This window comes from Nonomuraea sp. NPDC049709 (assembly GCF_040674815.1).
GTDB lineage: Bacteria > Actinomycetota > Actinomycetes > Streptosporangiales > Streptosporangiaceae > Nonomuraea.
Window position 1 is genome coordinate 1 of record NZ_JBFANM010000068.1, and the last position, 57,671, is coordinate 57,671.

The following is a 57,671-nucleotide window of genomic DNA, read 5'->3' on the forward strand; positions in this document are numbered from 1 at the left end:
CCCCGCTGCGCGAAGACCTTGAACCGGGTACCACTGTTACCGAACGCCCAGGACGGCGTCTCGATGTGCTGTGCCCTCAGGGCGGCCTTGATGTCCATGTCACTCCCGGGGCAGACGTGACGGCTCCCGCTCCGGCCCCACGGAGCGGGAGCCGGGGTGTCAGAAGTCGAAGTCGTCGATGTTGTCCTTGGTGAACACGAACGGGTCGCCGAGCAGGACGGTGCCGTCCTTGCCCACGGTGTACTCGCCGAGCTTGCCGGCGGTGAACTTCTCGCCCTCCTTGCCGGTGATCATGCCGGAGGCCAGCGCCCCGCCGGTGTAGGCGGCCAGGTAGCCCAGGTCGGAGGGGTTCCACAGGGCGAAGGACTTGACGGTGTCGTCCTTGATGTAGGCGCGCATCTGGTTGGGCGTGCCGAGGCCGGTGAGCTGGACCTTGCCCTTGTACTCCGAGCCGGACAGGTAGCGGGCCGCCGCGGCGACGCCGACCGTGGTGGGCGAGATGATGCCCTTGAGGTCCGGGTACTTGGCCAGCAGGCCCTGGGCCTCCTGGAAGGACTTCTGGTCGTCGTCGTCGCCGTACACGGTGGCGACCAGCTTCAGCTTGCTGTACTCGGGCTTGGCCAGCTCGGTCTTCATCATCTCGATCCAGGCGTTCTGGTTCGTCGCGTTCGCCGTGGCGGACAGGATCGCGATCTCGCCGCCGTCCGGGCCGACCGCCTCGCTGATCAGCTTGATCTGGGAGGCGGCGATGCCCTCGGCGCTGGCCTGGTTGATGAAGGCGTCGCGGCAGGTGGGGTTGGTGTCGGAGTCGTAGGTGACGACCTTGGCGCCGGCGGCGCGGGCCTCGCTGAGCGCGCCGCAGATGGCGTCCTTGTCGTTGGCCGAGACCACGATCACGTCGGTGCCCTGCTGGGAGAGCGTGTTGATGTAGGAGACCTGCGCCGACGGGCTGGCCTCGGACGGGCCGGTCTGGCTGTAGACGCCCTTGAACTCCGCGACCGCGACCTTGCCGCCCTTGTTGTCGGAGGCGTCGAAGTACGGGTTGTTCACCTGCTTGGGCAGGAAGGCGATCTTCAGCCCCTCCTTGATCGTCTTCGCGGCGGCACTGGCGCCTCCGGACGGCTGGGTCGCGGCCGGTTCCTCGGTGGCGCAACCCGTTACGGCGAGGCTGAGGGCGGTGAGCACGGCCAGGGCGATGGTCCGGCCTGCTCGACTTTTCGCTGCCATGATGATGTTTCCTTTCGTGGCCCGCGGCCGGGGGGTCAGGGGGTGACGGATCGCCGGCGGCGCATGCGCTCGCGCAGCATGCCGGCGACGTTGGGTCCCACAACGGAGACGATCAGCAGGGATCCGGTGATGATGGTCAGGGTGTTGGCCGGGACGTAGGCCAGTTGCAGGGCGTTGCGCAGGGTGCCGAGAAGGATGACCGCGGCGATGACGCCGATCAGCCGCCCCCGGCCGCCGAAGATGGACACACCGCCCAGCAGGACGGCCGCCACCACGGCGAGTTCGAGGCCCAGGCCGTTGTCGGCGCGGGCGCTGGCGTAGCGCAGCGTCCAGAACACCCCGGCCAGCGCCGACATCGCGCCGGTGGCCACGAACAGCCAGAACTTCGTGCGGGCGACGTTGATGCCGGTGAAGCGGGCGGCCTCGGCGTTGTTGCCCATGGCGTACAGGCCGCGGCCGATCGGGGTGGCGTGCAGGACGATCCCGAAGACGAGCGCCAGCGCGGCGACCACGAGGATCATCCACGGGATGGTCAGGCCGGGGATCGCGGCGATGGCACCCATGTTCCACTCCGGCGGGTAGTCGGCGACCGCGCGGTCGCCGAGGACGACGTAGGCCAGTCCCCGGTAGAGGGCGAGCGTGCCGATCGTCACGGCCAGGGACGGCAGCCCGAAGCCGGTGACGAACAGGCCGTTCACCGCGCCGAGCAACGCTCCCAGCAGGAGGCAGAGCACGATCATCAGCGGTAGCGACGTGACGCCCCACAACCACAGCTGGCCCATGACCGTGCAGGTCAGGCCGAGGATGCTGGCCACGGACAGGTCGATCTCGCCGGTGATGACGACGAGGGTCATGGGGAGCGCGATCAGCGCGATCGGGATGACCTCCAGCGTGACGAACCGCCAGAACCGCGGGCTGGCCACCCCCTCGACGCTGACCGTGCCCACCAGGACGACCAGGACCAGGGCGATGAGCAGGGCGGTGTCCCAGGAACCGGCGATCGACCGCATCCGCTCAGCCATGGCTGCTCCTTCCTCTCAGGGTCTGGGCGAGCCGGACGGCCAGCGCCCGGTCGAGGCCGATGGCGGCCAGGATGAGCGCGCCGACGGCGGCCCGCTGCCAGAACGGGCTCACGCCGAGGACCGGCAGCGCGCTGCCGATCGTGGTGAGCAGGACCGCGCCGAGCGCGGCGCCGTAGACCGAGCCGCTGCCGCCGAAGATGGCGACGCCCCCGACCACGACGGCCGCCACGACGTTCAGCTCGAAGCCGTTGCCGGCGTTGGCGTCCAGCGTGCCGAAGCGCGCCGCGTACATGACCCCGGCCAGCCCGGCGAGGGCGCCGCTGACGACGAACGCGGCGAACACCCGCCGCCCCACCGGGATGCCGGCCAGGCGGGCGGCGACCGGGCTGGAGCCGATCGCGTACATCTCCCGGCCGCTGCGGTAGGTGCGCAGGTAGTAGCCCGCCGCCACCAGCACCACGACGGCGAACAGCGTCAGCACGGGCACGCCCAGCACGGTCGCGCTGCCCATCCGCAGGAAGCCGGGCGGCATGTCGGCGGCGTTGATCTGCCGGCCGGTGGCCCAGGTGTAGTCGACGCCGCGGAAGACGTACAGGGTGCCGAGCGTCACCACGAGCGCCGGTACGCGGGCGGCGGCGATGAGCGCGCCGTTCACGGCCCCGCAGGCTGCACCGAGCAGCACTCCGACGGCGAGTGCCACCGGGATGGGCAGGCCGGGGTTCGCGACGAACAGGCTGCCCGTCGCGAACGCCGACAGGCCGAGGACCGACCCCACCGACAGATCCACGTTGCGGGTGATGACGACGATGCTCTGGCCGACCGCGAGGACCGCCAGGATGGTCGAGCCCAGGAGCAGGTCCTTGATGCCCTGCGCGGTCAGGAACCGCGGGTTGACCAGCACCGTCACCCCGACGAGCAGCGCCAGCGCGACGGCGATGCCCAGCTCCCTGATCACGAAGACGCGATGGACGAGCCTGGTGCCCTGTCCCGCGTCCGTGGCCGGCTCGGTCCGGACGGCCGTCATGCGGCACCGCCCTGTCCGGTGGCGGCGAGCATCACCGACTCCTCGTCGGCCCGGGCGCGGGGGATGTCGGCGACGAGGCGGCCCTCGTGCATCACCAGGACGCGGTCGGCCATGCCGAGCACCTCCGGCAGCTCGCTGGAGATCATCAGCACCGCGACGCCCTGCGCGGCCAGCTCGGACAGCAGCCGGTGCACCTCCGCCTTGGTGCCCACGTCGATGCCGCGGGTGGGCTCGTCGACGACGAGCACGCGCGGCTCGGTGGACAGCCACTTGGCCAGCACGACCTTCTGCTGGTTCCCGCCGGACAGGGCGGAGACCGGGTCGGTGAGCCGGGCGGTCTTGACCTGGAGGCGGCGGCTCCAGGTGTGCGCCGCGTCCCGCTCGGCGCCCCCGAACAGCAGGCCCAGGCTGCTGAGCGGCCACCGCCGCGCGAGGGTCGCGTTGCGCTCCACGGACAGCTCCATCACCAGGCCCTGCTGGCGGCGGTCCTCCGGCACCAGAGCCAGCCCGGCCGCGATGGCCGCCGGGGTGTCGCCGGGCGGCAGCGTCCTGCCCTCGACGAGGACCTGCCCGGCGTCGTAGCGGTCCACGCCGAAGACGGCGCGCGCCACCTCGCTGCGGCCGGCGCCGACCAGCCCCGCGAGGGCCACGATCTCGCCGCCGTGCACGGTGAAGGAGACGTCGTCGAAGACGCCGCGCCGGGTCAGGCCGCGCACCTCCAGCCGGGGTTCCCCCACGGTGGCATCCGTCTTGGGGTACAGCGAGGACACTTCGCGGCCGACCATCCGGCGCACCAGCTCCTCGACGGTGAGCTCGGAGGCCGGGTCGGTGGAGACCCAGCGGCCGTCGCGCATCACGGTGACGCGCCGGCAGAGCGCGAAGATCTCGTCGAAACGGTGGGAGATGAACAGCACCGCCGCGCCGTCGTCGCGCAGTGACCTGACGACCGTGAACAGCCGCTCGGCCTCCACACCCGACAACGCGGCGGTCGGCTCGTCCATGATCAGTATGCGCGCGTCGAACGCCAGCGCCTTGGCGATCTCGACGAGCTGCTGGTCCGCGATGGACAGGCCGCGCGCGGGCCGGTCGGGATCAAGGGAGACGCCCAATCTGCCGAACAGCGCCGCCGCCCTGGCGCGCATGGCCCCCGCGTCGATGCGGCGCAGGCTGCGCAACGGTTGCCGGCTCATGAAGATGTTCTCGGCCACGGACAGGTCGGGGAACAGCGTCGGCTCCTGGTAGATCACCGCGATGCCGGCGGCCTGGGCGTCGGCCGGGCCCGCGGGTGTCAGCTCCTTCCCGTCCACCGTCAGCGTGCCCGCATCGGCCGCATGGGCGCCGGACAAGATCTTCACCAGCGTGGACTTGCCGGCTCCGTTCTCCCCGACCAGGCCGTGCACCTCGCCGGCCCACAGGTCGAGCCGCACCCCGGCCAGCGCCTGGACGGCACCGAAGTATTTACTCACGTTCTGTAACGAAAGGATGGGAGCGGAGTCGCTCACGTGCCCTCCAACAATGGCTGGGCAAAACGTTTTAAGGCCACTGACCGTAAAAGGCGCCGCGCGACGTGTCAATAGGGGGCCAATCGGGAGTTACGCCCCCTCTGACCGCTCTCACGTGCGCAGTGACTCCCCCGTGCGACCGCATCACGTTTCCGTCTCATGTCGAACAGGGCGCGAGAGCGGGAGCGGCTCCTGGGAGGCCCACCGCCGCTCCCGGGCCGGGCCCGTCACCCGCTTCCCCGGCTCGACCTGGCCTTCCCCGAGCGCTTCCACGCCGGCGACCGAGCCCGCCCCCCAGCCGGCCTCTGGCCTGCGGACGGGGATGACATGCCTGGCCAGAGGCCTGATCACGATGGGTATCGTTACCCAAATCAACTGCGTGTCGATCAGCTGAGATGCTGCTCCTGCGAGAACCGTTGCCCAAATGCCCTCTTGACGACGTTTGCCGGAACGCTTACGTTAGCGACATCTTCGGGATGCTTAAATCGTTTTACGGTGAGAGGAGCATGCCGTCGCCTCGCTCCCCTCCCATCCGAGACAGGAGTGACCCGTGTCCTCATTACGTCGCCGGATTCGTGTATTAGCGGGGCTGGGAGTGGCGTTCACTCTCGTCCTCTCGCAGCCGCTCAACGCCCCGCCGGCGGTGGCCGCCGGTGGACGGTCCGCCGCCGAGGTCGTCGACCTGCGGGTGGACGGCCGGCGCGACCAGCCCCTCGGCATCGACAACCCCACCCCCTTGCTGAGCTGGCGCATGACGCGGACCCGGCAGACCGCGTACCAGATCCAGGTGGCCGCGAGCGAGAGCGATCTCAGGCGCGGACGGCTGATCTGGGACTCCGGCAAGGTGAGCTCCGCCGTCCAGTCCGGCGTCCGCTACGGCGGGCGGTCTCTGGCGTCGCGGGAGAAGGTCAGCTGGCACGTACGTGTCTGGGACGCGGGCAGGCAGCCGTCGGGCTGGAGCAGGCCGTCGTCCTGGGAGATGGGCCTGCTGCGGCAGAGCGACTGGGGGCCGGCGCGCTGGATCGAGTACCCCGGCCGCACCGAGGGCCAGCCCATGCCGATCTTCGCCCGCGCCTTCGACCTCGACCGCGGGAAGCGCGTGGCCGGCGCCCGCCTCTACCTCTCCGGCGTCGGGCTGCACCTGCCGACCCTCAACGGGCGCAAGCTCAGCGACGAGGTGCTCGCCCCCGGCAACTCCAACTACCAGCTCTCCAGCGAGTACCGCACCTACGACGTCACCGACGACCTGCGGGCCGGGGCCAACACCCTCGGCGTCCGGCTCGGCAACGGCCCCGCCTACGTACGGCGCAGCGTCACCAACCCGGCCGTCGGCCGGACCGCGCCCTACTCCTGGTGGCAGAGCCAGCTCAAGGGCAGCGGCACCCTGACCGCCGACGCCCCGCCCGGCGCCACCGCCGTGGCACTGGACAACGTCACCGGCTACCACGTCGGCGGCACGATCAACATCGACACCGGCGACGGCGGCGACAACCTCGAGTCCCGTACGATCACCGCGATCGGCAGCACCGAGATCACCTTCACGCCCGGCCTGTCCAAGCCGCACTCCACCGGCGCGACGGTCACCGGCTCCGGCAACAACATCGCCGCGAGCGACGCGAGCGCCGGCGCCGCCGTGACGCCCCGCCTGATCGCCCGCCTGGAGATCACCTACACCAACGCCTCGACGGACGTCATCGTCTCCGACCGCGGCTGGCGCACCGCCCTGGGCGCCCTGGTGACCGACGCCTGGTACTCGGGCTCCGACTACGACGCCCGCCGCGAGCAGCCGGGCTGGGACTCCCCCGGCGCCGACCTGTCCCCCACCGCCAAGCGGCGCGACGGCTCGGCCATGGCCTGGGTGGACGCCGGCATCGCGCCACCGCCGAACCTCGCCACCCAGCTTGTCGCCCGCACGGCCGAGCCGGTGAAGGCCGTCGAGACCTTCACCCCCGTCTCCGTGACCAGCCCGGCCTCGGGCGTCTGGGTGTTCGACCTGGGCCAGAACATCACCGGCTGGCCGCAGCTGAACCTCAAGGGCAGGGTGCCCGGCGGCGTCACCGTCCGCATGTCCCCCGCCGAGTCCCTCGCCCCCGACGGCACCGTGGACCAGGCGTCGCTGATGGGCGGCGGCGGCAACCGGGGCCGCGACCTGTTCAACACCTACACCACCGCCGGCCTCCCCGGCGGCGAGAGCTGGCACCCGGACTTCAACTACTTCGGGATGCAGTGGATCCAGCTCACCGGCCTGCCCGAGGGGTACACGCCCCCCAAGGACCTGGTCAAGGGCATCCGGCTGCAGGCCGACACGCCCGTCGCGGGCCGGGTGACCACCTCCGACGCCCGCGTCAACCGCATCCACACCATGGCCCGGTACTCCTTCGCCGCCAACATCATGTCGGTGTTCACCGACTGCCCGGGTCGCGAGAAGCTGTCCTACCCGGCCGACTACACGATGCCGATGGGCGCCATCCACCGTAACCACGACCTCGCCGCGTACCTGAAGACCACGATGCGGCACCTCGTCGAGGGCCAGTCGATGGCCGAGACGCCGATGCGCGGCAACGTGGCGCTGAAGACCCCCGTCTACGACTGGGGCTACAGCGGGCGCTTCGGCGACGAGATCAACTGGGGCAACGCCATCATCCTCGTCCCGTCCCTGCTGTACGAGCTCTACGGCGATACCGAGACGATGGCCCGCTACTACGACCAGATGGTCGAGTTCGCCGACTACATCCAGCGCCAGAAGGTGGGTACCGGCGACAACGCGCACATCGTCGACGCCGCCCTCGCCGACTGGGTGGCCGCCGACCAGACCTCGGGCCGGATCACCGGCACCTGGGGTTACTACGTCATGATCACCAAGCTGGCCAAGATGGCCGAGCTGACCGGCCACGCCGACGACGCCGCCCGCTACCAGGCGCTGGCCACCGACATCAAGAACGCCTTCAACGCCCGCTTCTACAACCAGCAGCTCCGCCGCTACACCACCGACGGGAACGCCGGGACCGTGGGCGCGACCCAGACGGCCCAGGCGCTCGCCCTCGACGCCGGGCTCGTCCCCGACGGCGAGCGGCAGGCGGTCCTCGACGCGCTCGTCGAGCTCGTGTACGCCTTCCACCCCAACGGGGACGGCCCGCACTTCAGCGGCGGCACCATCGGCATGGGCCCGACCGTCCGGGCGCTCTCCGACGGCGGCAGGGACGACGTCCTGTGGGACCTGCTGCAGGAGAACGACCAGCCCAGCTACGGCTTCTTCATGGAATCCACCACCGCCAACCCCGGCGGCATGACCACCATCGGCGAGCGCTGGAACCGCGGGGACTCCAAGAACCACATGATCCTCGCCCAGATCGAGGAGTGGTTCCACACCGGCCTGGCCGGCATCCGCGAGGCCGACGACTCGATCGCCTACCGCCAACTCGTCATCCACCCCAAGCCGGTCGGCGACCTCACCTTCGTCAAGGGCAGCTACGAGACGCCGCAGGGCACCGTCCGGTCCGAATGGACCAAGTCGGAGCGCCGGTTCACGCTGACGGTCGACGTGCCCGCGAACACCACCGCCGAGATCTGGGTCCCGGCCAAGGACCGACGCCTCGTCACGGCCCCGCACCAGGCCACGTTCCTGCGCATGGACGGCGGCCACGCCGTCTACGGGGTCGACTCCGGCTCCTTCACGTTCAGGGCGGCGGCGGGCTGACCCCATGAAACCGGTCCCCGCCCGTCTTGACGGGCGGGACCGGACGACGGCGGCTCCGCCAGGGTCACGGCCGGCGGCCGTGGGAATGGCGGCTACGGGGCGCGTACCAGGCCCACTCCGCGGTCGGCGACGTCCACGCCGGAGGCCAGCGGGCTCACGGCGGCCGAGGCCAGCAGGCGGGCCATGACGGTGGACGACGTCGCCGGCAGCGGCGACTTCATCACGTCCTCCCACCACAGTGCCGTCACGCCAGCGACGTGCGGCGTGGCCATGCTCGTCCCGCTCAGGGCCCGCAGGCCGCCCCCGACCCGCGCGGAGAGCACGCCGACCCCAGGCGCGCTGATCTGCGGGAAGGTGTTGGAGAAGGGAGCGATGACCAGGCCGTTGCCCGTGGACGACTGCGCCAGCGCGCCGACCGCGACGACGCCCTCCGCGGCCGCGGGCAGCGACACGGCGATCTCGAAGTCGGGGTGCGTCTGACGCTCGCTCTCGTTACCCGCCGCGGCCACGACGATCGTGCCGGGGCCGATCGCCTCGCGGGCGGCGACCATCTGCATCAGCGCGTCGAAGAGCCTCAGGTTGGCCCGGTACGCCTCCAGCGCCAGCGAGGTCGCGAACCTCGGCTGCCGTCCCATGTCGACCAGCCGCTGGACCATGCCGGGGAAGTCGAACCCCAGGGACATCGAGACCACCTGGGCGCCCTGCTGGAGCGCCCACTGCATCCCCCGCAGCAGCCCCTCGGTGTCGCCGCTCCCGTCGTCGGCCAGGACCTTGCCGATCAGCGCCCGGGTCACGCCGGGCGCGACGCCGATGCGCGTGCCGTCGACGGCCCGGCCGAAGACCGTGCCGGCGCAGTGCGTGCCGTGGCCCTGCTTGTCGCCCAGGCCCGAGCCGCTGAAGTCCTCCTGGATGAGGGTCACGCCGGTGAAGGCGGGATGGGTGCCGTCGATGCCGGTGTCCAGGACGGCCACGATGACGTCCGCCCCCGTACGCGTCGAGACGTCGGCGCCCACCGCCTGGACGCCCCACGTGGCCGCGGCGGCCGCCGCCGCCGCCGACGCCTGCCCGTCGGCGCCCTCCTCGAACGGCTGGATGAGCGCCGTCGGCATGACCGGCGCCACCGCGCGCACCTCCGGGTCGCGGGCCACGTCGCGCAGCTCGCGTTTGCCGAGTTCGACCACCTCCACGTGCGGTTCGCTGCCGGCGAAGACCGGAGGCGGCCCGGCAGGCCGCGTCGATTCGAAAGGACTGGCCGTACGCACGCCGCTCATGTCGCGCAGCACGCTGTATCTCTCGCCCACTGGCACTACTCCCGATGTCCGCCGTCCCGTGGGACGGGTCACTGCCGTTCCGGCTCCATCGGGTCAGTGCCCGCGTGCGCCTCCGCTCGTGCCCAAGCCACGATGGGGATACGGCCAAGAGAGCACCCGTCCGGGCGGCGGTCACCGGAGAACCGACGGCTGCCGGCGTACCTCTTCCTCCTGCGTCGCCTGCAGCCCGCGCGCGAGGTGCTGCTGCAGCTCGATGTGCCGGAACTGGTAGTACGGTCCCTCGGTGCGCAGCAGGCCGAGGCGATGCGCGTCGTCCAGGAAGTTCATCGCCCGCAGGGGCAGCCTCCCCTTGGTGGCCAGGCGGGGAACCGTCAGGCTGTAGGCCAGCCAGGCGTGGTGGCTGCCCAGCACGAGCCCGAACAGCAGCCCCAGCAACAGCCCGCCCGCGAGCGCGACGCTCCCGTCGAGCTTGGCCTCCAGTCCGATGCCCGCGGCCATGAGCCCCACCACGAGCCCGCTGATGATCCGGATCACCGTCAGGTTCCGGTCCGCCCGCCAGGTCGAGCGCGGGGATCTCGCGGTCGCGGTGGTGGTCGGGTGCTCGACCCAGTGGATCAGGCTGAGCACGACGATGAAGCCGACGCCGGACATCCAGCCGATGTCCCTCGCGGCCTCCAGACCGTTCGTCCCTCCGACCGTCCTGCCCATGAGCCAGCCGATGAGCGCTCCCAGGGCTCCGACGAAGAGCCCTGCCCCAATGACCCGGGCCAGCTCGGAGAGCCTGCCGCGCAGCCGGAAGTCGGCATGGCCGGGCGCCTCGGTGAACCAGGACCCGGTCACGGCGATGATCACGAGCGCCGCCACCAGCCCCAGCCCCGCTCCGACGAAGTACAGCTTCGTCACGATCGTGAAGACCAGCCCGACCAGGACCCCGATCCCGAGTCCGGTCCACAGCCGCACCGTGCGGTTCGGCGTGTGGCGGGCCAGGCGCCACCAGGCCATGTCGCGCGGGTCCTCCTCGTCCAGCGTGAGCTCGTGGCACAGGTAGGTGAGCCAGCGGACGACCTGCTCCGGAGTCCACGCGTGTTGCGGCCGGAAGGGCTGTGCCGGGCCGTGGGCCGGTGGGCGCGTGCTCACCAGGGCGGGGATGAGCTGGTCGCACAAGTGGTCGTGCAGCTCGGCCGCGCTGCCGCGTCCCAGCTCCAGCAGCGGTTCCGGGTTCACCCGCGGCGCGATGTACGTGGCGCGGACCAGCCAGAGCCCCAGGGAGGTCGAGGTGACCTCGGCCAGGGCCGGGGCGCCGCCCGTGCGCAGCGCCTCCAGCACCCGGGGCCAGACGGGATGGGGCACCGGGGGCAGGCACGCGTGCAGGTAGTCGGCGGCCGCGGCCGGGCCCATGCGCTGGGGCTCGATGACCGCCGCCGCCGTCAGGACGTCGCCCATCTCCTCGACGGAATCGGCGAACTGCGCCGTGCGGCAGGTGAGGATGAGCTGGTCGTTCTCGCACATCGAGCGGTTCAGCGCGGCGAGCATGTCGGCGCGGGCGTGGTCGGGCAGCTCGTCCAGCCCGTCGATGACCGGCAGCACCTCGCCGCGGGCCACCAGGGTCTCCGGGATGTCGGGACCGAGCCCTTCGGCGCGGAGCGCCGGATAGTCCATCGCCAGGCTCTTGGCCAGCCAGTCCTGCAGGCGCGGGTGGACGCGGTCGTCCCAGCGTGCGGCCGACAGCAGCACCGGGACGGGCTCCTCCGGCCGCCGCGTGCGCAGGAGTTCGAGCACCAGCTGCACGGCCAGGGTGGTCTTCCCCGTGCCAGGGTCGCCCAGGATGACCAGCCGGCGGCAGTGCAGGGTGCGGAAATTGCGTGCCATGTCCTCGACGTGCACGTCCAGGCCGGGGAAGGCGACGGTGCCCTTGGCGATGATCTCGGGATGGTCGGCGAGCTCGCGCCGTTCGGTCGAACGCCAGGCCAGCGGCATGGGCTCCGGATCGCACAGCGAGCGCATGACCGTCTCCTGGCGCCACTGCTCGGTCACCAGGCCGGCGAGGATGTCCTTCGCGGTGCCGATGCCGGCGGACGTCGGCGCCGGCGTGGGCGCACTGCGCTTGCGCCACCAGGACAGGAACTGATGGCCCAGCGCTATCGCGCCGCTGGCCATGGAGATGTACGAGCCGATCGCGGCCGCGCTCCCCGGTTCTCCTGGCACATTCTTGGCCACCCAGAAGAACGCGAGGGCCAGGCCCAGAAACAGAACGCCCAGCGCGGCCGACGCGCCTGCTTTGCGATTCTGTCGCCAGTATTTCATTCCCATATAATCAGTATCCACATCTTCCACGCCAGAGTGGGATTAAAGACCATATGTAGGGGTCGATCAATCGGCAAAACCTGCCGCGCCATTCAGGCGGGCGTCAATCGTGCGGCAGTTCTTCGGCAACTTCCCGGGCGGGTGAACGACCGTTGACCGCCCCGCCGCGGCGAGCCGGCCCCGGCTCCCGGGGACGACGAGGTTACCGTCGGTGACCAGCATGAACCGCTCCAGGAGCGGCACGACCACGTGCACGGCGGTGACCCCGCCGGGGAGGGCGCACACCGTACGGCAGTAGACCGAGCCGCCCCGCGCCCCTACCATCGCGGCCACCTTGCGCAGCTGGTCGCCGGGAGCCCCGGCCGCACCAGCGGCCCGGGGGAAGGGGACCACGCGCGCCTGTCGCAGGGCACCGGTGAGATCGAACCGCCCGCACGCGTGCAGGGTGGGGTGCGCCGCCAGCGCGGACGGCTCACCGCGCGCCCGCACACCGGGATCCGGCAGGCGCTCGCCCAGGGTGGTCTGCACGAGCTCGGCGAGGCAGCGCCAGGCGGCGTAGGCCGGGTCCAGCGAGGTCCCGGCACCGCGCCGGTGCGGACGGCGGGAGGTGGGGGCGGTGTAGGCCAGCATGGTCGGGACCCCGATGTCACTGGTGATGTCCAGCAGGTGCACCGTTGACCCGGTCAGCTCTTCCGCCGTGGCGTGCGCCCGCGCGAGGTCGCCGGGAAGCGTCCACGGGTCGATCAGCGCGGGCCGCAGCGGCTCCCCGCCCAGGAAGGCCCGCACCAGGAGCAGCGACAGGGCGTCGCGCTCGACGGCCTCGTTGAGGGCGTGCAGCAGCGCCTCGGCCGGCGTGACGCCGACGGCCGAGCCGCTGTTGCAGCTGTAACGCATCAGGTGGGCGTAGTCGCAGTCGTCGCCCGCCAGCTCGCGCAGCGCGGCGGAGCCGGTCTCGACGTACCAGGGGGCGGACAGGAACATCGGCATCAGCGCCTCCCCGGGCCCGGAGAGCGCGCGATAGCGCAGGCAGGCCATCCGCCGGCCGGACATCCGCGACAGCAGCAGCGCGCAGGCGTCGTCGCGCAGCGGCCCGGCGGCGATCGCGGCCGGCGCGGCCGGCTCCACGGCTCCTGGGTCGAATCCGGCGGGGCCGGTCAGGTAGTGCTCGACGGCTTCGAACAGCGCCCCCAGGCGGGCCTCCTCCGGCCGGCCCTTCCCCATCCCGCACGCGAGCGGAAAGTCGTCCTGCGCGCCGCCGAACAACCGGCACCACCAGGCGGTCGGATCACGGCCCCCGCCCGTGTCCTCCAGCCGGGCCCGCAGCCCCAGCGCGGCCAGTGCCGCCGCCGCCCGCCTTCCGGCCTCGGCAGGCGGCACCGCCCGCTCCACCGCGCCGAACACCCGGCCAGCCTCTTCCGGGCCGGGCGGCCCGCACGGCGTACGGAGACGCGACATGGTTACTGTTCGTCATCACCGGTCATCGTGGGCGACAGTTCCTCCAGCCGCTCGAGCTCGGCCCGGGTCAGCTGTTGGGCCCGCCTGTCCAGCGACTCGACGGAGACAAAGTCCACGTTTCTCCCCATGAGACTCCCCCTTCGCTTTCCTCATCCAGCCTAGCCCCGGCCCGGCAAAATATCGGAAAAGATACCGCGAATTATGCGAAGACAGTTGCAAAGCGAACAAGCTCCGCCGAAGGGTCAATTCACCGCCAACTAATCCGCGACCGCTGGACGACGCCTCGCCGCGACATGCATATTTAATGTGACATGTCCCTGTATGCGAGAGAATCACCGGGAACTCTGAAGCGGCAGACTGTTATGGATATATCTGCAGAAGTCCGGGAAAACAGGGTCGAACACACCAAGGCCGCCGCCGTACGGTATCGCTGGAGCGGCTCCGAGCGCGACGAGGCCGGGCGGAGGCGCGAGCGGGGAGAGGCGTTCCCCGACACGCCGGAGATGCTCGCCACCCGCACCGCCCGCCTCATCCAGCGCAACGGCATCCCCGTCGAGGCGGCACTGGAGGCCACCCGGCCCGACGTCCTCGACCGTCCCAGGATGTACGAGCGCATCCTCGGGGTGGCCAAGGACCTGCAGGCGTGGAGCTTCCTGCCCCGGGGCGCGCGGGCCGCGCGGACCGTCGCCCGGATCTCCGTCTGCGAGAACGGCCGCGAGATCCCGATCGGCACCGGCTTCCTGGTGTCGCCGAGACTGATGCTGACCAACCACCACGTGTTCCCCGACGTCACGGTGGCGCGCTCGGCCATCGTGGAGTTCGACGCCCAGGTGACCGTCGACAACGCCCCCGACGTGGCCCGGCGGTTCTTCCTCGAGCCCGATGCCCTCTTCGTCGCCGACCACGACCTCGACTTCGCCCTGGTCCTGGTGAGCCCCGGCGCCGACGGCCGGCCCGTGGGCGAGACGTTCGGCTGGAACCGGCTCAGCGTCCAGCGGGGCAAGCTGGTCATCGGGGAGCCGGTCAACATCATCGGCCACCCCAGCGGCCGGCTCAAGGAGATCTCCATCCGCGAGAACCGGCTGGAGGCCCGGCTGGACGACTTCCTCCAGTACCAGACCGACACCGAGCCCGGCAGCTCCGGCTCCCCGGTCTTCAACGACCAGTGGGAGGTGACGGCGCTGCACCACAGCGGCGTCCCCAGAACGGACGACCAGGGCCGGATCCTGCGGCACGACGGGCAGGTGTGGCGCGAGGGGGACGGCGACGACGCCGTGGACTGGGTCTCCAACGAGGGCGTGCGCATCAGCGTCATCCTCAAGCACCTCGCCGCGCTGCCGCTCGACGGGGACCGGCGGGCGCTCCTGGCCGAGATGGGACGCGAGTCCGGACTCCAGGACCGCCCCCTGGACGGGCTCCAGGACCGTCCCTCGGATGGCCTCCAGGACCGTCCCTCGGATGGCCTCCAGGACCAGCACCCGGACGGGCTCCTGACCGGACCCCAGGCCGAGCCACAGATCGGACCCCAAGCCGGGCCTCAGGACGGGCCCCAAGCCGGGCCTCAGGACGGGCCCCAAGCCGGGCCTCAGACCGGACCCCAAGCCGGGCCCCAGGACGGGCCCCAGGGCGGCGCCGCCGCGCGAACGGCCGCCGCCGGCCTGGTGCCGCCCCCTGCCCCCTCGGCTGACGGGATTCCCGTCGAGACGGGCGCCCAGGCGAGCGCCGGGCCGCTGCAGGCCGGCGTGCCCGGTGCCGGGCTGGTGTCCCGGCCGACCGCGTTCGGCGGATCCGTACACCTGGTCTTCCTCCATGGCCGCGGCCAGCAGGGACACGATCCCGAGCGACTGCGCCGCTACTGGACCGCCGGGCTGAACGGCGGCCTCACCCGCGCGGGGCTGGACACCATCACGCCGGACGACGTCTGGTTCCCCTTCTACGCGCCCCGGCTCGTCCAGGCCATGGGAGCGCTGGAGACCCTGCCCACCTTCGCCCGGGAGGCCCTCGGCGATCCCGTGGAGGCTGCCGCGCCGCAGCCCGGCGGCGCGCGCCGGCTGTACGAGCAGCTGATCACCGAGGCGGCGGCCCGGACCGGCATGCCCGAGCCGCGGCCGGTCGGGGAGGAAGGGCTGAGCGATGCCGTGCACCAGGCGTTGAGCTGGCTGGCCGACACCACCGACCTGGACCGGCTGCTCATCGCCGCGATCTTCGGGGATGTCGCCGCCTACCTCGACGACCAGCGGGTACGGGAGGCGGTGCTGGACTGCGTCCTCCAGACGATGCCGCGTACCGGCCGGTTGGCGCTGGTCACCCACAGCCTGGGCACGATCGTCGGCATGGACCTGCTCACCCGGCTGCCCCCGGAGGTCGAGGTCGAACTGCTCGTCACGACCGGCAGCCCGCTCGGCCTGGACAGCGTCCATGAGCGCCTGCTGTCCGGCGGGCCCCACCGTCCCGGCCGGGTGGCCCGCTGGTTCAACGTCTGGTGCCCCATCGACCCGGTCGCCATCGGCTGTCCCCTGGGCGACCACTGGGAGGGGGAGCTGGCCGAAACGCCCGTCGCCAACCCGGCGGGCCGGGCCCACGACATCGAGGAGTATCTCGCCCACCCCGAGGTCGCCCAGGTGATCGGTGGCACGCTCACCTCTCCGGCCCCGGTGTGACAGCGGCGGGACGGACGGTGGCCGGCGTCGCCGAGGACCGGCGCTTCGTGCTAGTCCGGAGGGCTGCTGGAGCGGAGGCGGTCTTCGAGGGTCTCGACCAGGCCGGCGATCACGCCCTCGGGTGAGGGGCTGTAGTGCGGGACGGCCCACCGGGTGATGCTGGCGTCGATCACCGTGGGCCGGCCCGAGCTCAGCGCCGCGCGGAAGGCGTGCTCGAACTCCTCGAGCGTCTCCACGCGGTGGCCGTCGGCGCCGCACGCCCGCGCGTAGGCCGCGAAGTCGGGGTTGTCGAACTCGACGAGCCCGCTCTCCAGGTACGTCGAAAGCTGGTAGAGCTTGATCAGCTTGAACTCCCCGTCGTTGAAGATGACCCAGATGACGGGGATGTCGTGTTCGACGGCCGTCATCAGCTCGAAGCCGGACAGGGAGTAGCACCCGTCGCCACAGCCGACGACGACCGTCCGCTCCGGTTGCGCGACCTTCACCCCGATCGCGCCGTTGACGTGCCCGGCCATCGGCCCGAACGAGCCGGCCTTGCGGAAGTTCTGGCCCTCCTCCACGTCGACGTAGTAGCCGAGCCACGCCAGATGCGCCCCGGCGTCGGCGAGCAGCACGCCGCGCTCCGGGAGCATGCGCCCGATCGCCTGCGCGAGCTCGCCCGGGTGGATCCTCCCGGTCACGTGGGTGATGTGCCTGGTCTCGTAGTCCCTGCCCTCGACCTCGGCGGGCGGCACCTCGCCCACCTTCCCCTCCAGCGCGTCGGCGATGGCCGCCACCGCCGGGCGCGCGTCGGACAGCAGCGCGTGGTCAGGCTTGTACGCCTTGCGGAACTCGGTCTCCGAGATGTTCACGTGGATGAGCAGCTTGCCGTCGAACAGGTCCTCGCGGTAGTTGAACGTGGCGTGCTGGTTGAGGGAGTTCCCGACGCACAACACGACGTCGGCCTCGCGGAAGGCCTTCCAGGCGGCGGCGTGACCGCTGTCGGCGAAGACGCCCACCGACAGCGGGTGCCGTTCCGAGACGATGCCCTTGCCGTCGAGCGTGGTCAGCAGCGGGATCCGGAAGCGTTCGATCAACCGCTTGAGCTCCGGGCCCGCGCCGCTGCGGACGGCGCCGAACCCGGCGAGCGCGACGACGCGCCGACCCTGGGTGATGGCCTCGGCCAGCACCGACGCGATCTCCTCCACGCGGGCCGGGTCGGGCAGGACCGGCGCGACGTCGAGGCGGACGGGCCGGACGTTCGCCACCTCGACGCCGCGTTCCGTCAGGTCCAGGGGCACGTGGATGTGCACCGGCCCCGGCCGCCCCGCGAAGGCGAGGTTGACCGCCTCCTCCAGCACGTCGCACGTGTCCGCGGCATCCTCCAGCAGGAAGGACTTCTTGGTCGTGGCCGCGAACATGGCCTGCGAGTCGGGTGTCCCGTTCAGGCCCGAGGTCTCGTTGAGCGAGCCCCATCCCTGCCATTTCCTGGGCGCGTACCCCGAGACGGCGAGGACCGGGTAGGAGTCGGACATCGCCATGGCCAGGCCGGAGAACAGGTTGAACGCCCCCGGCCCGGCCGTGGCGAAGCAGAAGCCGAGCTCGCCGGTGTACATCGCGTACCCGCACGCCATGAACGACGCCGCCTGCTCGTGCCGGGTGATGATCGGCCGGATCCGCGGCGAGTGCTTCAGCGCCAGCATCAGGCCGGCCGCGTTCTCCCCCGCGCCGCCGAAGGCGGCCCGCACGCCGACGTCTTCCAGCCCTTTGACGATGGCCTGGTAAACCTTCATGTCGCCCTCCTCGGCCGACCGGATGGAGCGCGCGGCTACGCGTGCCACCGCTCGGCGTGCTGTACGTGCGCGTCGGTCGTCCCGTCGGCGAAGAACCGCTCGTAGTACTCCGGCTCGACGTGGTGTGCCTGCAGCCAGATGCCGGGCACGTGGATGGCGTCGGTGTGCGCGGGGAACCGTCCGTGCGTGTCGTGGATGTACGTGCAGATGTCCCGTACGCACTCGATCACCGGCCGGTCGTACTCGCCCGCCTCGGCCAGGTAACGACGTCCGTAGTCGCCCTTGTAGATGCGGGCGAAGGTGCTCTCGTCGCTGTAGACGCCGCCCGGGCCGAACTTCGCCCGCACGACGCTTTCGACGGCGGCCGCCATCGAGGGGTGGTAGGGCGGGCAGGCGGCCTTGATGAGGTGTTCCCCGCCGGCCCGGAGGCCGACCGGGTGCGAGCGCAGCGCGGCGTACTTCGGCAGTGGAACGTGCCAGCGCAGCACGTCGGCGAGGCGGAAGCGCGGCGTGACGAAGTCGAAGCCGAGCATCCGGCCGTAAGCGCGGGAGAACTTCGGGTCGCCGAGCATGATCTGCGGGTGGATCGTGGCGTGGATCCAGGCGCCGAGGCCCATGGCGTCCGCGGTCAGCATCAGGTTCTGCAGGAGCAGGTCGGCCTCGACCTGGGTGCGCATCGGGCCCAGGGCCCCGAGCGGCAGCTTGAGGTCCCGGTTCAGGAACCGGTTCCTGATCCATTTGCGCACGCCCGCCGGGCGGTAGAAGTTGCGGTCGTCGACGAGGACCGGCCGGGCTCCCTCTGGCTGGGTGAGCAGGTACATCAGCCCGTTGATGTACTGGTGGGACAGATCCACCACGGGCAGGAAGAGCGTGGTGCCGGGGAGGTTGGACAGGAAGCGGTTGGAGTCCAGGTAGGCCGGGAAGTCCCGCAGGCCGTCGCCGACGTCGAGCCGGTGGGGCAGGACCCGCACTTTCGCCTGGCGGGCCCGCTCGACCAGGGTGCCGGCGTCGAAGGGCAGGTCCGGGGAGGGCGGCAGCTTCCTCAGGTAGTAGGTGCCGGTGTCGTTGATCATGAAGAAGTGGGTGCCCTGGGCGTTGTCGGGGCTGCCCGCCGTACGACCGGCCATGGTGAGGTTCGGCTTGGCCATGATGGGCTCGCCGTCGCGCGGGTCCTCGAACGGCCGGTCCGGCATGGTGAGGCCGGAACAGCCGGTGAGCGCGATGAGCACCGCCTCCTCCAACTCCGTCAGCGGCATCGGCGGGTGCGGCGAGCGGTAGCTCATCGAACCGGCCGGGACGGACGCGCCCCGGCTGACCCGGTGCGTCCGCCGCTTCCAGATGGTCTCCAGCAGGGGCCGCGACATGAGCTCCCGCAGCCCGTCCTGCCTGGTCGCCGGTTTCATGTGCATGGTGGCTCTCGCTTTCGCTCGTTCCCTCAGGCGCGCGCGGGCCTCTCGGGCCCTTCCGGCGTGGCCGGGCGCCAGGGCGCGAAGGCGCTCGCCGTTCTCGGCAGGTGGCCCGCCAGCTCAGGGCAGTGCCGCAGGATGACGCTGGTCATGCCGTTGCGCTCGATCCAGTCCAGCCCCAGCGGGGTGTAGATCTCGGGCCGGAAGTCGACGGTGAGGAACCGGTCGCTCTGCAGGCGGCGGCTGGCCATGAGGATGAAGATGCGGAACGCCGTGTCGCTGAAGCCGAAACGCTCGGGCGGGTTCTCCGCGAAGAGCCCCACCACGGTGTCGATGTCGTCGACCGTGCGGTAGACGTCCTTGAGCCGGGCCAGCGCGTCCGGGTCGGAGGTGAGGTCCTCGAAGCGTCGCAGGCGCGGCTTGTGCAGCCCGGCGCGGAAGTCGTTGTAGCGCGGCACGCCGCGGCGGCGGGTGCGGACGAGGTCCACCACGGACAGGTCGATGATCTCCCCGTTCCGCTCGAACGCCTGCAGCGCGCGCGGGAAGTTGCGCAGCGTGATCGCCCCCGGGTGGGCGATGCCGAACGAGTAGAGCGAGTTCGCCAGGCCCACCCCGCGCATGACGGTCTCCGTGGCCGGGCCCTGCACGTCGTCGAAGCCGAGGGTGCGCAGCGTGCGCCCGGACGCGTGGTCGGCGATGCGGTAGTCGTCGGGGATCAGCGGGTGCATGCGGTAGACGGTGACGAAGTCCTCGGTGAGCGAGTAGGGCACCTCGTGGTGGTCCGGCAGGGTGTCGGGGATGCCCTTGAGCGCGTGCTCGTCGGTCAGCCACAGCCCGAGGTGGGTCAGCCAGTTCCGCGGCGGTCCCGCCCAGTTGGCCTTCAGCCCGATGTCGATCAGATCGGTCGCGAGGATCGCGGGCGTCCACTCCACGGTGTGGATCTTGGCGATCAGGGCGGAGACGACGAGCCGCGCCACGTGGTAGACGGTGTCCTCGTCCATGCTGGGGTACTCGCCGCGCAGGGCCTCGCACACCGCGTTGTGCTCGCGGGCGAAGAGGGTGTGCATGACGCTGAGCCCGAGCCACCAGTTCTCCCGGAACCCGGTGATCGGGATGCCGTCCGGCCCGGGCGCCAGGTGCCCGTCCTCCAGGTGCAGCGCCGCGCCGCCGCCCGGCTCGCGCAGGGACTTCGCGACGCTCTCGTCCCCGCCGTAGACCTCCGAGCCGTCCCACCAGTGGGAGGCGGCGTTGGCGCTCAGGATCGGCGGCCCCGCGCTCCCCGGCAGGCGCACGCCCTGGTCCTCGGCGAAGCGCATGACCGTCTCCGGCGCGCCGCCCGGGGTGTTGGTCCAGGTCATGCCGGGTGGCAGCGGCACCTCGACGCTCTTCGTACCGACCGGGTGGCGCTTGTGGTCGACCCAGTCGTGCACCTGGAACTGGATCCACGCGGCGGCCAGGATGTTCAGCGAGCGCGCCGGGATGAAGGTGTCGCGGTGCAGCAGCTCCCTGCTGACCACCAGCGGATTGGGCACGTCGAAGAGGTCGGGCCGGTAGACGGGCGGCAGGTTACGGCCGAAGGGCGAGCCCAGCGCGCCCATCGCCGGCGCGGACAGGTCGTTGTAGCTGCCGTCGTACGTGCGGCGGGTCCGCAGGTGCTCGTCGATGGGCGGCGGCACCGGGTGGGCCGCCGGCGGGGCGTCGCGGGTCTCGGTGTCGATGAGGTTGTCGCGGCGCAGTACCTGGCGGATGGCCTGGATGTTGAGCAGGCCCAGCCAGGTCGGCAGCTTGTGCCACGGGACGGCCCGGTTGAGGGCGCCGAAGCCGCGCTGCAGCAGCTCGCCGACGACGACGTTGCGCCCCGGCGGCGGCGTGACGAAGCGCAGGCCGCGGCGGTGGGCGCTGCCGGCCTCGTAGGCGGCCTTGCGCGCGCGGTTCAGGTTGCCGAGGGGACGGAACTCGTCAGTGGTGTTCCACGGGTCGAAGGCGAGCTGGTCGATGTGGAGCGCGACGGCGCGCGCGTCGGCGGTGTCGAGGTCCTGGCGCGGGATGGTCAGCGTGGCCACCGGGATGGCGGGGGTGTCCTCCTCCGGCCAGTCGGTCGCGCCGTTCTCGATGGGCGTGCTCCTGGCGTCCACGTAGCGTTGCACGCACAGCTCGAAGACGACGTCCGCCCTGGCCAGCCGGGCGGCCAGCTCGTGGCTCAGGTAGTCGGGGTCGCTCCGCGAGGCGGGCGGCGCCGCCGGCGCTCCCGCGGCCGGGCGGAGCCGGTAGCGCACCGGCCCGGCAGCTCCCCACAGGATCGCACCGCGGCTCCAGTACGTCTCGAGCGCGAGGCTGCGTACCTGGTGCCTGATTCCCTCGGTCACGTTCCGCCGCATGCGCGCGGCCGCGGACCAGCCGACCGCCAGCGGCAGCTTGACGAACACCCCGATCGCCCTGCGCGGGGTCGAGTCCGCACCGGCCATGGCCCGCGCGAACGCGACGAACTCGCGCGCGTCGCGGGCGTGGGAGACCGGATAGTTCGTCATCAGCAGGTCGTGGGCCTGATCCGGCCCCACCTGGACCCGCAGCGCCGCGCCGCGCAGATCGGGGGCGAAGTCCGGCCTGCGGGTGCCGGAGGCGTTGGACAGCCGCACCGTGACCGGGTATTCGGCGCCAGGCTGGGCGAAGCCGGTCCGCAGGTCTTCCGGAAGGTCCTGGCGGAACGTCATCCTGGCGTTCTCGACGCCGAGAATCGCCTTGGCGTGGAAGGCCCGCTCTATGCCGGGGGCGCCGCTGCGTCGCTGGATCTTCAACTGGACCCGCATGAGGTCGCGGGCCAGCCGTTCGAAGATCACCCGTTCTCTCTCGGGGGTGCCTCCGACATAACGCTCGTACTGCTCGGTCGCGGGTGATTCGCGCACCGCCGGAGTTTCCCCGGCAACGCGCTCCTGCTGTCTGGTCATGTGGATTCCCCTCCCGGCACTCGCCCGCACGAGCGGATCGCGCGACCCTGGAATGCGATTCCCGCCGGGAATTCAGGCGCATTGTCAGAAGGCGCGCGCCCGGCGGGCGGGCAGGTCAGGCCCGGCTGTCCCATCATCGCCGGGGGCGATGTCCGTACGGAACAACACAGGGCGCATTCAGCCCAAGGGATATCCTTCCCGATTTACCAGCGAACCAAAGTTGCGCCTTTCTTTGACCAATGCGGGAACGGGTGCGCGTTTAATTTCGCACTTTTGCGGCTCTTCGCCTGCTCTGTCCGATCAGGTGTCGTCGCCTGGATCGCCGCCCGTGGCAGCGTCGAGAAGGTGCGCGCCGGCGTCGTGCAGGGTGATGCCCGTGCCACCCGGAGAACCGGCGGGCATCCACTCGTCGTCGGCGGCCACCGCCCGGAAGCGGGTGTCGCGGGTCGGACCATCGCCGACGAGGTGGCCGCACAGGCGGCCCGCGCGGTCGTACACGGCCCAACGCCCCGCGTCCACCTGCGGCATCGCGTCCGGGTTGTCCTTGAGCCACTGCGCGTTGGCCGCATGCCCGGGCCGCTCGTCGATCTCGCTCCGGCTGTCCGGAGCCTCGTCCACCTGGTTGTCGTTCTCGCGAGCGCTACTCATACGGTGTCTCGCTCTCCATCGGTGCGCCCGACCGGCACACACCGCCGGACGGCGGCGTCCCGGCGAACGCGCGGAGCCTGAGTGCTCCGGGACCCGCGATCCTACCGGCTGCTCCAGGCGCGGCGTTCCTCAGGCGGGCTCATCACCGGAGCTGACGGCGCTCGGAGTGCTTTCGCCGGGCGCCGATCCGGCGGCGGGACCGAGGGGTTCCAGCCAGCCGAGCCGCTCGGCCAGGTCACGGGCGCTGCCGATGACGGTGGCGATGTGAGAGGAGGGGTTGGCCTCGTGCCACAGCAGTGACCAGGGGTAGCGGGTGGCGGGCTCGATCAGCGGCCGCCAGATGGTGCCCGGCCGGTTGGAGGTACGGAAGGAGGAAGGGACGCAGTAGACGCAGCGGTGCTGGAGGACGAGGTCGGCCGCGGCGCGGCTGCTCTGCACGGTGCCCTCGTAGACGGTGGGCGCGAACCCGGCCGAGCGGCACAGCGTGAGGACGAACTGGTTGAGCTCCGGGGTCTGCGATTCCTCGCCGAGGAGCAGGCGCTCATCGGCGAGCGCGGCCACGGACACGCCGTCGAGCCCGGCGAAGCGGTGCTCGTCGGGCACCAGCACGCCCAGCGGATCGAGCCTGATCAGCTTGGAGGTCACCTCGGCCGGCGCCTGGGAGGCGTGCCCGATGGCGATGTCCAGGCGGCCGTCGGCCAGCTGCCGGTACTGCTCGGAGGTGCCCGCCTCGACCTGATGGATCGTGATGCCGGGGTGGCCGCGCTGGAGCTCGCGCAGGATCTGCGGCATGGTGTCGTAGCCGGCGTCGATGATGCCGGCACGCAGCGTGGGCGCCGATGTGACGGCGTTGCGCGCGGCCTGCCCGGCCCGGCCCACGTGATCGAGGATCTGACGCGCCTCGACGAGGAAGGCCGCACCCGCCGCCGTCAGATCGACGTGGTGGGTGCTGCGGTCCAGCAGGCGCACGCCCAGCTCACGTTCCAGCCGCTGGATCTGCTGGCTCAACGCGGACTGCACGATGTGCTCGCGGGCGGCCGCCCGGCCGAAGTGCAACTCTTCGGCCAGCGTCACGAAATAGCGCAACTGACGCAACTCCATGCCCGCCACCCCTTCCCACCCGGGCGGCACCCATCACGGGCTATTTCCCCCACTCTAGGTGCCAGGTGCCGTACTGGAGCGCGCCTGATCCGCGACAGACCCGGGGCGTCAGTCAGTTCGGGGCGGGGGCACCGTCGGGTGGTGGCGGGCCGGCGCGGCGGCGCTGGACGCGGCCGGCGTCGGGCCAGTGCACGTCGCTCACCCAGCCGGCCCGCTCGAACAGGCGGATCATGGCGGCGGACGGGTCGACCTGGCCACGATCCACACCATGCCTAGCGCAGCTGGGCTCGCTGTGGTGGCCGTTGTGCCAGCTCTCGCCGAAGGACAGCAGGGCCAGCGGCCACACGTTGGTCGAGCGGTCGTGGCGCCGGGTCTTGAAGGGCCTGTCGCCGATGACGTGGCAGAGCGAGTTGACGCTCCAGGTGACGTGCTGGAGCAGCGCGATGCGGATCAGCCCGGCCCACAGGAAGGCGGTCAGGCCGCCGTACAGGGTGCCGGAGAACGCCCACCCGGCCAGGAACGGCAGCGCCAGCGACAGCGCGCACAACGCGGGGAAGGCGCGGGCGACGCGCCGCATGGCCGGCTCGGCCAGCAGGTCCGGGGCGTACCGGTCGGCCGGGGTCCGGTCGTCGGTGAACAGCCAGCCCAGATGGGCGTGGGCAAGCCCCCGAAGCTGCCCGCGAAGGTCGGTGCCGTACCGGTAGGGGGAGTGCGGATCGCCCGGCCGGTCGGTGAACGCGTGATGGCGACGGTGCACGGCCACCCAGTCGATCACGTTCCCCTGGAAGCCCATCGACCCGGCGACCGCCAGCGTCACGCGCAACCACGGCCGGGCGGTGAAGGAGGCATGGGTGAGCAGCCGATGGAACCCGACCGTCACCCCCAGACCGGTCACCACGTACAGGATCGCGGCCACGAGCAGATCGGTGAGCGCGACGCCCCGCCCCCACGCCAGGACGATCACCAGGCCGAGGGCGACGAACGGCAGCACGACGATCGCGGCCGTCAGTGCCACCTGTGGTCGGGAAGCGGGATCGTGCTCTTCCGCTCCGGGGAACGGTGCGGAGCCGTCGTAGTCCTGACGGCGCTCCACCGCTGGTTCGGTGATAGCCATGAAGTCTCTTTCGTCTCGTTTTATACGTTTCGTCGGTGCACGTAGCAATAGCGCCAGGTCGACCCCGGCTCCAGGGATGCGACCACGGGGTGGTCGGTCTCCTCGTAGTGGGCGCGGGCGTGGCCGCCACCCCGCGCGTCATCGGAGCAGGCCACCCAGCCGCAGCTCAGGCACACCAGCAACCGCGTCCAGGCGTGGTCGGCGACCGGGCACGCCTGGCATTCGCGTTTCGTGGATTCCGCGACCGGAAGCGCGTTCATGTGATCACAGCGCGGTGCCTGACCGTTCAGGCCCGCCCGCGCCGCTACTTTCGTTCCCTCCGCGTCCAGGGGCATCGCGACCGCCTCACGGTGACAGCGGCGCACAATGCGCCGGCTGCTCACTCACCAGTCAACGGGGGCGGCGGTCCAGCGGAAACGTGCAATCCCAGCAAAGCCCATCATCAGGAGAGATAGCAGGCGCTGACGTGCTCGGGACCCTGGGCCGTGCGCGGTCAGGCGGGGGCGTCGCGCAGGCGTTCCACGCGGATCCCGCGCAGCAGCAGCTCCGACACCGCCGCCGCGGCCAGCAGGCTGATCAGCAGGGCGGCGCCGATCACGAGGGCGACCGGCGTGGCCGCCACGTCGTGCGGCAGCGGCGGCGTGACGGGCGCCTCGATGAACTGCGGGATCCTGCCGAGCGCCGCCCGGGCCGCCACCAGTCCCGCCAGCAGCCCGGCCAGGGTGCCCGCGGCCACCGTGATCGCCTGCTCCAGCAGGAGCGCCACCCGCAGCGCCGCCACCTTGGCGCCGGACGCCTCCAGCGCGGCCAGCTCGTACGCGCGCCTCCTGGCCGCCGTGTGGAGCGCGAGCACCGTGCGCCCGAGTGCCAGCGCGGCCGCCGCCAGCGCGGAGGCCAGCAGCAGCAACAGCGCCAGCCCCGGCCCCTGCCCGGCGAACGACGCGGTCAGGTCGGTCACGTGCCGCCGCGACACCACCGACAACCCCTCTCGCTCCAGGGCCCGTTCCAGCGCGGCCGTGTCGGCCAGACCGGTCCACACCTGGTGGACGGCCTTCTCGTGCACCCCGTACGCCATCCGGTCGGCCTGCTCCAGGTTCATCAGGACGCCCACGTCGGTCAGGCCCGGTGCGGCGGCGGACGCGACGGCGGTGCGCACCGGGCCGGCGAAGGCGTTGTCGAGCCCCGGCACCGCGCTGGTGCCGATCTGCCCGACCGCGACCGCCGGCGGCTGCGGGTCGTACGTGGCGGGGCGCAGCGTCTGGTTGTCGACCATGGTGATCGCGAACGTGCCGTCGCGCTGGAGCGGGTTCTCGTTGTTCCACCACGGCGGCATGGCCAGGGACCGCCAGCGGCCCTGCTCGCGTACCGCCATGCCGGTGACGGTCACCCGGACGAACGCCGACTCCTCGAACTGCGCCGGCGGCAGCGGCTCCCCGCGGAAGGCGCGCAACTCGCACCGGGACCGCTCGCAGGCCGGCGGCAGGTTCCACTCGTGCACCCCGGAGCGTCCGGTCAGCTCGCCGAGCGGGAACTGGGCAGGCCGCAGCTGGCCCGGCACCCGGAACGTGACGGACAGCTTGATCGTCCAGCCCTTCGGCGGCCGGTCGTGCGCCACCTCGGCGCGGAACCTGTCGCCGCGCACCCACACCCGCGGTGCGGCCGGCGTCGGCAGCTTGGCGGCCGCCTGGGCCAGGGACACGCCGCCCGCCAGGCCGGGTCGCCAGGCCGCGCCCACGGCGGCCAGCCGCGCGGGGTCCGAGGCGATCAGCTGCGGCGGGCCCGGCACCTTGACCACCGGCGCGGCGGTCCTGCCGCCGGGGTCGGCGGCCGCCACGGCGGCGATCAGCCTGCTCGGCTCGACCGGCCGGACCGTGATCGCCGTGGCCGCGCCGTTGTGGAAGCGCGCCGTCTCCGCGTAGTCGCCCGACGTGGCGCTCCAGGCCGACACCGCGAACGTGGCCAGCCCGAACGCCGCCCCCAGCACGATCACGCTGCCCGCGGCCACCGGCCCCCTGGCCACCTGCCGCAACGCCAGGAACGGCCCCAGCCCGCCCCGCCGTCTGGTGACCCCGAACAGCCCCCTGGCCAGCACCGGCAACGCCCGGCCGGCCAGCAGCGCCACGCCCAGCGCGACCAGCCCGGGCACCGCCAGCGCACCCGAGCTGCGTCCCGACACGTCCGTGATCACGCCGGTGGCCAGCAGCTCGACCAGACCCACCGCGGTGACCGCGAGGACCACGGCGTCCAGCACCCAGCCCCGGGCCGTACGGCGGGGCGTGCGCCGCCACTCCTCGGTGACCGGCCGCGTCGCCGTACGCCAGGCGGCCGACGCCGCCGCCAGCACGCCGCCCAGCATCGCCGCGAGCCCGGCCGGCGCGGCGTCCGGCGGGAAGGACACCGGGATCCCCGCGGGCAGCAGCGCGCCGATCATCGCGCCCGCCGCGGCCTGCCCCAGCAGCAGCCCGAGCGGCACCGCGGCGGCGAGCAGCAGCAGCGGCTCGGCCAGCGCGAACAGCCACACCCGCGCCCGCCCGTGCCCGCGCAGCCGGGCCAGCGCGATCTCCGCGCCGCGCGCCCTGACCAGGTCGCCCACGGTCTGGAAGAGCAACATCCAGCCCAGCCCGACCAACTGCGCGATCACCAGGAGCGTCGGCACGCCCAGCGAACCGGTGCCCGCGAGCATGACCTTGACCGTGTCACCCATCCGGGAGAACACGGTGTCGCCCGAGTTCCGGCCCGCGGACTCGGCGGCGGCCTGCATCGCGGCCAGCTTCGCCACGTCCGTCCCGTCCAGCCGGTCCGCGACGATGGGGACGATGGCGTAGTCGGTCCAGCCCGCCCCGTCCCCCGTCCCGCCGGCGTCACCGGAGATGTTGTACGTCTCCAGCCGCGTCTCCGGCACGGTGAACAGCGCGTCCGCCTTGTCCCGGCTCGGCTCCCCGTCCGGGGAGAACAACGTCCTGCCCCACCAGAACGGATCACCGGCCGGCCCCGGCCGATAGATCCCGACCACGGTCAGCGCCGCCGGTTTCCGCCCGGTCGGGGTGTACTCGACGTTCACCACGGCCGACAGCGTGAGCTTCTGCCCCACCTTGAACCCCGACGCCTGGCTGGCCAGCACCTCCTTGGCGGCGCGCGGGCAGGCGCCCTTTACCAACGGCAGGTGGTCGCACTGCCCGTCCTGCCAGATCAGCGAGTACGCGCGCCGGTCGCCCGGCCGGCCGCTGCTCGCCTCCATCCCGAGCACCGGCGGGCCGGTGAAGTCCGCGCCCGCCGTGAACGCCGCCACCTTGGCCTCGATGCCGCCCGCGGCCGTCGTGTACCGCCAGCCGCGCCCCTCCAGCGGCGCCGCCCGCACCGCGTCCCTGGCGATCGTCGTGCGGGCCGCCGCCGAGTAGATCGGCCCGACGGCCGCCGACGCGATCGGCACGACCGCGATCAGCAGGACGACCAGCGAGAGGGTGCGGCGTTCCCAGAGGCCGCGCAGGATCACGGTTCGGCCCTCCTGAGCGCGATGCCGTCCTCGAGCTCCTCGATCCGCGCCATGGAACCGGGCGGCAGCAGGCGGTGGTATTCGGGCGGCACCTGCACGGCTCCTTCGCGGCCGACGACCACGAAGTCCTCGCCGCGCCTGCCCTCCGCGCCGACCCGGCCGTCCCTGATCGTCACCGTACGGCTCAGCGCCTCGCTCACCGCGACGTCGTGCGTGACCACGACCGCGGTCGTGCCCTCGGCCGCGGCGACGTCCTTGATGAGCTCGACCACCCGCGCGCCCGACTCCTCGTCGAGCTGGCTGGTGGGCTCGTCGGCCAGCAGCAGCTTGGGCGCGTTGGCCAGCGCCACGGCCAGGGCGAGCCGCTGCTGCTCGCCGCCGGACATCCGCCCCGCCGGACGGTCGCCCGCTCCCGCCAGGCCCACCCTTCCCAGCAGGTCGCGGGCCCGGCGGCGGGCACGGGCCCGGTTGCCTCCGACGGCGCGCTGGGCGAAGGCGATGTTCTGGGCGGCGGAGAGGTAGCCGATGAGGTTGCGTGCCGGGTTCTGCAGCATCACGCCGATGTGCGCGGCCCGCAGCCGGTCCAGCCTGCGCTGGTCGAGCCGTCCCAGATCGGTGCCGTCCAGCCACAGGCGGCCCGCGCTCGGGCGCAGCAGCCCGGCCAGCAGCCACAGCAGCGTCGACTTGCCCGCACCCGAGGGGCCGAGCAGGGCGACCGTCTCGCCCGCCTCGATCACCAGCTCCACGTCGCGCAACGCGACGACCTCGACGTCCTGCGCCTTGTAGATCTGCACGATCCCGTCACACCTGATGACGCTCATGGGCGGTACTCCCGGGCGAGGCGGTCACCGCTCATGCGCGGTACTCCCGGGGCCAGGCGGTCACCGCTCATGGGCGGTACTTCCGGGGCGAGGCGGTCACCGCTCATGGGGAGCTCCTCGACTGCCGGTGCCGGGCCAGAGCGCGCAGCTCGATCACCCGGTCGCAGCGCTCGGCCACCTCGGGGTCGTGCGTGGCGATCACCAGCGTGGTGCCGTCGTCCGTCGCCGCGAGCAGCGCGTCCAGCACGAGCGCCCGATGCGTCTCGTCCTGCTCGGCCGTCGGCTCGTCGGCCAGCAGCACCCGGGGCCGCAACGCCAGCGCCCTGGCCACCGCGACGCGCTGCTGCTGCCCGCCGGACAGCTCCTCGACCAGGTGATCGGCGAACTTCGACACCCGCAGCCGCTCCAGCGTCTCCGCCGCCAGCCGTACCGCCTCGCGCGGCGCCCGACCGGCCGCCCTGAGCGCCACCTCGACGTTCTCGGCCGCGGTGAGCAGGCTCAGCAGCCCGTACGACTGGAAGACGAGCGCGAGCCCGGCCCGGAGCTCGGGCTGCTCGTCCAGGGGCACGCCGCCGACCAGGACCCGGCCCGCGGCGGGCGGGAGCAGCCCGGCCAGCGTGGTCAGCAACGTGGTCTTGCCGGAACCCGAGGGGCCCATGAGCGCCACGCGCTCGGCGCGGTCCAGCTCAAGGGTGAGGTCTTCGATGATCGTGCGCCCACCCGCCCGGCAGCTGAGTGCGCGGCAGGCGAGCGCCGGTCCAGGCGCCACTCGCGGATCATCCTCCCGATGGGTGATCCACGTCAACGCTCACCAAGGGGCTGTCCGTCCAGCGGCACCCTCTGCGTCGTACCCGAACGGTTATAAGCCGAGTGTCGCCGGCTCACCTGTGGGAGGGTTGGTGCCACGTAGTCGTACGGCCCGGCCCAGGCCACCGTCCAGGGTCGAGGGAGGAGCGACGCGTGGCCCATCCGACGGTTCCCTGGAATCCCGACCTGTCCGGGATCGACCCTGATCGCATGGACACGTTCGTCACCGCCATGGACCGCGCTTGCGGGGTCGTCGCCGAGCAGACCCAGGCGATCAGGGCGGAGCTGACGCGCGTGGGCGCGGGCACGCTGACGTTGACCCCTTTCGTGGAGATCGAAGGCTGGGTCCGGGGGCAGGTGCCGGCGTTACGGGCACGCAACGCCGTCATCCGCAGGCGCGTCCCCGGCTGGGCGCCGGGCATCGTGACGTACGACGAGGCCGCGATGCCGTTCGCCACGCCGGAGCAGTCCCGGCGCGAAGGCGCGGCCATGGGCACGCTCTTCCGGCAGTACGCCCTGGAGGCCGAGCGCGGCATGAGCAGCCCGCGGCCGAACGACGCCGCCCAGCGCTTCAAGGAGCTGATGGAGCGGGTGCTGGCGCGCAAGGACGACCCCGACTTCGCCGCGGCCTTCTTCGGCGAGCTCGGGACAGCGGGGACCGTGGCCCTGCCCAAGAACATCCTCGACCTGTTCGGACCGGCCGCGACCGGCATCCCCGTGGGGCCCGAGGAGAAGAAGATCCTGGGCGACTTCAGCCGCCTGTTCGCCGCCGCCACCACCGCCTCCCCTCCCGACCCGCGCTTCCCCAAGGTCATGAGCGACATCGAGCGGGGCGGGGAGGGCATCGACTCCGACTCGCTGTCCTGGCTCGTCAGCGAAGGCACCTTCCCCACGCAGTGGCTCACCGCCGTGGCCCGCCGCCACCTCCAGCCCACCCCGACCGGCCGGGTGGATACCACCGGCCGCTTCCTCAGCGCCCTGTCCCGCAACCCCACGGCGGCCCGAGCCTCGGTGACGGACCTCGCGCGGCTGAGCACGCACGTGTCGCGCGACCCGGCCGCCAGCGACGCGTTCGGCCGCATGCTGGCGGCGGCGTCGGGCGTGTACGACGAGAAGGACGGGGCGCACAGCGAGAACGCGGCCAGGTTCGCGTTCCAGGTGATCACGCAGGGGCCGGGGCTGCTGAAGCACGACGCGATGCGGAAACACTTCGCCGAGATCGCCGGCGCGTACGCCACGGAGTTCGCCGCGACACCGCCTCCGATCGATCCCGACTGGCAACTGCCGAGCCAGTTCGGCGGCTTCAACGACAAACTGATCGGAACGTCCCCGATGTTCCGCCTGTCGCTGACGGACAACTATCGGTTCATGAAGACCTTCGCCGACACCGATACCCATATGGAGCCGTTCAACAGAGGCATGGCGGCGCTTACTCAGCGGCTCTTCCAGGCGGGCGTGCGAGCGGACCGGCACCTGCTGGCCTTCCCCCCTCCGGACCGGCGGCAGCAGGAGACGGCAGTCGAGCAGGTCTTCTCCCGGCTGGGCACGGTCGCTGGCATCCAGTTCGCCGCGATGAAGGCCATCCGCGGCACCGCGGACCTCAAGGACAAGGAGGACGTCGAACGCTTCGGCCAGGTTCTGGACAAAGGGATGGACGCCGGGATGCTGTTCCTTCCCACCGCCGGCGGGCTACCCGCGGCGGCGGGCTGGATGTTCCTCAGCTGGGGACTCAAGGATGGCATCGCAGCCGCGATGGAGCCGGACCTCCGGATGCCGGACGTCAACCAGAAGGAGTTGGCGCATGCGCGCGGCGCCCTCTACGAGATCGCCGCCGGGCTCGTCGGACAGGGCTACACCTCGAAGGATCCTCCTGTCGGGTTCAAACCTCCCACCGACCCACTCCTCGTCGATGAGCACGGACACCTGAGGCCGTACTCGGAGATCAGCGCGAATCCGCAGGCCACCAGGGCTTTCCTGGTTTGGTTGAAGGAGAACGGCAGCGTCGATAACGAGGCCGACCGTCGGATGATGGGAAGGGTGGCCGCTGCGGCGGCCTCGAAGTTCGCCGGAGAACGGGACAACGCGGAGAAACATCTCACCACGATCGATCCCGATCTGCAGAAGGTTCTGGACGGAGGAGACTGAAGAATGATCGTTCCCGAGCTACCCGCGCGGGATGCAGTCTGTTTCGCCCGCGGCCTTCGCCTCATGGTCGCTGGGCGTCTCCACAGTGATACTGGTACGAGCCGGGGCAAGCTTGAGCGTCGTCCTGAGCGAACCGGCGCTGTAGGGCTCATGCACCTTGTAGCCCCACGTCGTGCTGAGCCTTCCCGCCATCTCGGCAATGAGGTGGTCATCGAACCTGTTGTACGTGGTCCTCACGGCGTAGGTGCGCTTGACCCCGTCCGACCCGCAGGGCACGTCCTTGCCGCCGGGATCGATGACCACGATCTCCTCCGGACCCGTCTGCTCCATCATCTCGGTGATGTGCCGCTCAAGGGTCTGACCGGCCTGTTCCACCGTCGGGCCGGGATCGGGCGTCGAGCAGGCGGCCAGGACGGCGAGCAGCGCCACGGCGGTCGCACCACGCCACACCGGTGTCATCGGCATCGTCTCCGTTCCGAACGTCGGGCCAGCCGCTCCCATACTCCTCCACCCCACCTCAGGCGTACCCGTAACGTCGAGATGGGTTGGCTGCGATGACCGAGATGCCGGTGGACAATCCCCGCTACGAGGCGCTGCGGCAGGCGCTGGCCAAGGTGGAGCAGCACGTCGCCAGGCTCGGGGCGGCGCTGGACGAGCCGTTCGCCCTCTTCTCCGGTGACACCGTGTGGATCGGGCCCGCCGCCAGGAGGTTCGGGGAGGATCTGAGTCACTACAGGAAGCGGCTCAAGCAGCAGGCCGAGACGGTGCTGGCCGAGCTGGAGGCGGAGCTCAGGCGGACGCCGCCGAAGGTGTCCCCGGCCGTCGCGCAGCAGGAGAGCGCGCGGCTGAGCGGGGAGCCGCCCCGGACGTTCACCGCCTTCTAGGAGCCTTCCAGGAAAGCACTGGGCGGCTGGACCGGCGTCAGGCCCGACCGGCGTCAGGCCGGTCCGAGGTCCTGCCGGATGGCCTGTGCCGCGGCGCGGTGCTCGGCGGCGGCGGCCGGGTCCGTCTCGTCGAGCACGGCGGCGATCCCCTCGTGGGCCAGCGCCTCCTTGTGCCGGTAGCCCAGCTTCGGGGCCAGCTCGAGCGCCTGACGGTGCAGGCGCAGGGCCTCCTCGGGCAGGCCGGCCAGCCGGCAGGTCTCGCCGTAGGCGTGCAGGAAGTGGATCTTCCAGTGTTCCTCGAACAGCTCGTCCAGGAGGGTGAACGCCTGCCGGTGGCTGGCCAGCGCCTCCTCGTAGCGGCCCGTCTCGCGCAGGGCGACGCCCAGGCAGTTGAGGCACCACGCCTCGTTGTGCTTGTGGCCGTCCTCGCGGGCGAGCTCCAGGGCCCGGCGCAGGTGCTGCGCGGCCTCGCCGGGCTGCTCGTGGACGATGGCCATGCCGAGGGTGATCCGGGCCGTCAGCGCGGCCGGCCAGGCGGGGTCGGCGTGCGCGACGTCCAGCACCTCGCGGGCCAGCCGGGCCGCCTCCTCGTGCTGTCCCAGCTGCAGCATCGCCCAGGCCTCGTCCGCGGTCGCGTGGGCCGCGCCCTGCGGGCAGCCGGCGGCGGCGTACAGCTCGCCCGCCCGCCGGAAGAGCTCGAACGGCTCCTCGACGTCGCCCTCGTCCCATCTCAGGTGGCCGCGGCGCATGATCAGATCCGCCTCTGAGCGGGTGTCCCCGGCCTGGGAGACCAGCGGCGCCGCCGCCTCGTACGCGGCGCCGGCCTCCGCCATCCGGCCCGCGTTGTAGCGGGCGAAGCCCAGGTCGCTGTGCGCCTCGGCCAGCTGCCACGAATCGCCCAGCCGCTGCGCGGCCACCAGCGACCGTTCGAAGAGGACGTTGAGGTGCGTCGTGCCGCAGCGCCGCGCGAAGAACGCCCGCATGAAGCGCGGCAGCTCGCACACGTGCGCGTCGGCTCCGGTGGCGACGGCCAGCTCGAAGACGCCCATCAGGTTCGTGTACTCCGTGGCGAACCAGCCGAGTGCGGCGTGCTTGTCGGTGAACCTGGGCAGCTCGGCCGGGGGCCGCCCCGCGGAGGGCGCGCGGCTGCCCGACACGTACGGCATCGCGGCGTCGGCGGCGGCCGCCGCGTGCACGTAGTAGTCGAGCACCCGGCCCAGCGCCTGCGCCCGCTCCTCCGCGGAGTCGTGCTCCGCGGCGGCCCGGTGCGCGTACTGGTGCACCAGGTCGTGCAGCGTGTAGCGGCCGGCTGACGGCTGCTGGACGAGGTGGGCGTCGAGCAGGTCCTCCAGCATCGTCCGGGCGCTGCGCAGCGGCACGTCCGCCAGCGCCGCCGCCACGTACTCGTCGAAGGACGACCCGGACAACAGGCCCAGCAACCGGAACATCCGGCGCTCGGCCCGGTCCAGCTGGCGTACGGACATGGCGAGCGCGCTGTCGAACTCGCTGGCCCCGTCCGCGATCCGCTCGGCCAGGATGCCCACGGTCCAGCCCGGCCGGTGCCGCAGCCGGGCCCCGGCCAGGCGCAGCGCCAGCGGCAGGTGACCGCACAACCGCAGCACCTCGGCCGCGGCCTCCGGGTCGCGGGCCAGCCGGCCGTCCGGACCGCTGGGGTCGCCGCTGGCGCGGGCCAGCAGCTCCGCGCTCTCCTCCGGGGTCAGCACGTCCAGCGACACCGGAGGCACCTCCTCCAGGCCCAGCAACCGGTTGCGGCTGGTGATCAGGGCGACGGAGGAGCCCGCGCCGGGCAGCAGCGGGCGCACCTGGTCGGCGCCGGCGGCATTGTCGAGGACCACGACGGCCCGCCGGCCGGCCAGCTCCGACCGCCAGCAGGCGGCCAGCGGCTCGACACCGCCCTCCTGCGGGATCTTCTCCGACGGGACGTCGAGCGCGGCGAGCAGCGCCCGCAGCGCGGGGTCGGGATCGAGCGGCTCGCGCCCCTCGGTGAACCCGTGCAGGTCCAGATAGAGCTGGGCGTCCGGGTATTCGGCGGCGAGCCGGTGCGCGGCGTGCACCGCCAGGCAGGTCTTGCCGACGCCCGCCATCCCGTCGACGGCGACCACCCGGCTGCTGCCCACCGCGGCGAGGACGGCGGCGAGCTGGGCCTCGCGCCCGGTGAAGTCGGGCACGTCGCGCGGCAGGTCGTTGCGGGGCGGGCGCGGGGCGCCGGCGGGCGGCGACGGGGGCTGGACCTGGCGGCTCGCCTTCGGGGGCGCCGGCAGGGGGTTCGTCGCCCGGGCCCACAGGGGGCGCAGCGGGCGGGGGTCGCGCTTGACCAGGCGGCAGAGCTCGATCACCACGGGCCAGGGCGGCACCGACTGGCCGCTGAGGTAACGCGACAGGGACGACGAGCTGAGGCCCGTGTCCCGCGCGAGGGCGCGCACGCCGCGCCCGGACAGCTCCTGGAGCAGGCGCAGCCTGGCGGCCAGCTCGTCCTGGGGGTCCGCCTTGGCCGTCCGCTGTTGCACCACCACCGGGGTCCTGCCTTTCTGTCCCATCGCGGAAGAAACCTATCGGGACAAATCGCTGCAGGCCAACGCCGTTCCAACTGTCCCACGGTGTCCCACCACCGTCGTCATGGCAAGCCCGTCCCGCTGTGATGGAGTCACGCCCCGAGGGACGGGGCGGCGATCCGGAAGAGGAGAACCACGATGCAGTCACGTATGCAGAACCCGGCCTTCGTCCTGCCCGACGCGATGCAGCCCATCCAGGAGCTGTTCAAGGCCGTGCACGCCGGTGGGGTGGACGGTCAGACGCTGGAGCTGGTGCATCTGCGGGTCAGCCAGATCAACGGCTGCACCTCCTGCGTCGACGCGGGCACCAAGACCGCCCGCAAGGCCGGCGTGAGCGACGAGCGGCTGGCCACGGTCGTCGCCTGGCGGGAGGCCCCGTACTTCACCGACGAGGAGCGGGCGGCGCTCGCGCTGGCCGAGGCCGCGACCCGGCTGGCCGACCGGGCGGACGCGGTGAGCGACGAGGTCTGGGACCGGGCCGCCACCTACTTCGACGAGAAGCAGCTGGCCGCGATCATCCTGATGATCGGCGTCACCAACCTGTTCAACCGGCTCAACGCCACCACCCGGCAGATCGCCGGCGCGTGGGGCTGACCGCCACCGCTCGTCCCTGCCAAAGATTCGCAGACAAGGAGATCTCACCATGAACGAAACGCGCAAGGCCACCAAGACGACCACCGCCGCCGGCAAGACGTTCGACGGGTTCACCGACGACGAGCGGGCCGCGATGAAGGAGCACGCCCAGGAGCTGAAGACGGCCGCGCGGCGCGGCTCCCGCGCGTCCGCCGCGGACGTGGAGCGCGACGTGCTCGCGAAGATCGCCGAGATGGCGGACGCGGACCGCGTCCTCGCCGAGCGGATCCATGCCATCGTCAAGGCCGCCGCGCCGGGGCTGTCGCCGAAGCTCTGGTACGGGATGCCCGCCTATGCCAAGGACGGCAAGGTGGTCTGCTTCTTCCAGAGCGCGGCGAAGTTCAAGGCGAGGTACGCGACCCTCGGCTTCAACGACCCCGCGAACCTCGACGACGGCGCCATGTGGCCGACCGCCTTCGCGCTGACGGCGCTGACCCCCGACAGCGAGGCGATGATCGGCGCCCTCCTGAAGCGGGCGGCGAGCTGAGGGCGCCCGATCCGGGGATCGCCGTTCACTGCCAGTGGAAACCTGGTGACATTTCACACCTCTTGCCGCAATGTTGGGCGGAGACGATGAGTTTTGTCGGTGGCGCCGGTCAGTCTGTGCATGACGACGACTTCCTGTGAGACCGAGGGCTGGGGCGCCAGCCATGACCGCCTTTCGTCCGACGACCCCGATAGAGGTGCCGTGTCCAGCCCACAGCTCGACTCACTCGCCAAGCCCGCGGCAGCCGCCGCGGGCCGCACACCGGCCGTGATCCGGCTGCTGGTGCTCGCCACGTTCGTGGTGATCCTCAACGAGACGATCATGATCAACGCGATCCCCCGGTTGATGGTGGCGCTGCACATCACCGAGCAGACCGCGCAGTGGCTGTCGACCGCGTTCATGCTGACCATGGCCGCGGTCATCCCGATCACCGGGTGGTTCCTGCAGCGGGTGTCCACCCGCCGGGCCTACACCACGGCGATGGGCCTGTTCCTGCTCGGCACGGCGCTGGCCATCGTCGCGCCGTCGTTCGAGGTGCTGCTGGGCGCCCGCATCATCCAGGCGTGCGGGACGGCCGTGATGATGCCGCTGCTGATGACCACGCTGATGCAGGTGGTGCCCGAGCAGGACCGGGGCCGGGTGATGGGCAACGTCACCCTGGCCATCTCGGTCGCGCCGGCGATGGGCCCGACGGTCTCGGGGGTGATCCTCCAGTTCGGGTCCTGGCGCCTGCTGTTCGCCGTGGTGCTCCCCATCGCCGCCCTGATCACCTGGAGCAGCCTGAAGCGGCTGGAGAACGTCGGCGAGCCCAAGTTCAGCAGCATCGACTGGTTCAGCGTGGCGACCGCCGCGGCCGGCTTCGGCGGCCTGATCTACGGGCTCAGCCGGTTCGAGGGCGGCGACGTCCGCGTGGCCGCCGCCATCGTGACGGCCGGGTTGGTCACCATCGCCGTCTTCGTCCTGCGCCAGCTGTCGCTGCAGAAGCGCGGCGTGCCGCTGCTGGACCTGCGCACCCTGCGCCACCGCACCTACACGGTCGCGCTGATCATGATGTCGGTGGCCTTCATGGCGATGCTCGGCTCGATGATCCTGCTGCCTCTCTACCTGCAGAGCGTCCGCGGGCTCAGCGCTCTGGAGACCGGGCTTCTCGTGATGCCGGGCGGCCTGGCGATGGGGTTGCTCGGCCCGACCGTCGGCCGCCTGTTCGACAAGTTCGGCGGCCGGGTGCTGGTCATCCCGGGCGCGATCGGCATCATGCTCGCCCTCGCCGGCTTCACCCAGGTCTCGATGACCATGCCCTACTGGCAGATCCTCGGCCTGCACGCGCTGCTGATGGTGAGCCTGGCCGGCACCTTCACCCCGGTGTTCACCCTCGGGCTCGGGGCGGTCCCCCCGCGGCTCTACTCCCACGGCAGCTCGATCCTGAGCACGCTGCAGCAGGTCGCCGCGGCCTTCGGCACCGCGCTCGTGGTCACGGTGATGAGCGCGCGAGCCGATGTCCTGAAGTCCGAGGGGGTCACCGAGGCGCTCGCCAACCTCGACGGCATGCGGCTGGCCTTCATCATCGGCGCGGTGCTGTCCGTGGCCGTGGTCATCACCGCCCTGCTCCTGCCGGCCCGCGCGGCCCAGACCGGCGAGCTCCAGGGGCCCGTGCACTGAGGTCGCGTGCCCGCGTTCAACCCCCGGCCACCGGATTCCGGTGGTCTCGGGGTCAGCGGCTCAGGGCGGTCTCCCGCTGCAGGTGGAACAGCTTCTCGGGGTTGCGTACGGCGTAGAGCCCGGTGATGAGGCCGTTCCCGACGCGCACCGCCATGACGGTGTCGATCTCGCCGTCGAGCCGGAGGATCAGCGCCGGGCAGCCATTGACCTGTGCCGGCCGCAGCGACGCCGCAGCGTCGATCCTGCCCAGTACGCGGGCCACCGTGTCGGCCCCCACCGCCGCCGGCTCATGGGTCAGGAGGCCCACCAGCCTCCCACGACCTCGACGCCCTCGCTCTCCAGGGCGGCGTGCCACACCGGGTCACGCAGCAGGCGCGTCTCCCAGGTCCGTACGATGCCGTCCGGTCCCGTGACCGCGTCCTCGCGGGACGGGTGCAGGAACAGCTCGCTCGTACCCTCCGGGAGGGCCGCGAGCCGGCAGAGGTAGTCGTCCCGGAGTCGCTCGTAAGTGCCGAGCTCGTGTGCCGTGCGGCGGTTGGTCGCGATCGTCTGCGGGATGGACACGCCCAGCGCGTCGGCGAGGGCGACGGCGCGCTCGTGCGCCGCCGCGAGCGGTGGCGGGAGCGGACCGCCGAAGTACGGCTCCGGGTCGCGGGGCAGCCGGAAGGCCAGGCCGTGGCGCGCGCACCACTCCAGCGCCTCGGCCAGCCACGACCTGCCGTGCAGGCCGTAAAGGGTGCCGGCATGGGAGTCGGCCGCCACGGGCACGGGGCCCCGGTCGCGCATCCAGTGCAGCTGCGCGTCCGCCTCCCGGATGACGTCGCGGGCCTCGCCGCGGGCCCCGAGAACCAGCGGGTCGTCGCTGAGCGTCCCGTCCCGATCGACGAGGCTCGCCGCGCCGTCGAGGGGCCGCCAGCGCGGGATCCCGCGCTCGCTCGTGAGCGTCACGTGCACTCGCGGCACGACGCCGAGCTCCCAGACCCGCTTCGCGGCCCGCTCCGCGACCGGCGAGACGCAGATGAGCGTCGTCGCGGAGACGTGCCCCTCGGCGAGCAGGTCGGCGATGACCTCCGACGAACCGGGCTCACGGCCGAGATCGTCCGCCGTGATCACGACGCGCCGGGTCATCGGGGACTCTCCGCGGTGGGCGCGTCCGCGGGGTCCGGGGGAGGCGGTTCGACCGGCTCGGCCGCCTCGGGCGGCGTCTCGATCGGGACCGAGATGAGCCGCGCCGCGATCGCGCCGATCGTGGTCAGCACGAACGGGTACGCGCACAGGTACACCCGGAACGCGAGCCCGGGATCGGCGCCGGGGTCGGCCCCCGAGTTGTAGCCGAAGAACACGCCCAGCGACGTGAGCGCGAGCCCGGTCACGATCCCGTTGAGCCGGCCGAAGAAGCCGAACGCGGACAGGAAGAGCCCTTCGCGGTGCTCCCCGTTGCGCGCGGCGTCGGCGTCCAGCACGCGGGCGACGATGAGGTCGTTCGTCGCGAGCATCCCCGACCACCCGACCCCGACGAGCACGCCGGCGGCGATCGCGGTGACGAGGTCGGTGGCGAGGAACAGGCCCGCGAAACTGACCGCGAGGACCGCGAAGGCCAGCCGCCAGGTCCACAGGGCGCCACGACTGGCGACGATGCGCGTCCACACCGCGAGGCCGCCCGCCGAGACGAGGATGACGATCCCCTGAAGGTAGAGCGCGTCCCCGACCGGGAGGCCGAGCGAGTAGCGGACGTACAGCTGGATGCCCGAGAGCACCAGCGCCATGGCTATCCCGTAGCAGGCGCCGGTGAGCCCGACCGTCCAGAACATCGGGTTGCGCACGATCGACCACACGCTGCGCAGCAGCAGCGGCCGCTCGCGCGTGGAGTAGCGGGGGCTCTCCCGGGCGCCGAGCGCCATGAACACGATCACGACGAGCGCGATCGCGCCATAGATGATCGCGGTGGTCTGGAAGCCCTGGGTGGAGTTCTCGGTGCCGAACACGCTCGTCGTGAGCAGCGGGGTGACCGCGAGCGAGATCACCAGCGCCACCAGCTGGAAGCCCTGGCGCAGGCTGTTGGCCACGGCGCGGTCGCGCTCGCGCGGGAACAGCTCGGGGAGCAGCGCGCCGTAGTTCGCGTTGAGCATCGAGTCGAAGGCCTCGCACAGGATCGCGAACACCGCGAACCAGAGCACGAGGCCGATGCCCTCCAGGGAGGCCGGCGCGGAGAAGAATGCGATCATGCAGGCCGCGAGCAACGGCGCGCCGACGATCAGCCACGGCCGGCGCCGGCCGAACCGGCTCCGGGTGCGGTCGGAGAGGTGGCCGAGCACCGGGTTGTCGATCGCGTCGATGACCGCGTAGATCACCATGACCGCGCCGTAGGCGCGCACGTCGAGCCCGAGAATGTCGACGTAGTAGAGGATCATCGATCCCTTGATCATGTTGATCGGGATGGAGGTGCCGAACATTCCGATGGCGTAGCGCCACGCGGGGGTCCGCGCCGGGGCGGGGGCCGTACCGGGCTGGGACACGCGATCACCTTCTCTTGCCGATGCCGACGCCGACGCCGTGCCGGATGCCGGTACCGGCCCGGATGCCGATACCGGCCCCGATGCCGACGCCGCGCGGCGTCACCCTCGCACCCGAAGGAGAACAGCGGGTGAAGCGGAGTCGTGCCGCGCGGGACGTCCGCTGCCGGTCCGGTTGCGGTGATGCTGGTCCACCGGTCCCGGGCACGTCAAGACATGTCCGGCGGCTGACGGTCCGCGGTGGAACGGTCGCCGCCGGCGACCCAGGAGGCGAGGATGCGCAGGCCGTCGTGGAAGGGTGTGCCGGGCTCGGCGGTCAAGGTGATGAGCTGCTGGTCGGGGTCGGGGTCGGTGGCGCAGGTGAGGGTGGACCAGTCGAGGGCGAGGTCGCCGGCGACGGGGTGGTGCAGCAGCTTGGCGCCCATGCCCCGGACGGCGACGTGGTGGCCGCCCCCACCAGCGCCGGAAGTCCTGGTCGCGCACCGACAGCTCGCCCGCCAGGTCGATCGGCCCTGGATCCTTCGGGTCCCGGGCGGCCTCCACCAGCCACACGAAGTTGCGCTTCCTCTCGACTGCCGCCGGCCTCGGGCAGCCCGACCGAGGCGGGGCTCAGCTCCATCCGCCGTGCCTTGGGGAAGTCGCCGAGCTCGCCCCGTGACCACGGCCTCGTGGTCGCCGGGCGTCGCCACGGTGCCGCCGGTGCGGTCAGAGTCCGTAGGACCTGCCGATGATGTCGCGCTGGATCTCGCTCGTGCCGCCGTACACGGTGGACACCACCGTGGAGCGCAGCAGGCGTTCCATGCCGTACTCCGTCGCGTAGCCGTAGCCGCCCATCATCTGCATGCCGTCCAGCGCCATGGCCTTGGCGAACTCCGTCGCCTTCAGCTTGGCCATCGACGCCTCGCGCGGCAGCTGCCGGGCCGGGTCCGCCTCGATCCGCCGGGCCACGTCGTGCACGAGCAGCCTGGTGCACTCCAGCTCCGTGGCGTGGTCGGCGAGCCGGTGCCGCAGCGCCTGGAAGCTGCCGACCGGGCGGCCGAACTGCCGGCGCTCCCGTACGTACGACACCGTGTCGTCGAACGCCCTGCGCCCGGTTCCGAGCATCAGACCGGCGAGGATCATCCGCTCAAGGTTCAGCCCCGCCATCAGCTGGCGCCAGGCCCGGTCGACCTGCCCGACCACCGCGTCGCCGGGCAGGAGGCAGTCGGTGAAGTACAGGTCGTTGACCTCGCGGCCGCCCATCGTCTCGATACCGCGCACCACGAGCCCGTCGATCCCGGCCGGCACCGAGAACATGGTGAGCCCGTCGTGCCGGTCATCCGACTGGGACGTGCGGGCGACGAGCAGGATGTGGTCGGCGATGTGCGCGTTGGAGCACCAGGTCTTCTGGCCGTTGATCAGCCATCCACCGTCCCGCCGCTCGGCCTTGCAGGTCAGCGCGGCGACGTCCGAGCCGGCGCCGGGCTCGGACATCGACACCGCCAGCACCTTGCCGCTCAGGAAGTCGCCGAGCACGCGGCGTTTCTGCTCCTCGCTGCCGAACTTCTCGTAGGAGGCGGCGGTGATCGCGGACGTGGCGAACCCGCCGATCGGCACCTGCCAGTAGGAGGTCGTCTCCAGGAACAGCAGCAGGTCGACCATGCTCCGACCGGCGCCGCCGTACGCCTCCGGCACGGCGACCCCGAGCCAGCCGAGCTCGGCCATCTTCCGGTACAGCTCGGCGTTGTGCGGCTCGACGCCCCCGTCGGTCAGCTTGAGCCACTGCTCGCGCGTCCCCGCCTCGCGCCGGCAGAAGTCCTCGATCGCCGCCACGAAGTCGCGCCGCTCATCGGTCAAGGTCACGAAGACGTACCTTCCGCGTAGAGTTCCTCGGTCACCTCGGCGTAGCGTCGCTCGATCACGCGCCGCCGCAGCTTCAGCGACGGGGTCAGCTCCCCGCTCGCCGGGCTCCAGGCGTGGTCGAGCACGCGGAACGCCTTCACCTGCTCCGGCCGCGACAAAGCCTCGTTGGCCCGCTGGACGGCCGCGGCCAGCTCCGCGCGCACGCGTGGCTCCGCCGCCAGCTCCTTCAGCTCCACCGCGGCCAGGCCCTGGGCCGCGGCCCAGGCGGGCGCGGCCTCCTCGTCCAGCACCAGCAGCGCCGTCAGGTACGGGCGGCGGTCACCCACCACGACCGCGTAGCCGATCAGTGGATGCGCCCGCAGCAGCGACTCGACCGCGCTGGGTGCGACGTTCTTGCCGCTCGAGGTGATGATCATTTCTTTCTTGCGGTCGACGATCCGCAGCAGCCCGTCGTCGTCGAACCTGCCGATGTCACCCGTCGGCAGCCAGCCGTCCGCGTCCACCACCGCCCGGACCCCACCGTCCGGCTGCAGGTAACCCTGGAACACCAGCGGCCCGCGCACCTGGACCTCGCCGTCCCCGGCGAGCCGGACCTCCATCCCCGGCATGGGCAGGCCGACCGTCCCGGCCCGGTAGTGGTCGGGGAACGTGCTGGTGGCCGCGCCCGTGGTCTCGCTGAGGCCCCAGACCTCCATGATCGTCATACCGAGGCTGCCGAAGAACTCCAGCACCGCGGCCGGGACGGGCGCGGCGCCGCTGCCCAGCCGGGCGGCTTCGGCGAGCCCGATCCGCTCCCGCAGCGGGCGCAGCACGGTCCGGTCCGCGCGCTCCACCGCCTCGGCGAGCCCGGCCGGCAGCGGGTCACCGGTGGCACGGATGCGGTACGCCTCGGCCGCCACCTCCCGCGCCCGGTCGACGGCGGCACGGCGGTCACCGTCCAGACCGGACAGCACCTGCTGCAACCCGGCCGCGAACTTCTCCCACACCCGTGGCACGCCGAAGAACGCCTGCGGCAGCACCCTGGTCAGCGTGGCGAGCAGCCGGGTCGGGTCGGCGCAGATCGTCACATGGCCGGCGGTGTAGAGCGGCAGATAGATGCCGAGCACCCGCTCGGCGATGTGCGCGAGCGGCAGGTACGCGACCGTCCTGGGGTGCGCGGGGGCGGGCTGGACCAGCTCCTGGAGCGCGCACTGGTAGAGCACGTTGCGGTGCGACAGGACCACGCCCTTCGGATCGCCGGTCGTGCCCGAGGTGTAGATCAACGTCACGGGGTCGTCCTGGCCGGCCTCGGCGACCGGCACGACCTGCCCCGCCGCCCGCAGGTCCGCGTAGCGCGTGTGCTCGCCGGCCGCGTCGTCGATCATGACGACGCCCTTCAGCCCGGGCATCCCGGCCAGCGCGCCCGCCCAGCGCGCCAGCTCGGCGGGGCCCTCCAGCACCACCACGGTCGCCGCGCTGTGCAGGGCGACCTGCCGGAGCTGCTCGGGGCTCAACGTCGCGTACGTCGTGCACGGGATCGCGCCCAGCTCGACCGCGGCGAGGTCGACGACCCAGTGCTCCGGCCGGCTGGACATGCCGATGAGCATCCGCTCGCCGCGCCGCAGGCCCAGCGCCCGCAGGCCGCTCGCCACGGACAGCACCTCGTCGTACAGCTCGCGCCAGGTCCGGGTGCGGTCATCGGCTCCGGTCAGGGCGGGCAGGTGGCCGTACCGGCCGGCGTTGCGCCGCAGCAGCCCTGGCACGGTGTGCGCCCCCACCGCGGCGCGCACATCCTGCACAGTGATCATCCATCGCTCCCTCCGCCGGGCCCCGAGCGCATCCATCAGAACCCGAACATCGTTCTACTGTCAACATGTCCGAATGACCACTTACTTAGTCTGTTGTTCCCCCAGGTGCTCACCGTTATAGCCATGGTGTGAGATGGCGATTTCGAAGTCACCTGGCGACCGTTACACTCGGCGCATGCCGACAAGCCCGCGCCGGCGGTCGAAGGATCGCAAGGAGGCGATCGCCCTCGTCGCCGCGGAGCTGTTCTGCGCCCGCGGCTTCCACAATGTCGCCATCGAGGACATCGCCCAGGAGGTCGGCATCACCGGCCCGGCGATCTACCGGCACTTCCCGACCAAGCAGGCCGTGCTCGCCGCGGCCGTGCGGGAGCTGGGCAGCCGCTTCGCGGAGTGCGTGCACGCCGGCGCGCGGGAGGCCGCTCCCTCCGACCGCCTGCCCGCCGCGTTGCGGGCGCTGGTGCGCTACGCGCTGGACAGGCGCACCGTGGCCCGGCTCTACCAGTGGGAGGGCCGCTGTCTCGACGCCGGGCAGCAGGCGGAGCTGGCCGTGCCGTTCGACGCCGCCGTACGCATGCTCCGCGAGCTGCTGCTGGACCTGCGGCCCGAGCTCGGCAAGCAGGACTCCGCGTTACTGGTCTCCGCGGCGCTGAGCGCGATCGCGAGCCCGTCCACCCATCGTGCGAGCCTGTCCAGGAGCAAGGCCGAACGCACGATCCTCGACTGCGTCACCACCGTGATCGCCGTGCACCCGCCCGCGCCGCCGCGGCGGACGTCGTCGGGGCGCCGCCGGCCTGACCGGCTCAATCTGCTGCCGCGCCGCGAGCGGCTGCTCGCCGAGGCGATCCGGCTCTTCCACGAACGCGGCTACCACCAGGTGAGCATCTCCGACATCGGGCAGGCCGCCGGGATCAACGCCTCCAGCGTCTACACGCACTTCGCGAGCAAGGCCGAGTTGCTGTCCGCCGCCTACTACCGGGCCACCAGCCGCGTGGAGCACACCACGGCGGCGGCGCTGGCCGACGCGAGCACGCCGGCGCAGGCCCTGAGCCGGCTGATCGACGCCTATGTCGAGATCACGTTCGACCAGGCCGACCTGGCGGCCGTCTACGTCTCGGAGAGCGAGAACCTGGCCCCGGCCGACCTGCGGCGGCTGCGGGCCGCGCAGCGGCGGCACGTCGACACCTGGATCGGCCTGGTGTCCGAGTTGCGGCCGGGGGAAGGGGCGGCCGAGCTCCGCTTCCGGACGCACGCGGCCCTGAACATCGTGACCGACCTCGCCCGCACCGCCGGCCCGTCGGTGACCGAGGCGAGAACGGCCGCCCTGCTCCGGCCGATGCTGGGCCTGCCCGCGCTCACCGGGCGGTCCGCTGCTCCAGCGTGAAGGCGCGGCTCCAGGGGAACGTGAGGTCGCGAATCATCCAGTCCGGGACGAACCCATGCGGGAGTGGGCCAAGCCGCTCGCGAGCCGCGACCGCGTCGGGCCCGGCGCCGCGTGGGACCTACTGGGGGTCGCGGTAGATGGTGAGCCGGTAGGAGTAGCGATCTCCCCGGTAGAGCGAGTCGGCGCGCTCACCTCGCGCGGGGTGCGGGTGATCGCCGAGGGCCGCTACCGCACCGAGGACCACGTACGACAGGCGTTCGCGGCGGGCGCGTGGGCCGTGGTGGTCGGCGGCGCGATCACCGATCCCGTCTCCATCACCCGGCGGCTGGCCGCCGCCGCACCGCGATGACGCCGCTCGCGCTGGCCGTCGACATCGGCGGTACGAAGATCGCGGCCGGGCTCGTGGCACCGGACGGCACGCTCACCCAGCGGCGCAGGGCGGCCACTCCCCCGGGCCCGTCGATCCTCCGTGCCGTCTTCGAGCTCGCCCGGCCGCTGGTGAGCCGGGCCGTGGCCTGCGGGATCGGCACGGCCGGGACCGTCGGCCCGCTGGGGCGCATCGCGTACGCGACCGACCTGCTCACCGGCTGGGCGGGCACCGACGTCAAGGGCGAGACGGAGCGCGCGTTGCGGCTCCCGACGGTCGTGCTGAACGACTGCCATGCCGCCGGCGCCGCCGAGGCACGGGTCGGCGCGGCCCGCGGCGCCCGCACGGCGCTGGTCGTCGCCATCGGCACGGGCATCGGCGGGGCGATCTGCGTCGGGGGCCGGGTGCGGACCGGAGCGACGGGGACCGTGGGCAGCATCGGCCACCTGCCCGCCTCGACGGACGCGGGCGCGCGCTGCTCGTGCGGGGCGCTCGACCACATCGAGGCGCACGCCTCCGGACCGGCGATCGAGCGCGCCCACCTGGCGGCGACCGGGCAGGCGCTGCCGCTGGCCGAGATCGGCCGGCTCGGCTCCCACGTGATCAGCGATGCGGCGGCGCTCATGGGCCGGGTGCTCGCCGGCGCGGCCAACCTGATCGCCCCCGACGCGATCGTCGTCGCGGGCGGGGTGTCGCTGCTCGGACCGGCGCTGCTGGAGCCCATGACGGCCGCCTACCGCGCCGATGCCCTGCCGGGCCCGTCCGCCGCTCCGCTGCTCCCGGCCGCGCTCGGCGAGGACGCCGGCCTGGTCGGCGCGGGCCTGGAGGCCCTGGCCCACCTCGGCTCCGAATCGTCGCCGCCCGGCTTCGCGTGAGCCCGCTCGCGGGCGACCGGACTCACCACGGCCAGACTTACCGCAGCGGCCGGATTCGCGGCGGCCGGACGCACCGCGGCCCGCAGGATCGCCGTCCGCCGGAGGACGGCCGCCGGTCGGGGGCGGGCCGATCGCACGCGCTCCCGTTGAGGATCTCGCCCCACGTGGGCCGCGCCTCCTGGTACCCCTTGGTGTGCAGGCGGTAGAGCCCGTCGCGCGCCATGAACCTGTCATGGCTGCCCGGCCCCGCCCGCACGGTGCCCACGATCAGGTCGGCCGTTCGCCACCCCGATGGAGGTGTTCCGGTCCGCGGGATTGATCAAGGGGGTGTTCCGGGCGCATGCTGAACCGCACCTCACTCTCGAAACCACCCGATCTGGGAGCCCCTGATGGCAAAGACATGGATCTTTCTCGTGGTCGGCGTTCTGCTGGTCCTGACCGGCCTCATATGGACGCTGCAAGGGCTGGGGATCGTCGGCGGCAGCGTGATGAGCGGCGTCACCACCTGGGCGATCATCGGCCCCATCGTCCTCCTCGTCGGGCTCGCCGCCGGCTTCGTCGGGCTGCGCCGGCTCCGGGGCGGGTCCAAGGGGCAGGGCTGACCGCTTCTTGCGCCCGGGTTGATCATTCTTCTAAGTTAGGCTCCGAAACTTACGGAAGGTCATCCCATGCTCACCCCGTCCGCCGAAGGGCCGGTCCGCCAGTTCCCGCCCGGCCGACCGGCCACGGCCCCGAGGACGGCGTTCTGAACGCCGCAGGGCACGACGCCGAGGAGGCCCGGTGCCCGAACCGCTGACCCTGCTCCCGGAAGACCCCACCGCGGTCGGGCCGTACCGTCTGGAGGGGCGGCTCGGGTCGGGCGGGCAAGGCGTGGTGTACGCGGGCCGTGCCCCCGGCGATGGCCCCGGCGATGGCCCCGGCCGCGCCCCTGACGGTGGCCCCCACGAAGAGCCCGGCCATGCCCCCGACGGGGCCCGCGTCGCGGTCAAGCTGCTGCACCCGCACCTGATCGCCGACGGCGAGGCACGGATGCGGTTCCTGCGCGAGGTGGAGACGGCCAAGCGGGTGGCGCCGTTCTGCACCGCGCAGCTGCTCGACTCCGGCTTCGCGGGGGCCAGGCCGTACATCGTCAGCGAGTTCGTGGACGGGCCCTCCCTGCAGGAGTCGGTACGGGAGAGCGGGCCGCGCGGCGCGGCGGCGCTGCAGCGGCTGGCGGTCAACACCGCGACGGCGCTGGCCGCCATCCACGCGGCCGGGGTGGTGCACAGGGACTTCAAGCCGGGCAACGTGCTGCTCGGCCCCGACGGGCCCGTGGTGATCGACTTCGGCATCGCCAAGGCACTGGACCTGAGCCAGTCGGTCGTCACCAGCCAGCCGATCGGCAGTCCCGCGTACATGGCGCCCGAGCAGATCGCGGGCGGCGACGTCGGGCCGGCCGCCGACCTGTTCGCCTGGGCCGCGACCATGTTCTACGCGGCCACGGGGCGGCTGGCGTTCACCGGGGACACCATCCCCGCCACCCTGCACTCGGTCCTGCAGAGCGAGCCCGACCTGAGCCCGTTCGAGGGGCGGCTGGGGCTGCTGCTGCGGGAATGCCTGGCCAAGGACCCGGCTCTGCGGCCCACGGCCGCCCAGCTGGTCGAGCGCCTGCGCACGCTGCCGTCCCCCACCTGGCAGGACGCCGCGTCGGGCACCCCCGCCGGGCCCGCCGTCTCCAGCTCCACCGGCCCCGCTGGCCCCAACCCCGCCGGGCCCGCCGTCTCCAACCCCACCGGCCCCGCCAGCCGCATCCCCACCGGACCCGCAGCTCAGGGCCCCACCGGGCACTCCCCCGCCTCGAAGGTCTCCGGCCGCCGCGGGTTCGCCGTCGCCTCGGCGACCGCGGCCCTGATCGTCGCCGCCGGCATCGGCATCGCCGTCTACGCCCTGTCGCCCGCCACCGCCCAGCGGCAGGTGGCGGCGGGCCCGGCGGTGAGCACCTCGGCCCCGCCGCCATCGGCCTCCCCATCCACCACCGCGCCCAGCGCGTACGAGCTGCTCGTCACGAGGACGCCAGGCAAGGCGACCGACCTCGCCCCGGCGTCCCCCACCAAGGCGCCCCAGAGATCCACGGCCACCCCCACGCGAGACCGCGACTCGACACCGGGCAGCAGCCCCACCTCCGCCTCGAAGACGCGCAAGCCGACACCCAGGCCGACCCGCCAGTCGCCCTCCAGCACGGCGACGGCGGGCAAGGAGCCCTCCGCCAAGCCGTCCCTCCAGCCCTCCACGGGCACGGTCACGTGGACCGACGCCAGCGCATACTGCAAGTCGCTGGGGCACACGGTCTCGTTCAGCGGCGGCTGGTCCGGCATGAAGTGCACGGGCACCGACACCCCGGTCACCCCGTCGGCGCTGTGCCAGTGGAAATATCCGGCCTACAGCCACGCCGTGGCCGACCCGCCGGTCAACCCCTTCACGCCGGTGGCCAGCTGCAGCCTGTCGTGACCCGCGCGGAGGCGGCGGGCCGCGATCCGGCCGAGCTCACGACGCCCCGTCCGGTCTAGAAACCTCCCAGCGCGGACAGGATCCGCCCGATCCAGGCCGGCAGGCGCAGGATCCAGCGAAAGGGCCACCAGATCCACCGGAGGAGCAGCTCGATCCACCTGAACGGGTTCACCAGGCCGGAGAGCACCTCCCCGATCATCTCGGGGTCCATCGACCGCAGGAGCCAGCACCATCCCCGGTGCCCCCGCCTGCGGTACACCACGAACGAGAACACGTGGCGGAGCGGATGGGGGTCATCGCTCACACTCCACGATCTGGCAGGGGCGTCTTGGAACCCACTGGTCGGTCGGTGTCCGCGGCCAGGGCACAGCTCGATTCCAAGTCGGGCGCAAGTTCCGGGCGGTACTCCTGGACGGGTGATGAACCATCGTCTGACCCGCGTCCTGGCCGGCCTGGGTGCCGCCGGAGTCGTGCTCACCGCGCAGCCCGCCCCCGCCTCGGCCGGCCCCACCAGCTGGAAATGGGGCGCCCTCCACTCCACCGACGGCATGGCGACCGCCCGGGGCAAGGTCGTCGTCGGCCAGTCGGGGCTCGTCGTGACCGGCTACCTCGACGACACCTACGGCAAGGGCTGCTCGTGGGTCCTCATCAAGTACCAGAACGCGAGCAACGGGCGCCGGCGTACGCACGGTGTCTACAACTGCACGGCCGGGACCGGGTCGTTCCGCAAGAGCGTCGGGGGCGTCCTGCAGATCTGGGCGCAGGTGTGCCGGGGCACGTCCAAGCGGCCCGTCGGCAAGTGCTCACGCTGGAAGACCATCTACACGCAAGGAGGGTGATCCCGCCTACGTGGCCGGGCGAGGACCCGCCGCATCGCCGTGGGATTCCCGGCGGAGGACTGCTCGGTCAGGCTGTTGTCGGGCATCGGCACATCCTGTTCTCGGGCACCGCCGCTCACCGGTCCGCCCGTCGGGAAAAGGCGCGTCCTACCGGACAAAATGCATGACGCGCATCAATGCGCGTCGTGGGGAGCGGCTGGGCGCAGCGGCAGGATGTGGTCCGCCGCGCTTCTAAGATCCGAGGTGTGGCCAGATACTTCGACGTGCATCCCGACAATCCCCAGCCTCGCCTGATCAGCCAGGTCGTCGACACCCTCAACGCGGACGGGCTGATCGCGTACCCGACGGACTCCTGCTACGCCCTCGGGTGCCGGCTGGGCAACAAGGAGGGCATCGACCGGATCAGGGAGATCCGCGGCCTGGGCAGCGAGCACCATTTCACCCTGGTCTGCAGGGACTTCGCGCAGTTCGGCCAGTTCGTTCTGGTGAACAATGCGCTGTTCCGCCTGATCAAGACGGCGACTCCCGGCGGTTACACGTTCATCCTGCCCGCGACCAAGGAGGTGCCGCGGCGGTTGCTGCATCCGCGGAAGAAGACGGTCGGCGTGCGGATCCCCGACCACGTCGTCACGCAGGCGCTGCTGGCCGAGCTCGGCGAACCACTGCTGTCCAGCACCCTGCTGCTGCCCGACGAAGCCGAGCCCATGACGCAGGGCTGGGAGATCAAGGAGCGGCTCGACCACGTGGTGGACGCGGTCATCGACTCGGGCGAGTGCGGCGCCACTCCGACGACGGTCGTCGACTGTTCGCAGGGCGAGCCCGAGATCCTCCGCCGGGGCACGGGAGACCCGTCCCTCTTCGAGTAGGGCCCTGACGGCCCGTCAACGCCCGCCGATGTCCTCGCTCCACACGCCGGGGTTCTCCCGCTGGAAGCGCGTCATCATGGCCCGGCACACCTCGTCGTCGAGCACGTCGACCTCGACGCCCCGCGAGCGGAGGAAGTCCACGTCCCCCGGATAGCTCTCCCGCTCGCCGATCACCACCCGCGGGATGCGGAAGAGCAGCACCGCGCCGCTGCACATCTCGCAGGGCGAGAGCGTCGTGTACAGCGTCATGTCCTGGTAAGACGCGATGCGACCGCCGTTGCGCAGGCACGCGATCTCCCCATGGGCGATCGGGTCGCCCCGCTGAACGCGCTCGTTGTGCCCGGAGGCCACCAGCGCCTCCCCCTGGGCCAGCGCCGCCCCGATAGGGATGCCGCCGTCGTCGAGGCCCTTCCTCGCCTCGGCGATCGCGACCGCCATCATCGCGCCGTCCGTCTCCGACCGCGACCGGGAACCCATCCGCCCTCCCCCCTGCCGGGGACTCCGCGTCAGGGTCCTTCCCCGCCCGCCCGCCCCTCACCCCCGGCCGGGGCCACGGCGCGCGGCGGGGCGCGGATCTCGCCGAGGCTCCCCGCGGTATGGGGAGGACGGCGACCAGGTCGTCGGCGTAGTGGACGGTCACCACGTGCACGCTGATCGGCCGCCGCCCCGACATCCTCGTACCTTTCGCGCAACCCGTTAGGCCGGAAACTTTCACGTGATCAGGGATTGATGAAGAGAACTTTCGGAGTTATCTTCACGATCATCCCCCCCTGTTCACGAGGTGAGCATGATCCCCGGTAAAGCCCCAGCCCTTGCCCTGCTGATCCCGCTCGCGTTGGCGCTGCTCCCCCAGGCCGCCTCCGCCGACCCCGTCCAGGCCCTGGCCACCGCCCACAAGAGCCCGTTCAACTGCGGAAAGACCTTCAACGCCAACAACTGGTCCCCCGGCCACAGCCCGTCGGGTTCCATCGACTGGCAGGACTACGGCGGCGACGACATCAACGGCGAGACCGTACGCGCCACCGCCGCGGGCACCGCGTACTTCTACGACGCGGGAAACACGAGCTACGGCAGGTGGGTGGAGGTGCGGCACGCCGACGGCAGCCGGACCCGTTACGCCCACCTCGCCACCATGGCACGGGGGGCCGGCGGCTCGATGAGCGTCGGCCAGGGCACCACGATCGGAACGGTCGGCTCCACGGGCGGCTCCACCGCTCCCCACCTGCACTACGAGCAGCGCACCTCCACCGGCGCGGTGGACACCAGCCCCACCGTGGACGGCGTGACCGTGTCCCTGGGCGAGAAGAAGGCCATCACCAGCACCAACTCCTGCGGCGGCAACCCCTACACGCCCGAGGAGGTCTGCGGCGGCGGGTACGCGGTCATCGACTCGGCCGGCCTCACCGGCGGTCGCACCTATCTGCTGTACAACTCGGGCAACGGCTACAACTGCGTGGTGACGCTGAAGACGACGAACGTCGGATCGCCGTCGTCGATGTCGGCCTTCCTCGAGCCGGAGGGGCAGACCAGGACGACGAACGCGGGGAGCTTCGGCTACTACGCGGGACCCGTCAAGCGGTCCGCGCCCGCCGTGTGCGTCAAGTGGGGCGGCTCCGTCGGGACCAGCTCGTACACCAGTCCCTTCGAACACTGCTCATGACCTGTAGGCGGCGGCCACGGAGGTCGTACAGGTGGGCGTACCGCCCGGCGAGGTCGATGAGCTCGGCGTGGTGCCGTACTCCACGATCCGCCCGCCGCCCAGCACGACGCTCAGGTCGGCCATCTGGGGCCACGAATCGCCACTTTATTGACGGCGTCACTTTCTGCTGCATTTCCCTGGCGGGATTCGCGAAATGCTGCGGCATTTGCAGAGTTTCGACGACATGTGCGGCAACTCCAGGGAACGGCGAAGGGGCGCCCCTGGCGGGAGCGCCCCTAGTGGTGTCGTACCGCCGTGCTAGTCGAGAGCTCTGGCCAGGTCGTTGAGCGCCTTGGCCAGGGCGGCCTGGGCCGGGTCAGAGGCCTTGAGCAGCCGGGCCGCGGTGCGGAGCTCGATCGCGGCGATCTTCTTCAGCCGCCGGTCGGCCAGGCGCTCGGCCGAGTCGATGAGCCGGTCCACCGCGATGGCGGTGCCCTTCCGCATCGTGCCGGCCCGCTCGGCCTGCACCTGGTACGCCCGGACCAGCTCGAAGCTGGGCTGGTGGACCACCTGTGGCTGGTGCTGGGCGTTGAACACGTCGTACCTGACCTTGGCCGCGGCGGCGATCTCCGCCTCCGCCAGGTCCTTGGTCGGGGTCAGCTCGAAGACGTCCAGACCGCGGGCGATCTCGGAGCCGTACACGCGGCCGTTGTAGTAGTACGCGGACCAGATGCCGCCGGTGAACAGCTGGGTGGCGCTGATCGGGCCCCGGTCGAAGAAGGCGATCTCCTTCGGGTTGGCCGAGTCGGTGAAGTCGAACGCCGACACGCCGCCCTGGTACCAGCCCTGGACCATGATGTCCCGCCCCGGCACCGGGATCAGCGACCCGTTGTGCGCGACGCAGTTTTCCGTGGTGGTCTGCACCGCGGGCATCTTGTAGTAGCTGCGGAACTCCATCTTGCCGTTCACGATGTCGAAGATGGCGTTCGCGCCCCACGACAGCTCGTCGGTCTCCCGGCAGCGAGCGCCGGTGCCGCCGCCCCACTCGTCGGTGAAGACGACCTTCTTCCCGTCGTTGCTCAGCGTCGCCGAGTGCCAGTACGCGAAGTTGGGGTCGGAGACCTCGTCCAGCCGGACCGGCGCGGCCGGGTCGGTGGTGTCGAGCAGGATGCCGTTGCCCGCGCAGGCGCCGGCGACCAGGTTCAGCGCCGGGAACGCGGTGAGGTCGTGGCAGGCGCTGGTCACCGGCTGCGGGGACCAGTTGCCGCCGGACGGGTGCGTCGGCGCGGGCGGGGCGTTCTGCAGGCCGTTGATCGCGCCGGTCGCCGGGTCGGTGAACACCCGGGGCTGGCTGACGATCGCCGCGTTCTGCGGGGCGGCCAGCGGGACCTTGATGACCTCGATCCGCCACAGGGCGGTGTTCAGGTCGGTCGCCGGCGCGTTCACGCAGCCGGCCAGCTCCTGGCCGTTGCGCACCCCGGCGGTGCCGGAGACGTAGATGTAGACGTTGTCCCGGTCCTGCTTGCCGGTCACCACGCTGTGCGTGTGCGAGCCGCGGCAGGTCTGCACCGCGGCGACCTGGACCGGCTGGGAGATGTTGCTCACGTCGAAGATCCGGACGCCGCGGAAGCGCTCCGGGTTCACGGAGCCGGGGGCGCCCTGGGTGCCGCAGTCGAGCCGGCCCCGGGTCTCCTCGACCGACATGAAGAGCAGGTTGCCGTACACCGACAGGTCACCCTGGCCGCCGGGGCAGACCACGGAGGTCTTCAGGGCCGGCTGGGACGGCTTGGAGATGTCGTAAATGTTGAAGCCGTGGAAGTTTCCGACGAACGCGTGGTTGCCGGCGAGCGCGAGGTCGGAGTTGGCGAATGCGAGGTTGCCCGGGTTGTCGGGCTGGAAGAAGCCCTCCGGCCGGTTCTGGTGGCCGACGAGCTGCAGCCCGCTGGCCGCCTGCTGGGCGTCGAGCCATCCGGCGCCCAGGCCGACCCGCGGGTCGGCCTGCTGCGTGGCCGGATCGGCCGGAATCGGAGCCGGCTCGGCTGACACTGCGGCTGTGGGCAGCATCCCGGCCAGGATCACCCCCGCCGCGATCACCGCCAGGCCGCGTAACCCGGCACGTCGTCGTGCCGTACTGATCTCCTGCATGGGTCGCACCCCTCCTTTTCCGGTACTTCGGCGTGACCCAACGCGCCGTGCCACAGCCCGGAACGGCCCAGATGTCCGACTGGACCGTCAGATATCGGCACGACGGTTATGCGGACACTAAAGTAATTTGGTGAGCTGAGCTATATGCTGTCCGATTTTCCGGATATATCCGATATGTGGCACTTTTGAAGCGAGCGTCCTTCATGATCTCGTTACGCCTTCTCGTCCCCCCGCTCCTGATCGTGGCCGGCGCGCTCACCGGGTGCACGTCCGGCGGGTCCTCCTCCTCCGTGACCGTCGTCCAGCCGGGACGGCCCGGCGAGACCGGCCAGGTGGTGCCGCTGGACGAGATCGAGCAGCCCAGCACCGGGCACACCGCCGCGGACGTACGGTTCATGCAGGGGATGATCCGCCACCACGCCCAGGCGCTGGAGATGACCGGCCTGGTCGCCGGGCGGGCCAAGAGCACGAGCCTGCCGCGGCTCGCCAAGCGCATCGACGTCTCCCAGCGGGACGAGATGGACCTGATGGTGCGCTGGCTGCGCGACCGCATGGAACGGGTGCCCGGCGCGGACTCCGGCCACGACCACGGCGGTGGCGAGCTCATGCCCGGCATGCTCACCGACGCCCAGCTCACCGAGCTCCGGGGAGCCAAGGGCGAACAGTTCGACCGGCTCTTCTACCAGTACATGATCCAGCACCACACCGGCGCGCTGCAGATGGTGGAGCGCCTGTACGCCGAGAAGGGCGGCTTGGAGCCGGAGATCGACCAGTTCGCCACCCACGTCGACTCGGACCAGCGCATCGAGATCGCCCGCATGCGGCAACTCCTCGACGCCCTCTGAGCCGGCCGCTCACGTCCTCCTCGGCAGGCGCGTCAGGACATGGCCTGACCAGGGGATTTCGGGGCACGTCCGCGGGTAGGCGCATGCGGTATGAGGTCCGGAAGGTGGGATGTCAGACCGCTGGGCGGGTGGACGGGGTGCCTGGCGATGATCGTCCTGTCGATCCTGCTGTCGGTGCTGCTGACCGTGGTCATCAACCTGCTGCTCCGGCCCTAGACAGGGTGCCCGGCGGCGAGGTGGGCCGTCAGGTCGCGGAGCAGGCCGAGGGCGCTCCCGCCACCGCTCCCGGGTCATGCCGGGTCCTTGATCTCGCAGATCACCGCGCCCGCCGCCACCGTGGCCCCGGTCGCCGCGGACAGGCCCACCACGGTGCCGTCCTTGTGCGCGGTGATCGGCTGCTCCATCTTCATGGCCTCCAGCACGACGACGGTGTCGCCGGTCGCCACGCTGTCGCCGTCGGCGGCGACCACCTTGACGATCGTGCCCTGCATGGGGCTGACCAGCGCGTCGCCACCGGCGGCGGGCGCCGCCGCCTTCCTGGCCCGGCGGGCGGCCGCGGGCTTCCGCGCCCCGCCGGTGGCTCCGAGCCCGGCCGGGAGGACGACCTCCAGGCGCTTGCCCGCCACCTCGACCGTGACGCGCTCCCGCTCCCCCGGCTCCCCAGCCGCGATCTCGCCCGCGTAAGGCGCGATCCGGTTGTCGAACTCGGTCTCGATCCAGCGGGTGTGCACGGTGAACGGCTCGGCGGTGAAGGCGGGGGCCTGGACGACGGCCCGGTGGAAGGGCAGCGCGGTGGGCATGCCGTCGATCTCGTACTCGGCCAGCGCCCGGCGGGCGCGCTCCAGCGCCTGGGTACGGGTGGCCCCGGTGACGATCAGCTTGGCGACCAGGGAGTCGAACGCGCCCGGCACGGTCTCGCCCTGCTCGTAGCCGCTGTCCAGGCGGACACCCGGGCCGGAGGGCGCGCGCCAGCCGGTGATGGTGCCGGGGGCGGGCAGGAAGCCGCGGCCGGGGTCCTCGGCGTTGACGCGGAACTCGATGGAGTGGCCGCGCGGCGCGGGGTCGTCGTAGCCGAGGGGTTCGCCGTCGGCTATGCGGAACATCTCGCGGACCAGGTCGATGCCGGTGACCTCCTCGGTGACCGGGTGCTCGACCTGCAGGCGGGTGTTGACCTCCAGGAAGGAGACGGTGCCGTCCTGGCCGACCAGGAACTCGCAGGTCCCGGCGCCGACGTAACCGGCCGCGCGCAGGATCGCCTTCGACGACTCGCGCAGCAGCGCCTCCTGCTCCGGGGTCAGGAAGGGGGCCGGCGCCTCCTCGACGAGCTTCTGGTGGCGGCGCTGGAGCGAGCAGTCGCGGGTGCTCACCACCACCACGGTGCCGTGCGCGTCGGCCAGGCACTGGGTCTCCACGTGGCGGGGCCGGTCGAGGTAGC

48 protein-coding genes (1 of these 48 running past the window's edge) are annotated in these 57,671 nt (G+C 71.9%); 17 read left to right on the forward strand and 31 right to left on the reverse strand.

Annotation, left to right across the window (positions count from 1 at the left end; translation table 11 throughout):
• Nucleotides 1-159: 159 nt before the first annotated feature.
• From rhaS to AB0J69_RS46120, 4 genes are read right to left on the reverse strand one after another with little or no spacing between them, the layout of a single operon-like run.
• Nucleotides 160-1,227, reverse strand: a complete 1,068-nt coding sequence (gene rhaS / locus AB0J69_RS46105; protein ID WP_364131922.1) for a rhamnose ABC transporter substrate-binding protein — start codon at nt 1,225-1,227, stop codon at nt 160-162.
• 35 nt (nt 1,228-1,262) lie between these two features.
• On the reverse strand, nt 1,263-2,249 hold the full coding sequence (locus AB0J69_RS46110; protein ID WP_364131923.1) for an ABC transporter permease: 987 nt from the start codon (nt 2,247-2,249) through the stop codon (nt 1,263-1,265).
• The gene (locus AB0J69_RS46115; RefSeq protein WP_364131925.1) at nt 2,242-3,273 is read right to left on the reverse strand and encodes an ABC transporter permease; all 1,032 of its coding nucleotides are present in this window, start codon (nt 3,271-3,273) and stop codon (nt 2,242-2,244) included. Before AB0J69_RS46115 ends, AB0J69_RS46110 begins: the two co-directional genes overlap by 8 nt.
• Complete coding sequence (locus AB0J69_RS46120; protein ID WP_364131926.1) at nt 3,270-4,739, reverse strand: sugar ABC transporter ATP-binding protein; 1,470 nt, start codon at nt 4,737-4,739, stop codon at nt 3,270-3,272. Before AB0J69_RS46120 ends, AB0J69_RS46115 begins: the two co-directional genes overlap by 4 nt.
• 631 nt (nt 4,740-5,370) lie before the next feature.
• On the opposite strand from AB0J69_RS46120, the gene AB0J69_RS46125 reads away from it, so the two are divergent.
• On the forward strand, nt 5,371-8,472 hold the full coding sequence (locus AB0J69_RS46125; RefSeq protein ID WP_364131927.1) for a family 78 glycoside hydrolase catalytic domain: 3,102 nt from the start codon (nt 5,371-5,373) through the stop codon (nt 8,470-8,472).
• A 92-nt stretch (nt 8,473-8,564) separates the two neighbouring features.
• Here AB0J69_RS46125 and AB0J69_RS46130 read toward each other — a convergent pair whose 3' ends face one another.
• The 4 genes from AB0J69_RS46130 to AB0J69_RS46145 all read right to left on the reverse strand — a co-directional run bounded on the left by AB0J69_RS46130 (nt 8,565) and on the right by AB0J69_RS46145 (nt 13,630).
• Complete coding sequence (locus AB0J69_RS46130; protein ID WP_364131928.1) at nt 8,565-9,773, reverse strand: S8 family serine peptidase; 1,209 nt, start codon at nt 9,771-9,773, stop codon at nt 8,565-8,567.
• Between the two features lie 141 nt (nt 9,774-9,914).
• Nucleotides 9,915-12,047, reverse strand: coding sequence for an NACHT domain-containing protein (locus AB0J69_RS46135; RefSeq protein WP_364131930.1), 2,133 nt, complete (start codon nt 12,045-12,047; stop codon nt 9,915-9,917).
• A gap of 66 nt (nt 12,048-12,113) precedes the next feature.
• Nucleotides 12,114-13,502, reverse strand: coding sequence for a YcaO-like family protein (locus tag AB0J69_RS46140; protein WP_364131932.1), 1,389 nt, complete (start codon nt 13,500-13,502; stop codon nt 12,114-12,116).
• A 2-nt stretch (nt 13,503-13,504) separates the two neighbouring features.
• Complete coding sequence (locus AB0J69_RS46145; RefSeq protein ID WP_364131933.1) at nt 13,505-13,630, reverse strand: hypothetical protein; 126 nt, start codon at nt 13,628-13,630, stop codon at nt 13,505-13,507.
• Between the two features lie 234 nt (nt 13,631-13,864).
• Between AB0J69_RS46145 and AB0J69_RS46150 the strand changes: the two genes are divergently transcribed.
• The gene (locus tag AB0J69_RS46150; protein WP_364131934.1) at nt 13,865-16,162 is read left to right on the forward strand and encodes a trypsin-like peptidase domain-containing protein; all 2,298 of its coding nucleotides are present in this window, start codon (nt 13,865-13,867) and stop codon (nt 16,160-16,162) included.
• Nucleotides 16,163-16,212: 50 nt separating this feature from the next.
• Here AB0J69_RS46150 and AB0J69_RS46155 read toward each other — a convergent pair whose 3' ends face one another.
• The 10 genes from AB0J69_RS46155 to AB0J69_RS46200 form a co-directional block, all read right to left on the reverse strand.
• Nucleotides 16,213-17,934 carry a thiamine pyrophosphate-binding protein gene (locus AB0J69_RS46155; protein WP_364131935.1) on the reverse strand — a complete coding sequence of 574 codons (1,722 nt, stop codon included), beginning with the start codon at nt 17,932-17,934 and terminating at the stop codon, nt 16,213-16,215.
• A 35-nt stretch (nt 17,935-17,969) separates the two neighbouring features.
• Entirely contained in the window at nt 17,970-19,343 is a 1,374-nt protein-coding gene (locus AB0J69_RS46160) for a hypothetical protein (protein WP_364131936.1), read from the reverse strand.
• A 26-nt stretch (nt 19,344-19,369) separates the two neighbouring features.
• Nucleotides 19,370-22,285: a peroxidase family protein gene (locus tag AB0J69_RS46165; RefSeq protein WP_364131937.1), complete on the reverse strand. Its 2,916-nt coding sequence runs from the start codon at nt 22,283-22,285 to the stop codon at nt 19,370-19,372.
• 300 nt (nt 22,286-22,585) lie between these two features.
• Entirely contained in the window at nt 22,586-22,933 is a 348-nt protein-coding gene (locus AB0J69_RS46170) for a hypothetical protein (protein ID WP_364131938.1), read from the reverse strand.
• Between the two features lie 129 nt (nt 22,934-23,062).
• The gene (locus tag AB0J69_RS46175; protein WP_364131940.1) at nt 23,063-24,034 is read right to left on the reverse strand and encodes a LysR substrate-binding domain-containing protein; all 972 of its coding nucleotides are present in this window, start codon (nt 24,032-24,034) and stop codon (nt 23,063-23,065) included.
• Nucleotides 24,035-24,146: 112 nt separating this feature from the next.
• Complete coding sequence (locus AB0J69_RS46180) at nt 24,147-25,148, reverse strand: acyl-CoA desaturase (protein ID WP_364131941.1); 1,002 nt, start codon at nt 25,146-25,148, stop codon at nt 24,147-24,149.
• 20 nt (nt 25,149-25,168) lie between these two features.
• Nucleotides 25,169-25,408, reverse strand: a complete 240-nt coding sequence (locus AB0J69_RS46185) for a UBP-type zinc finger domain-containing protein (protein ID WP_364131943.1) — start codon at nt 25,406-25,408, stop codon at nt 25,169-25,171.
• 233 nt (nt 25,409-25,641) lie between these two features.
• Nucleotides 25,642-28,641 (reverse strand): FtsX-like permease family protein, encoded by a 3,000-nt coding sequence (locus tag AB0J69_RS46190; protein ID WP_364131945.1) that lies wholly within the window; start codon nt 28,639-28,641, stop codon nt 25,642-25,644.
• A complete protein-coding gene (locus AB0J69_RS46195; protein WP_364131946.1) occupies nt 28,638-29,462 on the reverse strand; it encodes an ATP-binding cassette domain-containing protein in 825 nt (274 codons plus the stop codon). Before AB0J69_RS46195 ends, AB0J69_RS46190 begins: the two co-directional genes overlap by 4 nt.
• Before the next feature lie 103 nt (nt 29,463-29,565).
• The gene (locus AB0J69_RS46200; RefSeq protein ID WP_364131948.1) at nt 29,566-30,231 is read right to left on the reverse strand and encodes an ATP-binding cassette domain-containing protein; all 666 of its coding nucleotides are present in this window, start codon (nt 30,229-30,231) and stop codon (nt 29,566-29,568) included.
• Between the two features lie 191 nt (nt 30,232-30,422).
• On the opposite strand from AB0J69_RS46200, the gene AB0J69_RS46205 reads away from it, so the two are divergent.
• Entirely contained in the window at nt 30,423-32,414 is a 1,992-nt protein-coding gene (locus AB0J69_RS46205; protein ID WP_364131950.1) for a hypothetical protein, read from the forward strand.
• Nucleotides 32,415-32,432: 18 nt separating this feature from the next.
• On the opposite strand, the gene AB0J69_RS46210 is transcribed toward AB0J69_RS46205, so the two are convergent.
• Nucleotides 32,433-32,843, reverse strand: a complete 411-nt coding sequence (locus AB0J69_RS46210; RefSeq protein ID WP_364131952.1) for a hypothetical protein — start codon at nt 32,841-32,843, stop codon at nt 32,433-32,435.
• A 125-nt stretch (nt 32,844-32,968) separates the two neighbouring features.
• Here AB0J69_RS46210 and AB0J69_RS46215 point away from each other — a divergent pair, with 125 nt between their 5' ends.
• On the forward strand, nt 32,969-33,298 hold the full coding sequence (locus AB0J69_RS46215) for a hypothetical protein (RefSeq protein WP_364131954.1): 330 nt from the start codon (nt 32,969-32,971) through the stop codon (nt 33,296-33,298).
• Nucleotides 33,299-33,351: 53 nt separating this feature from the next.
• On the opposite strand, the gene AB0J69_RS46220 is transcribed toward AB0J69_RS46215, so the two are convergent.
• The gene (locus AB0J69_RS46220) at nt 33,352-35,856 is read right to left on the reverse strand and encodes a tetratricopeptide repeat protein (RefSeq protein WP_364131955.1); all 2,505 of its coding nucleotides are present in this window, start codon (nt 35,854-35,856) and stop codon (nt 33,352-33,354) included.
• 153 nt (nt 35,857-36,009) lie between these two features.
• Between AB0J69_RS46220 and AB0J69_RS46225 the strand changes: the two genes are divergently transcribed.
• The 3 genes from AB0J69_RS46225 (at nt 36,010) to AB0J69_RS46235 (ending at nt 38,650) form a co-directional block, all read left to right on the forward strand.
• Nucleotides 36,010-36,465, forward strand: a complete 456-nt coding sequence (locus AB0J69_RS46225) for a carboxymuconolactone decarboxylase family protein (protein WP_364131957.1) — start codon at nt 36,010-36,012, stop codon at nt 36,463-36,465.
• Nucleotides 36,466-36,514: 49 nt separating this feature from the next.
• The gene (locus AB0J69_RS46230) at nt 36,515-36,991 is read left to right on the forward strand and encodes a DUF1801 domain-containing protein (RefSeq protein WP_364131959.1); all 477 of its coding nucleotides are present in this window, start codon (nt 36,515-36,517) and stop codon (nt 36,989-36,991) included.
• Nucleotides 36,992-37,192: 201 nt separating this feature from the next.
• Complete coding sequence (locus AB0J69_RS46235) at nt 37,193-38,650, forward strand: MDR family MFS transporter (protein WP_364131961.1); 1,458 nt, start codon at nt 37,193-37,195, stop codon at nt 38,648-38,650.
• 52 nt (nt 38,651-38,702) lie between these two features.
• Here the strand turns inward: AB0J69_RS46235 and AB0J69_RS46240 are convergent, their stop codons facing one another.
• From AB0J69_RS46240 to AB0J69_RS46265, 6 genes are all read right to left on the reverse strand, one after another.
• Nucleotides 38,703-38,957, reverse strand: coding sequence for a hypothetical protein (locus tag AB0J69_RS46240; RefSeq protein ID WP_364131963.1), 255 nt, complete (start codon nt 38,955-38,957; stop codon nt 38,703-38,705).
• Complete coding sequence (locus AB0J69_RS46245; RefSeq protein ID WP_364131964.1) at nt 38,945-39,778, reverse strand: ChbG/HpnK family deacetylase; 834 nt, start codon at nt 39,776-39,778, stop codon at nt 38,945-38,947. Before AB0J69_RS46245 ends, AB0J69_RS46240 begins: the two co-directional genes overlap by 13 nt.
• Nucleotides 39,775-41,166 carry an MFS transporter gene (locus AB0J69_RS46250; RefSeq protein WP_364131966.1) on the reverse strand — a complete coding sequence of 464 codons (1,392 nt, stop codon included), beginning with the start codon at nt 41,164-41,166 and terminating at the stop codon, nt 39,775-39,777. The genes AB0J69_RS46245 and AB0J69_RS46250 overlap by 4 nt, the downstream gene beginning before the upstream one ends.
• Before the next feature lie 206 nt (nt 41,167-41,372).
• Nucleotides 41,373-41,852 (reverse strand): hypothetical protein, encoded by a 480-nt coding sequence (locus AB0J69_RS46255; protein WP_364131968.1) that lies wholly within the window; start codon nt 41,850-41,852, stop codon nt 41,373-41,375.
• Between the two features lie 16 nt (nt 41,853-41,868).
• A complete protein-coding gene (locus AB0J69_RS46260) occupies nt 41,869-43,005 on the reverse strand; it encodes an acyl-CoA dehydrogenase family protein (RefSeq protein ID WP_364131969.1) in 1,137 nt (378 codons plus the stop codon).
• Nucleotides 43,002-44,792 carry an AMP-dependent synthetase/ligase gene (locus tag AB0J69_RS46265; protein ID WP_364131971.1) on the reverse strand — a complete coding sequence of 597 codons (1,791 nt, stop codon included), beginning with the start codon at nt 44,790-44,792 and terminating at the stop codon, nt 43,002-43,004. Before AB0J69_RS46265 ends, AB0J69_RS46260 begins: the two co-directional genes overlap by 4 nt.
• A 175-nt stretch (nt 44,793-44,967) precedes the next feature.
• Here AB0J69_RS46265 and AB0J69_RS46270 point away from each other — a divergent pair, with 175 nt between their 5' ends.
• The 5 genes from AB0J69_RS46270 (at nt 44,968) to AB0J69_RS46290 (ending at nt 49,902) form a co-directional block, all read left to right on the forward strand.
• The gene (locus AB0J69_RS46270) at nt 44,968-46,173 is read left to right on the forward strand and encodes a TetR/AcrR family transcriptional regulator (RefSeq protein WP_364131973.1); all 1,206 of its coding nucleotides are present in this window, start codon (nt 44,968-44,970) and stop codon (nt 46,171-46,173) included.
• Nucleotides 46,174-46,228: 55 nt separating this feature from the next.
• Nucleotides 46,229-46,522: a hypothetical protein gene (locus tag AB0J69_RS46275; protein ID WP_364131974.1), complete on the forward strand. Its 294-nt coding sequence runs from the start codon at nt 46,229-46,231 to the stop codon at nt 46,520-46,522.
• Complete coding sequence (locus AB0J69_RS46280; protein WP_364131976.1) at nt 46,519-47,415, forward strand: ROK family protein; 897 nt, start codon at nt 46,519-46,521, stop codon at nt 47,413-47,415. The genes AB0J69_RS46275 and AB0J69_RS46280 overlap by 4 nt, the downstream gene beginning before the upstream one ends.
• Before the next feature lie 389 nt (nt 47,416-47,804).
• Nucleotides 47,805-48,017, forward strand: coding sequence for a hypothetical protein (locus tag AB0J69_RS46285; protein ID WP_364131978.1), 213 nt, complete (start codon nt 47,805-47,807; stop codon nt 48,015-48,017).
• Nucleotides 48,018-48,195: 178 nt separating this feature from the next.
• Nucleotides 48,196-49,902: a protein kinase gene (locus AB0J69_RS46290; RefSeq protein ID WP_364131979.1), complete on the forward strand. Its 1,707-nt coding sequence runs from the start codon at nt 48,196-48,198 to the stop codon at nt 49,900-49,902.
• A 55-nt stretch (nt 49,903-49,957) separates the two neighbouring features.
• On the opposite strand, the gene AB0J69_RS46295 is transcribed toward AB0J69_RS46290, so the two are convergent.
• On the reverse strand, nt 49,958-50,206 hold the full coding sequence (locus AB0J69_RS46295) for a hypothetical protein (protein ID WP_364131980.1): 249 nt from the start codon (nt 50,204-50,206) through the stop codon (nt 49,958-49,960).
• 115 nt (nt 50,207-50,321) lie between these two features.
• Here AB0J69_RS46295 and AB0J69_RS46300 point away from each other — a divergent pair, with 115 nt between their 5' ends.
• Both AB0J69_RS46300 and AB0J69_RS46305 read left to right on the forward strand, forming a co-directional pair.
• Complete coding sequence (locus tag AB0J69_RS46300; RefSeq protein ID WP_364131981.1) at nt 50,322-50,741, forward strand: hypothetical protein; 420 nt, start codon at nt 50,322-50,324, stop codon at nt 50,739-50,741.
• A gap of 245 nt (nt 50,742-50,986) precedes the next feature.
• Nucleotides 50,987-51,607, forward strand: coding sequence for an L-threonylcarbamoyladenylate synthase (locus AB0J69_RS46305; RefSeq protein ID WP_364131982.1), 621 nt, complete (start codon nt 50,987-50,989; stop codon nt 51,605-51,607).
• 15 nt (nt 51,608-51,622) lie between these two features.
• Here AB0J69_RS46305 and AB0J69_RS46310 read toward each other — a convergent pair whose 3' ends face one another.
• Entirely contained in the window at nt 51,623-52,084 is a 462-nt protein-coding gene (locus tag AB0J69_RS46310) for a nucleoside deaminase (RefSeq protein ID WP_364131983.1), read from the reverse strand.
• A gap of 310 nt (nt 52,085-52,394) precedes the next feature.
• Here AB0J69_RS46310 and AB0J69_RS46315 point away from each other — a divergent pair, with 310 nt between their 5' ends.
• Entirely contained in the window at nt 52,395-53,267 is an 873-nt protein-coding gene (locus AB0J69_RS46315; protein WP_364131985.1) for a M23 family metallopeptidase, read from the forward strand.
• On the opposite strand, the gene AB0J69_RS46320 is transcribed toward AB0J69_RS46315, so the two are convergent.
• Entirely contained in the window at nt 53,262-53,390 is a 129-nt protein-coding gene (locus AB0J69_RS46320) for a hypothetical protein (RefSeq protein WP_364131986.1), read from the reverse strand. The two genes, AB0J69_RS46315 and AB0J69_RS46320, sit on opposite strands and share 6 nt — an antisense overlap.
• 174 nt (nt 53,391-53,564) lie before the next feature.
• Nucleotides 53,565-55,391, reverse strand: coding sequence for a hypothetical protein (locus tag AB0J69_RS46325; protein WP_364131988.1), 1,827 nt, complete (start codon nt 55,389-55,391; stop codon nt 53,565-53,567).
• A 203-nt stretch (nt 55,392-55,594) separates the two neighbouring features.
• Here AB0J69_RS46325 and AB0J69_RS46330 point away from each other — a divergent pair, with 203 nt between their 5' ends.
• Together AB0J69_RS46330 and AB0J69_RS46335 are read left to right on the forward strand one after the other, a co-directional pair.
• Nucleotides 55,595-56,236, forward strand: a complete 642-nt coding sequence (locus AB0J69_RS46330; protein ID WP_364131990.1) for a DUF305 domain-containing protein — start codon at nt 55,595-55,597, stop codon at nt 56,234-56,236.
• Between the two features lie 90 nt (nt 56,237-56,326).
• Nucleotides 56,327-56,452: a hypothetical protein gene (locus tag AB0J69_RS46335; RefSeq protein WP_364131991.1), complete on the forward strand. Its 126-nt coding sequence runs from the start codon at nt 56,327-56,329 to the stop codon at nt 56,450-56,452.
• Nucleotides 56,453-56,526: 74 nt separating this feature from the next.
• Here the strand turns inward: AB0J69_RS46335 and AB0J69_RS46340 are convergent, their stop codons facing one another.
• Nucleotides 56,527-57,671, reverse strand: the 3' portion of a protein-coding gene (locus AB0J69_RS46340; protein ID WP_364132003.1) for a biotin carboxylase N-terminal domain-containing protein. It continues 598 nt past the right edge of the window; 1,145 of the gene's 1,743 nt are visible here — the last part of the coding sequence; its start codon lies off the right edge, out of view — the gene reads right to left on this strand; the stop codon is at nt 56,527-56,529.

Excerpts from the sequence above, each read along its gene's own strand:
- rhaS (WP_364131922.1), bottom strand. The coding sequence starts at position 1,227 with ATGGCAGCGAAAAGTCGAGCAGGCCGGACCATCGCCCTGGCCGTGCTC.
- AB0J69_RS46110 (WP_364131923.1), bottom strand. The coding sequence starts at position 2,249 with ATGGCTGAGCGGATGCGGTCGATCGCCGGTTCCTGGGACACCGCCCTG.
- AB0J69_RS46115 (WP_364131925.1), bottom strand. The coding sequence starts at position 3,273 with ATGACGGCCGTCCGGACCGAGCCGGCCACGGACGCGGGACAGGGCACC.
- AB0J69_RS46135 (WP_364131930.1), bottom strand. The coding sequence starts at position 12,047 with ATGAAATACTGGCGACAGAATCGCAAAGCAGGCGCGTCGGCCGCGCTG.
- AB0J69_RS46140 (WP_364131932.1), bottom strand. The coding sequence starts at position 13,502 with ATGTCGCGTCTCCGTACGCCGTGCGGGCCGCCCGGCCCGGAAGAGGCT.
- AB0J69_RS46145 (WP_364131933.1), bottom strand. The coding sequence starts at position 13,630 with ATGGGGAGAAACGTGGACTTTGTCTCCGTCGAGTCGCTGGACAGGCGG.
- AB0J69_RS46150 (WP_364131934.1), top strand. The coding sequence starts at position 13,865 with ATGGATATATCTGCAGAAGTCCGGGAAAACAGGGTCGAACACACCAAG.
- AB0J69_RS46155 (WP_364131935.1), bottom strand. The coding sequence starts at position 17,934 with ATGAAGGTTTACCAGGCCATCGTCAAAGGGCTGGAAGACGTCGGCGTG.
- AB0J69_RS46160 (WP_364131936.1), bottom strand. The coding sequence starts at position 19,343 with ATGCACATGAAACCGGCGACCAGGCAGGACGGGCTGCGGGAGCTCATG.
- AB0J69_RS46165 (WP_364131937.1), bottom strand. The coding sequence starts at position 22,285 with ATGACCAGACAGCAGGAGCGCGTTGCCGGGGAAACTCCGGCGGTGCGC.
- AB0J69_RS46170 (WP_364131938.1), bottom strand. The coding sequence starts at position 22,933 with ATGAGTAGCGCTCGCGAGAACGACAACCAGGTGGACGAGGCTCCGGAC.
- AB0J69_RS46175 (WP_364131940.1), bottom strand. The coding sequence starts at position 24,034 with ATGGAGTTGCGTCAGTTGCGCTATTTCGTGACGCTGGCCGAAGAGTTG.
- AB0J69_RS46180 (WP_364131941.1), bottom strand. The coding sequence starts at position 25,148 with ATGGCTATCACCGAACCAGCGGTGGAGCGCCGTCAGGACTACGACGGC.
- AB0J69_RS46185 (WP_364131943.1), bottom strand. The coding sequence starts at position 25,408 with ATGAACGCGCTTCCGGTCGCGGAATCCACGAAACGCGAATGCCAGGCG.
- AB0J69_RS46195 (WP_364131946.1), bottom strand. The coding sequence starts at position 29,462 with ATGAGCGTCATCAGGTGTGACGGGATCGTGCAGATCTACAAGGCGCAG.
- AB0J69_RS46215 (WP_364131954.1), top strand. The coding sequence starts at position 32,969 with ATGACCGAGATGCCGGTGGACAATCCCCGCTACGAGGCGCTGCGGCAG.
- AB0J69_RS46220 (WP_364131955.1), bottom strand. The coding sequence starts at position 35,856 with ATGGGACAGAAAGGCAGGACCCCGGTGGTGGTGCAACAGCGGACGGCC.
- AB0J69_RS46225 (WP_364131957.1), top strand. The coding sequence starts at position 36,010 with ATGCAGTCACGTATGCAGAACCCGGCCTTCGTCCTGCCCGACGCGATG.
- AB0J69_RS46230 (WP_364131959.1), top strand. The coding sequence starts at position 36,515 with ATGAACGAAACGCGCAAGGCCACCAAGACGACCACCGCCGCCGGCAAG.
- AB0J69_RS46245 (WP_364131964.1), bottom strand. The coding sequence starts at position 39,778 with ATGACCCGGCGCGTCGTGATCACGGCGGACGATCTCGGCCGTGAGCCC.
- AB0J69_RS46265 (WP_364131971.1), bottom strand. The coding sequence starts at position 44,792 with ATGATCACTGTGCAGGATGTGCGCGCCGCGGTGGGGGCGCACACCGTG.
- AB0J69_RS46270 (WP_364131973.1), top strand. The coding sequence starts at position 44,968 with ATGCCGACAAGCCCGCGCCGGCGGTCGAAGGATCGCAAGGAGGCGATC.
- AB0J69_RS46275 (WP_364131974.1), top strand. The coding sequence starts at position 46,229 with ATGCGGGAGTGGGCCAAGCCGCTCGCGAGCCGCGACCGCGTCGGGCCC.
- AB0J69_RS46280 (WP_364131976.1), top strand. The coding sequence starts at position 46,519 with ATGACGCCGCTCGCGCTGGCCGTCGACATCGGCGGTACGAAGATCGCG.
- AB0J69_RS46285 (WP_364131978.1), top strand. The coding sequence starts at position 47,805 with ATGGCAAAGACATGGATCTTTCTCGTGGTCGGCGTTCTGCTGGTCCTG.
- AB0J69_RS46300 (WP_364131981.1), top strand. The coding sequence starts at position 50,322 with ATGAACCATCGTCTGACCCGCGTCCTGGCCGGCCTGGGTGCCGCCGGA.
- AB0J69_RS46310 (WP_364131983.1), bottom strand. The coding sequence starts at position 52,084 with ATGGGTTCCCGGTCGCGGTCGGAGACGGACGGCGCGATGATGGCGGTC.
- AB0J69_RS46315 (WP_364131985.1), top strand. The coding sequence starts at position 52,395 with ATGATCCCCGGTAAAGCCCCAGCCCTTGCCCTGCTGATCCCGCTCGCG.
- AB0J69_RS46320 (WP_364131986.1), bottom strand. The coding sequence starts at position 53,390 with ATGGCCGACCTGAGCGTCGTGCTGGGCGGCGGGCGGATCGTGGAGTAC.
- AB0J69_RS46325 (WP_364131988.1), bottom strand. The coding sequence starts at position 55,391 with ATGCAGGAGATCAGTACGGCACGACGACGTGCCGGGTTACGCGGCCTG.
- AB0J69_RS46330 (WP_364131990.1), top strand. The coding sequence starts at position 55,595 with ATGATCTCGTTACGCCTTCTCGTCCCCCCGCTCCTGATCGTGGCCGGC.
- AB0J69_RS46335 (WP_364131991.1), top strand. The coding sequence starts at position 56,327 with ATGAGGTCCGGAAGGTGGGATGTCAGACCGCTGGGCGGGTGGACGGGG.